54 protein-coding genes (2 of these 54 cut by a window edge) are annotated in these 56223 nt (G+C 71.2%); 21 read left to right on the forward strand and 33 right to left on the reverse strand.

What is annotated here, in order from left to right:
* The 6 genes from ABZ441_RS05515 to ABZ441_RS05540 all read right to left on the reverse strand — a co-directional run.
* Positions 1-686: the 5' portion of an ABC transporter permease gene (locus tag ABZ441_RS05515; protein ID WP_205018483.1), read on the reverse strand. It extends 430 nt beyond the left edge of the window; the window shows 686 of its 1116 coding nt (coding positions 1-686); it begins with the start codon at positions 684-686; its stop codon lies off the left edge, out of view.
* Positions 683-2299 carry an ABC transporter ATP-binding protein gene (locus ABZ441_RS05520; protein WP_358968821.1) on the reverse strand — a complete coding sequence of 539 codons (1617 nt, stop codon included), beginning with the start codon at positions 2297-2299 and terminating at the stop codon, positions 683-685. The genes ABZ441_RS05515 and ABZ441_RS05520 overlap by 4 nt, the downstream gene beginning before the upstream one ends.
* Before the next feature lie 253 nt (positions 2300-2552).
* Entirely contained in the window at positions 2553-3593 is a 1041-nt protein-coding gene (locus ABZ441_RS05525; protein WP_358968723.1) for a BMP family ABC transporter substrate-binding protein, read from the reverse strand.
* Positions 3594-3799: 206 nt separating this feature from the next.
* Positions 3800-5014 (reverse strand): amidohydrolase, encoded by a 1215-nt coding sequence (locus ABZ441_RS05530; protein WP_358968725.1) that lies wholly within the window; start codon positions 5012-5014, stop codon positions 3800-3802.
* Between the two features lie 275 nt (positions 5015-5289).
* Positions 5290-6228 (reverse strand): MerR family transcriptional regulator, encoded by a 939-nt coding sequence (locus tag ABZ441_RS05535; protein ID WP_358968727.1) that lies wholly within the window; start codon positions 6226-6228, stop codon positions 5290-5292.
* Between the two features lie 81 nt (positions 6229-6309).
* Positions 6310-7287, reverse strand: coding sequence for a MarR family transcriptional regulator (locus ABZ441_RS05540; RefSeq protein ID WP_358968729.1), 978 nt, complete (start codon positions 7285-7287; stop codon positions 6310-6312).
* Between the two features lie 426 nt (positions 7288-7713).
* Between ABZ441_RS05540 and ABZ441_RS05545 the strand changes: the two genes are divergently transcribed.
* The gene (locus tag ABZ441_RS05545) at positions 7714-8496 is read left to right on the forward strand and encodes a hypothetical protein (protein ID WP_358968731.1); all 783 of its coding nucleotides are present in this window, start codon (positions 7714-7716) and stop codon (positions 8494-8496) included.
* A gap of 61 nt (positions 8497-8557) precedes the next feature.
* On the forward strand, positions 8558-9031 hold the full coding sequence (locus ABZ441_RS05550; RefSeq protein ID WP_358968734.1) for a hypothetical protein: 474 nt from the start codon (positions 8558-8560) through the stop codon (positions 9029-9031).
* 86 nt (positions 9032-9117) lie between these two features.
* Here the strand turns inward: ABZ441_RS05550 and ABZ441_RS05555 are convergent, their stop codons facing one another.
* The 4 genes from ABZ441_RS05555 to ABZ441_RS05570 are packed head-to-tail and all read right to left on the reverse strand — an operon-like array spanning position 9118 to position 13774.
* Positions 9118-10164, reverse strand: a complete 1047-nt coding sequence (locus ABZ441_RS05555; RefSeq protein WP_358968736.1) for a hypothetical protein — start codon at positions 10162-10164, stop codon at positions 9118-9120.
* An 11-nt stretch (positions 10165-10175) separates the two neighbouring features.
* Positions 10176-11111, reverse strand: coding sequence for an N-acetylneuraminate synthase family protein (locus tag ABZ441_RS05560; RefSeq protein WP_205018476.1), 936 nt, complete (start codon positions 11109-11111; stop codon positions 10176-10178).
* Between the two features lie 12 nt (positions 11112-11123).
* Positions 11124-12368: an acylneuraminate cytidylyltransferase gene (locus tag ABZ441_RS05565; protein WP_358968738.1), complete on the reverse strand. Its 1245-nt coding sequence runs from the start codon at positions 12366-12368 to the stop codon at positions 11124-11126.
* Positions 12369-12388: 20 nt separating this feature from the next.
* Positions 12389-13774, reverse strand: coding sequence for a DUF6716 putative glycosyltransferase (locus tag ABZ441_RS05570; protein WP_358968741.1), 1386 nt, complete (start codon positions 13772-13774; stop codon positions 12389-12391).
* 202 nt (positions 13775-13976) lie between these two features.
* On the opposite strand from ABZ441_RS05570, the gene ABZ441_RS05575 reads away from it, so the two are divergent.
* Together ABZ441_RS05575 and ABZ441_RS05580 are read left to right on the forward strand one after the other, a co-directional pair.
* The gene (locus tag ABZ441_RS05575; protein WP_358968823.1) at positions 13977-14966 is read left to right on the forward strand and encodes a glycosyltransferase family 2 protein; all 990 of its coding nucleotides are present in this window, start codon (positions 13977-13979) and stop codon (positions 14964-14966) included.
* On the forward strand, positions 14963-16294 hold the full coding sequence (locus tag ABZ441_RS05580; RefSeq protein WP_358968743.1) for a polysialyltransferase family glycosyltransferase: 1332 nt from the start codon (positions 14963-14965) through the stop codon (positions 16292-16294). Before ABZ441_RS05575 ends, ABZ441_RS05580 begins: the two co-directional genes overlap by 4 nt.
* A gap of 10 nt (positions 16295-16304) precedes the next feature.
* Here ABZ441_RS05580 and ABZ441_RS05585 read toward each other — a convergent pair whose 3' ends face one another.
* The 5 genes from ABZ441_RS05585 to ABZ441_RS05605 are packed head-to-tail and all read right to left on the reverse strand — an operon-like array spanning position 16305 to position 23488.
* A complete protein-coding gene (locus ABZ441_RS05585; RefSeq protein WP_358968745.1) occupies positions 16305-17399 on the reverse strand; it encodes an acyltransferase in 1095 nt (364 codons plus the stop codon).
* Positions 17400-17455: 56 nt separating this feature from the next.
* Positions 17456-19822, reverse strand: coding sequence for a tetratricopeptide repeat-containing glycosyltransferase family protein (locus ABZ441_RS05590; RefSeq protein WP_358968748.1), 2367 nt, complete (start codon positions 19820-19822; stop codon positions 17456-17458).
* Positions 19819-21114, reverse strand: a complete 1296-nt coding sequence (locus tag ABZ441_RS05595; protein WP_358968751.1) for a hypothetical protein — start codon at positions 21112-21114, stop codon at positions 19819-19821. Before ABZ441_RS05595 ends, ABZ441_RS05590 begins: the two co-directional genes overlap by 4 nt.
* Positions 21115-21172: 58 nt before the next feature.
* On the reverse strand, positions 21173-22519 hold the full coding sequence (locus tag ABZ441_RS05600) for a polysialyltransferase family glycosyltransferase (RefSeq protein WP_358968754.1): 1347 nt from the start codon (positions 22517-22519) through the stop codon (positions 21173-21175).
* Positions 22520-22522: 3 nt separating this feature from the next.
* Positions 22523-23488 carry a glycosyltransferase family 2 protein gene (locus ABZ441_RS05605; RefSeq protein ID WP_358968757.1) on the reverse strand — a complete coding sequence of 322 codons (966 nt, stop codon included), beginning with the start codon at positions 23486-23488 and terminating at the stop codon, positions 22523-22525.
* A gap of 193 nt (positions 23489-23681) precedes the next feature.
* Between ABZ441_RS05605 and ABZ441_RS05610 the strand changes: the two genes are divergently transcribed.
* Positions 23682-24140 carry a MarR family winged helix-turn-helix transcriptional regulator gene (locus tag ABZ441_RS05610; protein ID WP_358968759.1) on the forward strand — a complete coding sequence of 153 codons (459 nt, stop codon included), beginning with the start codon at positions 23682-23684 and terminating at the stop codon, positions 24138-24140.
* Between the two features lie 12 nt (positions 24141-24152).
* On the opposite strand, the gene leuE is transcribed toward ABZ441_RS05610, so the two are convergent.
* The 3 genes from leuE to ABZ441_RS05625 all read right to left on the reverse strand — a co-directional run bounded on the left by leuE (position 24153) and on the right by ABZ441_RS05625 (position 27150).
* The gene (gene leuE / locus ABZ441_RS05615) at positions 24153-24812 is read right to left on the reverse strand and encodes a leucine efflux protein LeuE (protein WP_358968762.1); all 660 of its coding nucleotides are present in this window, start codon (positions 24810-24812) and stop codon (positions 24153-24155) included.
* A 58-nt stretch (positions 24813-24870) separates the two neighbouring features.
* A complete protein-coding gene (locus ABZ441_RS05620) occupies positions 24871-25479 on the reverse strand; it encodes a Uma2 family endonuclease (RefSeq protein WP_358968766.1) in 609 nt (202 codons plus the stop codon).
* A gap of 90 nt (positions 25480-25569) precedes the next feature.
* On the reverse strand, positions 25570-27150 hold the full coding sequence (locus tag ABZ441_RS05625; protein WP_358968768.1) for a methylmalonyl-CoA mutase family protein: 1581 nt from the start codon (positions 27148-27150) through the stop codon (positions 25570-25572).
* 255 nt (positions 27151-27405) lie between these two features.
* Here ABZ441_RS05625 and ABZ441_RS05630 point away from each other — a divergent pair, with 255 nt between their 5' ends.
* Positions 27406-28278 carry a L,D-transpeptidase family protein gene (locus ABZ441_RS05630; RefSeq protein ID WP_358968770.1) on the forward strand — a complete coding sequence of 291 codons (873 nt, stop codon included), beginning with the start codon at positions 27406-27408 and terminating at the stop codon, positions 28276-28278.
* A 177-nt stretch (positions 28279-28455) separates the two neighbouring features.
* Here the strand turns inward: ABZ441_RS05630 and ABZ441_RS05635 are convergent, their stop codons facing one another.
* The 6 genes from ABZ441_RS05635 to ABZ441_RS05660 form a co-directional block, all read right to left on the reverse strand.
* The gene (locus ABZ441_RS05635) at positions 28456-29529 is read right to left on the reverse strand and encodes a hypothetical protein (protein ID WP_358968772.1); all 1074 of its coding nucleotides are present in this window, start codon (positions 29527-29529) and stop codon (positions 28456-28458) included.
* Positions 29529-30212: an RNA polymerase sigma factor gene (locus ABZ441_RS05640; RefSeq protein ID WP_358968825.1), complete on the reverse strand. Its 684-nt coding sequence runs from the start codon at positions 30210-30212 to the stop codon at positions 29529-29531. Before ABZ441_RS05640 ends, ABZ441_RS05635 begins: the two co-directional genes overlap by 1 nt.
* Before the next feature lie 532 nt (positions 30213-30744).
* Positions 30745-31527, reverse strand: coding sequence for a TetR-like C-terminal domain-containing protein (locus ABZ441_RS05645; protein ID WP_358968774.1), 783 nt, complete (start codon positions 31525-31527; stop codon positions 30745-30747).
* Positions 31528-31968: 441 nt separating this feature from the next.
* A complete protein-coding gene (locus tag ABZ441_RS05650) occupies positions 31969-32559 on the reverse strand; it encodes a hypothetical protein (RefSeq protein ID WP_358968775.1) in 591 nt (196 codons plus the stop codon).
* A 128-nt stretch (positions 32560-32687) separates the two neighbouring features.
* On the reverse strand, positions 32688-33194 hold the full coding sequence (locus ABZ441_RS05655; protein ID WP_358968777.1) for a hypothetical protein: 507 nt from the start codon (positions 33192-33194) through the stop codon (positions 32688-32690).
* A gap of 163 nt (positions 33195-33357) precedes the next feature.
* Positions 33358-34944 (reverse strand): family 20 glycosylhydrolase, encoded by a 1587-nt coding sequence (locus ABZ441_RS05660; RefSeq protein WP_358968778.1) that lies wholly within the window; start codon positions 34942-34944, stop codon positions 33358-33360.
* Positions 34945-35345: 401 nt separating this feature from the next.
* Here ABZ441_RS05660 and ABZ441_RS05665 point away from each other — a divergent pair, with 401 nt between their 5' ends.
* The 10 genes from ABZ441_RS05665 (at position 35346) to ABZ441_RS05710 (ending at position 43001) form a co-directional block, all read left to right on the forward strand.
* A complete protein-coding gene (locus tag ABZ441_RS05665) occupies positions 35346-35876 on the forward strand; it encodes a 2-oxo-4-hydroxy-4-carboxy-5-ureidoimidazoline decarboxylase (RefSeq protein ID WP_358968780.1) in 531 nt (176 codons plus the stop codon).
* Positions 35877-36041: 165 nt separating this feature from the next.
* Positions 36042-36422 carry a succinate dehydrogenase, cytochrome b556 subunit gene (sdhC, locus tag ABZ441_RS05670; protein WP_014154475.1) on the forward strand — a complete coding sequence of 127 codons (381 nt, stop codon included), beginning with the start codon at positions 36042-36044 and terminating at the stop codon, positions 36420-36422.
* 5 nt (positions 36423-36427) lie between these two features.
* Positions 36428-36910, forward strand: coding sequence for a succinate dehydrogenase hydrophobic membrane anchor subunit (locus ABZ441_RS05675; RefSeq protein ID WP_205018456.1), 483 nt, complete (start codon positions 36428-36430; stop codon positions 36908-36910).
* A 30-nt stretch (positions 36911-36940) separates the two neighbouring features.
* On the forward strand, positions 36941-38695 hold the full coding sequence (gene sdhA, locus ABZ441_RS05680) for a succinate dehydrogenase flavoprotein subunit (protein ID WP_358968781.1): 1755 nt from the start codon (positions 36941-36943) through the stop codon (positions 38693-38695).
* Entirely contained in the window at positions 38695-39471 is a 777-nt protein-coding gene (locus ABZ441_RS05685; RefSeq protein ID WP_358968783.1) for a succinate dehydrogenase iron-sulfur subunit, read from the forward strand. Before sdhA ends, ABZ441_RS05685 begins: the two co-directional genes overlap by 1 nt.
* Positions 39472-39645: 174 nt before the next feature.
* Positions 39646-40236: a hypothetical protein gene (locus tag ABZ441_RS05690; RefSeq protein WP_358968785.1), complete on the forward strand. Its 591-nt coding sequence runs from the start codon at positions 39646-39648 to the stop codon at positions 40234-40236.
* Between the two features lie 19 nt (positions 40237-40255).
* Entirely contained in the window at positions 40256-41065 is an 810-nt protein-coding gene (locus tag ABZ441_RS05695) for a hypothetical protein (protein WP_358968787.1), read from the forward strand.
* 134 nt (positions 41066-41199) lie between these two features.
* The gene (locus ABZ441_RS05700; protein WP_358968789.1) at positions 41200-41634 is read left to right on the forward strand and encodes a hypothetical protein; all 435 of its coding nucleotides are present in this window, start codon (positions 41200-41202) and stop codon (positions 41632-41634) included.
* Positions 41635-41770: 136 nt separating this feature from the next.
* Positions 41771-42163, forward strand: a complete 393-nt coding sequence (locus ABZ441_RS05705) for a DCC1-like thiol-disulfide oxidoreductase family protein (RefSeq protein ID WP_358968827.1) — start codon at positions 41771-41773, stop codon at positions 42161-42163.
* A 46-nt stretch (positions 42164-42209) separates the two neighbouring features.
* Positions 42210-43001 carry a TetR family transcriptional regulator gene (locus tag ABZ441_RS05710; RefSeq protein WP_358968828.1) on the forward strand — a complete coding sequence of 264 codons (792 nt, stop codon included), beginning with the start codon at positions 42210-42212 and terminating at the stop codon, positions 42999-43001.
* Here the strand turns inward: ABZ441_RS05710 and ABZ441_RS05715 are convergent.
* From ABZ441_RS05715 to ABZ441_RS05725, 3 genes are all read right to left on the reverse strand, one after another.
* A complete protein-coding gene (locus tag ABZ441_RS05715) occupies positions 42988-44541 on the reverse strand; it encodes an ABC transporter substrate-binding protein (protein ID WP_358968791.1) in 1554 nt (517 codons plus the stop codon). The genes ABZ441_RS05710 and ABZ441_RS05715 overlap by 14 nt on opposite strands.
* Positions 44542-44675: 134 nt before the next feature.
* Complete coding sequence (locus ABZ441_RS05720; protein WP_358968792.1) at positions 44676-46034, reverse strand: metallophosphoesterase; 1359 nt, start codon at positions 46032-46034, stop codon at positions 44676-44678.
* Between the two features lie 59 nt (positions 46035-46093).
* Positions 46094-46339 carry a hypothetical protein gene (locus tag ABZ441_RS05725; RefSeq protein WP_358968793.1) on the reverse strand — a complete coding sequence of 82 codons (246 nt, stop codon included), beginning with the start codon at positions 46337-46339 and terminating at the stop codon, positions 46094-46096.
* A 121-nt stretch (positions 46340-46460) separates the two neighbouring features.
* On the opposite strand from ABZ441_RS05725, the gene ABZ441_RS05730 reads away from it, so the two are divergent.
* Complete coding sequence (locus tag ABZ441_RS05730) at positions 46461-47705, forward strand: D-alanyl-D-alanine carboxypeptidase (RefSeq protein ID WP_358968794.1); 1245 nt, start codon at positions 46461-46463, stop codon at positions 47703-47705.
* Here the strand turns inward: ABZ441_RS05730 and ABZ441_RS05735 are convergent.
* A complete protein-coding gene (locus ABZ441_RS05735; protein WP_358968796.1) occupies positions 47653-48594 on the reverse strand; it encodes a YihY/virulence factor BrkB family protein in 942 nt (313 codons plus the stop codon). The genes ABZ441_RS05730 and ABZ441_RS05735 overlap by 53 nt on opposite strands.
* A gap of 294 nt (positions 48595-48888) precedes the next feature.
* On the opposite strand from ABZ441_RS05735, the gene ABZ441_RS05740 reads away from it, so the two are divergent.
* On the forward strand, positions 48889-49647 hold the full coding sequence (locus ABZ441_RS05740) for a decaprenylphospho-beta-D-erythro-pentofuranosid-2-ulose 2-reductase (RefSeq protein WP_358968798.1): 759 nt from the start codon (positions 48889-48891) through the stop codon (positions 49645-49647).
* A gap of 160 nt (positions 49648-49807) precedes the next feature.
* Here the strand turns inward: ABZ441_RS05740 and ABZ441_RS05745 are convergent, their stop codons facing one another.
* Both ABZ441_RS05745 and trpS read right to left on the reverse strand, forming a co-directional pair.
* Positions 49808-50398 (reverse strand): 2'-5' RNA ligase family protein, encoded by a 591-nt coding sequence (locus ABZ441_RS05745; RefSeq protein WP_358968800.1) that lies wholly within the window; start codon positions 50396-50398, stop codon positions 49808-49810.
* Between the two features lie 90 nt (positions 50399-50488).
* A complete protein-coding gene (gene trpS / locus ABZ441_RS05750; RefSeq protein WP_239579367.1) occupies positions 50489-51502 on the reverse strand; it encodes a tryptophan--tRNA ligase in 1014 nt (337 codons plus the stop codon).
* 150 nt (positions 51503-51652) lie between these two features.
* Between trpS and ABZ441_RS05755 the strand changes: the two genes are divergently transcribed.
* The 3 genes from ABZ441_RS05755 to rocD all read left to right on the forward strand — a co-directional run bounded on the left by ABZ441_RS05755 (position 51653) and on the right by rocD (position 53997).
* Entirely contained in the window at positions 51653-52297 is a 645-nt protein-coding gene (locus ABZ441_RS05755; RefSeq protein ID WP_358968830.1) for a sigma-70 family RNA polymerase sigma factor, read from the forward strand.
* On the forward strand, positions 52272-52604 hold the full coding sequence (locus ABZ441_RS05760; protein WP_358968803.1) for a hypothetical protein: 333 nt from the start codon (positions 52272-52274) through the stop codon (positions 52602-52604). Before ABZ441_RS05755 ends, ABZ441_RS05760 begins: the two co-directional genes overlap by 26 nt.
* Before the next feature lie 187 nt (positions 52605-52791).
* Positions 52792-53997: an ornithine--oxo-acid transaminase gene (rocD, locus tag ABZ441_RS05765; protein ID WP_358968805.1), complete on the forward strand. Its 1206-nt coding sequence runs from the start codon at positions 52792-52794 to the stop codon at positions 53995-53997.
* 59 nt (positions 53998-54056) lie between these two features.
* Here rocD and ABZ441_RS05770 read toward each other — a convergent pair whose 3' ends face one another.
* From ABZ441_RS05770 to ABZ441_RS05780, 3 genes are all read right to left on the reverse strand, one after another.
* Entirely contained in the window at positions 54057-55244 is a 1188-nt protein-coding gene (locus ABZ441_RS05770) for a glutathionylspermidine synthase family protein (protein ID WP_358968806.1), read from the reverse strand.
* Positions 55245-55251: 7 nt separating this feature from the next.
* Complete coding sequence (locus ABZ441_RS05775) at positions 55252-55527, reverse strand: hypothetical protein (protein WP_358968808.1); 276 nt, start codon at positions 55525-55527, stop codon at positions 55252-55254.
* Between the two features lie 126 nt (positions 55528-55653).
* Positions 55654-56223 carry the end of a PLP-dependent aminotransferase family protein gene (locus ABZ441_RS05780; RefSeq protein ID WP_358968810.1) on the reverse strand. Its footprint extends 831 nt past the window's final position, so 570 of the gene's 1401 nt are visible here — the last part of the coding sequence; the start codon falls outside the window, past its right edge; its stop codon occupies positions 55654-55656.

The raw sequence follows: 56223 nt of genomic DNA on the forward strand, positions 1-56223 counted from the left end.
CCGGACTGTCCGACCGTACGGAGATCGAAGCCGAACCGGGTGCGGCCGAGCGTGAACCAGTAGGCGAATCCGGCGACGACCGCGACGACGATGAAGCCCCAGACGGGCGTCGGCGTGGTCGGGAACTCGAAGAAGTGCGAGGACTCGGGGATCGGGGTGGTGGATACCTTCGTACCCGCCTTGTCGAGGTGCCCCAGACGGCCCTGCTGGAGGAGGTAGCCGATGATCGCCGTGGCGATGGAGTTCAGCATGATCGTCGAGACGACCTCGCTGACTCCGCGGGTGACCTTCAGGAGACCGGCGATTCCGGCCCACATCGCACCGACGATCATCGCGGTGAGGATGATCAGCGGGATCTGCAGGGCGCCCGGCAGGGTCAGCGCACCGCCGAGTGCGGCGGCGAAGAAGGCGGCGAGGCGGTACTGGCCGTCGACGCCGATGTTGAAGAGGTTCATGCGGAAGCCGATGGCGACCGCGAGACCTGCGAGGTAGTAGGTCGTCCCCTTGTTGAGGATGTAGACCTGGCTGTCCGACTTCAGCCCGTAGTCGAACATGATGCCGAAGGCGCTGAACGGTTCCTTGCCGGTGGCGGCGAGCACCAGAGCGGTGACCAGGAACGCGACCACGATCGCGAGCAGGGGGGCGGCGATCCCCAGGAGCAGCCGCTCCTTGTCGAACTTCTTCATCGGTCCTCTCCCCCGTGCCGGGGGTCGGTTTCGGAGCGGTCGGCCCCGGAGTCCTCGCTGCCCGTGCCGCCCGGTGATTCCAGGTGGCCGGCAGCCGCTCCGGTCATCGCGGAGCCCAGCTCCTCGGGGGTCACGGCCGCCGGGTCGGCGTCGGCCACGAGCATGCCGCGGTACATGACGCGCAGCGTGTCGGAGAGCCCGATGAGCTCGTCGAGGTCGGCGGAGATCAGCAGGACGGCGAGGCCTTCGTGGCGCGCTTCGCGGATCTGGTCCCAGATCTGCGCCTGCGCGCCGACGTCGACGCCTCGCGTGGGATGTGCGGCGATCAGCAGCTTGGGGTGGTGGCTCATCTCGCGGCCGACGATCAGCTTCTGCTGGTTGCCGCCGGAGAGCGAGGCCGCGGTGACCTCGATGCCGGGGGTGCGGACGTCGTACTCGCGCACGATCCGCTCGGTGTCGGCGCGCGCCGCCTTGAGGTCGAGGAAGGCGCCCTTGCTGTTGGGCTTCTCGGTGACGTGGCCCAGCATGCGGTTCTCCCAGAGCGGTGCGTCCAGGAGAAGGCCGTGCCGGTGCCGGTCCTCGGGGATGACCCCCATGCCGTCCTCGCGGCGCTTGCGGGTGGCCGCCCGGGAGATGTCGGCGCCGTCGAGCGTGAGCGAACCGGTGTCGAGGGTGCGCATGCCCATGATGGCGTCGACGAGTTCGGACTGGCCGTTGCCCTCGACGCCCGCGATGCCGAGCACTTCGCCCTTGTGGATCGTGAAGGTGATGCCGTCGAGCACGGCGCGCACCACACCGTCGGGGTCGGTGGCCGTCAGCCGCAGGTCCTCCACCGTCAGCATCGGGGTGTCGGTGACGGTGGACTCCCGGGTCTCGGGCGACGGGAGTTCACTGCCCACCATCAGCTCCGCGAGCTGCTTGCTGGTGGTGTGCGCGGGGTCGGCCGTACCCACCGTCGTACCTCGCCGGATCACGGTGATCTCGTCGGCGACCGACAGCACCTCGCCCAGCTTGTGGGAGATGAAGATGACGGTGAGGCCCTCGGCCTTCAGCTCACGCAGGTTGTCGAAGAGGGCGTCGACCTCCTGCGGCACGAGGACCGCCGTGGGCTCGTCGAGGATCAGGGTGCGGGCGCCGCGGTAGAGGACCTTGAGGATCTCCACCCGCTGGCGGTCGGCGACTCCGAGGTCCTCGACGACCGCGTCGGGGCGGACACCGAGGCCGTACGCGTCGGAGATCTCCTTGATCTTCGCCCGCGCCCTGTCCCCGATGCCGTGCAGCTTCTCGGAGCCGAGAACGACGTTCTCGAGGACCGTGAGGTAGTCGGCGAGCATGAAGTGCTGGTGCACCATGCCGATGCCGCGGCCGATGGCGTCGCCCGGGCTGCCGAACGAGACCAGTTCACCATCCACCGAGATGGTGCCCTCGTCAGGCTTCTGCATCCCGTAAAGGATCTTCATCAGGGTGGACTTACCGGCGCCGTTCTCACCGACGAGGGCGTGGACGGTACCGCGGCTCACCGTGATGTCGATGTCGTGGTTGGCCACGACGCCGGGGAACCGTTTGGTGATGCCGCGAAGCTCTACGGCATGAGGACTGCTGGACGCTTTGATGGCGCACTCTCCTTGGCAGGAGCGGAGGGCGGGCGATGTACGGACACAGCGCGGGGACCGGTGGCGAAAACTACCGCGCCCGGCGGACACTACGCGCGTAGCGTCGCCGAATCGTTGGCCACCCTGCGAAGGGTGGCGGACCAGGGCAGGATACCGACACACGCCGAGGGTCCCCGGCCCGGAGGTATACGTGAACCGGGGTCCGCAGGCGCGGCGGAAACCGCGCCTGCGGACCCCGGTCCCGGTGGGCCGGTCAGACCGTGGTCTTGACCTTGATCGAGCCGTCGGCGATCTTCTTCTTCGCCTCGTCGATCTTGGCCTGTACGTCCTTGAGGTGGTCACCCGTGGTGGTCAGGCTGACACCGTCCTCGGCCAGCGAGAAGGACTGCGTGCCGGTGAGCGGCTTGCCGTCCTTGACGGACGTCACCAGGTCGTAGACGCCGCTGTCGACGTTCTTCACGACCGACGTCATGATCGTGTCGGCGTACTTCGAGAGGGCCGGGTCCTTGGCCTGGTCGGAGTCGACGCCGATGGACCAGGCGCCCTTCTTGCCCGCGACGGCCTCGATCGCACCGGCGCCGGAGCCGCCCGCCGCGGCGAAGACCACGTCCGCGCCCTTGTCGAGCATGCCCTTGGCGGCGGCCTCGCCCTTGTCGGGGCTGCCGAAACCGGACAGGTCGGAACCGGTGGACAGGTACTGGATCTGAACCTTGGCCTTCGGGTTCGTGTCCGTGACGCCCTGCTGGAAGCCGGCCGCGAACTTCTTGATCAGCGGGAGGTCGACGCCGCCGATGAAGCCGACCTGACCGTCCTTCGACTTCAGTGCCGCCGCGACACCGGCGAGGTAGGAGCCCTGCTCCTCGGTGAAGACGATGGAGGCCACGTTCTTGGCCTCGGAGACCGAGTCGATCAGGCCGAACGTGGTGTCGGGGTGCGACTTGGCGACCTTGTCGATCGCGGCCTGGTAGGCGAAGCCGACACCGATCACCGGGTTGTAGCCGCCCTCGGCGAGCGACGCCAGACGCTGCTCACGGTCGGCCGGGGTCTCGCCGCTCTTGGCGGTGAGCTCCTTGGTCTCGGCGTCGTACTCGGCCTTGGCCTTGTCCAGGCCGCGGGCGGCGGAGTCGTTGAACGAGTTGTCGCCTCGGCCGCCGACGTCGTAGGCCATGCCGATCTTCATCTGGTCCTTGTCGGAACCGGTGCTCTCGGTGGACGATTCACCGCAGGCGGTAGCGGTGAAGGCGAGAGCCGCGGAAACGGTACACGCAGCAGCGATCTTGGATACGCGGCGCAAGGGAAGGCTCCTTCAAACCTGACCGAAGCGCCTCTTCCGGCGCTGGTTTCGCGGCGATCGTAACGCGCGTAGATGTCAGATAAGGACCCGTACGGAAGCCGTTATCGGATCGTCGCGAACAGAAGATGTCCTGTCCGGTCACAAGTCGTTACGGACAGGGAACGCGACGTGGTCCGGGGGGCGTCCGCGTCCCGCTCCCTCCCTGGTCAGGCGTCCAGCAGCGCGGCAGCGGTGAACAGCTCCACGCCCACCGTGATCGCCTCCTCGTCCACGTCGAAGTCGCCCCGGTGCAGGTCCAGACCACGGGTGTCGCCGGGAGCCCGCACGCCGAGCCTCGCCATGGCGCCCGGGATCTTCTCCAGGTACCAGGAGAAGTCCTCTCCACCCAGGCTCTGTTCGGTGTCCTCGATCGCATACGATCCGCGGCGGATGGTCATGGCGGCGTCGAGGAGACCGATCGTCTCGGCCTCGTTCACCACGGGCGGCACACCACGGACGTAGTCGATCACCGTCTTGGCCCCGTGCATTGCGGCCACTTCGTCGATCGCCGCGTGCACCAGATCGGGTGCCTGCCGCCAGCTCTCCAGATCGAGGCAGCGCACCGTGCCGGACAGCTCGGCGTGCTGCGGGATGACGTTGGGCGCGTGCCCCGTCTGGAGCCGCCCCCAGGTGAGCGCCAGCCCGGCCCGTGCGTCCACGCGGCGGGCGAGCAGCGCGGGGACGTCGGTGGCGACCCGTGCGGCGGCGGTGACCAGGTCCGTGGTGAGGTGCGGCCGTGCGGTGTGCCCGCCGGGTCCGTCGAGGGTGACCTCCAGCCGGTCGCAGGCCGAGGTGATCGGCCCGATCCGGAGCCCGATCCGGCCCACGTCGACCTTGGGGTCGCAGTGCACCCCGATGATCCGCCCCACCCCTTCCAGCACCCCGGCGGCGACTGCGTCGGTGGCACCCCCGGGCAGAACCTCCTCGGCGGGCTGGAACAGCAGCCGCACCGGACGCGGCAGCACACCCTGCCGGTCCAGCTGGCTGAGGACGAGCCCCGCGCCCAGGACGCAGCTCGTGTGGACGTCGTGCCCGCAGGCGTGCGCGCGGTCGGGCACGGTGGACCGGTAGGAGACGCCCGCCTTGGTGTCAGGGATCGGCAGCGCGTCGATGTCGCCCCGCAACGCCAGCATGGGCGTCACGCCGTCCCACTCCCCCACGTCACAGACGAGCCCCGTGCCGCCTGGCAGCACCTGAGGTTCCAGCCCCGCCTTCTCCAACCGGGCCTTGATGGCCGCGGTGGTACGGAACTCCTGGTTGCCGAGCTCCGGGTGCATGTGCAGATCGCGGCGGAAGGCGATGAGCTCGGCACGCAGGTCGTCGGGCAGGGCGCCGGGCAGGACGGCCTCGGCGTGGGGCGCACGGGACTTCAACTGGTTCACCTAGTCAAGGGTAGGCCCCTGGCACCCACAACTGGCCACAGATCAACAAAAGTTCAGCCGCTTAGAGGAACATAGGACGACGCTGCGGCGTGTGACGACGCGCTGCGGTGGGTAAACTCGCCCGCTCACCGGGCTCACGCAAGCGCGCGGGACGCCTGTGAGCGGGTGGCCGACGCGCTCGAGCGGCTGATGACCCCGGTCGCTGCGGAGGCGCCCGTCGGGCGGCACCACCCGCTGACCGCCCCGCGTGACGACGGCCGCCATGACAGCTCGCCTCACTCCGCGGGGGTCGGTACGGCCGGCGAGGCCCGGTCAGCGGCACGCAGGGCCCGCGCCAGCCACTCCAGCTCCTCGGTCGCGTCGGGAGACGCGTACTGTCCGCGCACCCGGGCGACGAGCCCGCGGTAGCGCTCCGCCCCCGCCTCGATCCCGGCCTCCAGGCACAACAGCACGGCGGCCCGGTCGGCGTCGCCGAACAGCCCGGACAGCACTTCGGCCGCCGCCGGCCCGTCTGGGGCGACCCCGCGCCCTCTGACCTCCGCGACGATCTGCACGACCTGCCTGGCCCACCAGATGGACGCCCCGGGGGGACGCCTCCGCCCGGGGGCCGGGGTGCTCAGCTCCAGCATGGTGCGCATCCGGGCGCGGAACACCGGCTCCCGTACCAGCTCGGCCAGTTCGATCCAGGCGTCGACCTGCTCGGGTGTGGGGTCGTCGGGCAGTTCGATGCTCAAGGCTCCCATGCGCTCACGCAGGTGCGGTTCGACGTCGAGACCGCCGAAGACGTCCTCCTTGAACTCGTCGATGATCTGTTTGCGTTCGGCGGCGGAAAGCCGCGCCAACCGGTTCATCAGTGCTGTCTCCTCAGGGGTCGAACCACGTTTCGACACGGTGGACAGGACGGCCCGGCTCAGCCTGAGGGAGCGGATCTGCGCGTCGAGCGCGGCGACATGCGCGTCGGCGACCTCGGCGACCGTGGTGCGGCCGCTCAGGACGCGGCACACGTCGTCCAGCCCGAGGCCCAGCTCCCGCAGGGTGCGGACCAGCTCCACGCGGGCCACGGACTCGGCGTCGTACAGCCGGTAGCCGCTCGCGGAGCGGGCCACGGGCGGCACCACTCCCTCGTCCGACCAGAAGCGCAGGGTGCGCGCCGGAAGTCCGGTGCGGTGTGCGAGCCGGCCGATGGTGAGCAGGTCGGGGCGTTCGTCTTCCATGTGCGAGATCCTGGACCTTCCAGCCACTGGAAACTCAAGCGCCCGGGGGCGCGAGATCCGTGCGCTTCCGTGTCCCGGCGGTCAGGGCAGCCTGAGCAGCTCACGGAGGGTGCCCACGTGCGCCGCCACATCGCGCTCGGCGGGCGGCTCGGGGGCGTTCGTGGTCCCGGCCGAAGCAGCGCAGGTGCGGCAGGAGCGGCAGAGGCCGTCGGGGAGCGCCTCGGGACGGCCGGGGGCTCCGCACTGCGTGCACTCGACCATGGGGCGGCGCTGGGGCGCGCCCGGTGCGTCCGGGGCGGGAGAGGCGGGCAGCAGGGGCGGGAGCTTGTCGCGGAGCCTGCGCCGGACGAACCCGACCGGAGAGTCCACTGCCGCCGGGAGCCCAGCCGTGAGTGTCCGGACCAGGTACTCGGCGTTCACGCCGCGTGCGAGCCAGGCTGCGGCAGCCTCCTCCAGCGCGGCGCAGTCCGTGGCGGAGAGGGCGAGGCGGGCATCGGCCCGGCCCAGCCGGGCCAGGGCGAGGTAGGCGGGCGAGGGCCCGTCTTCCGGGGCCTCTCGCGGGGCCTTCTCCGGCACGGGGGCGGGCTCCGGCTCCTGGGCCCGCTGCTGCGGTACGGCGGGGGACGCAGCCGCGGGGGCGGACGGGGCCGCGGGGACGGCGCCGAGGAAAGTGGTCCACCACTCGTTGTCGCGGGCCGTACGGGACCAGTAGGTGCGGGTGATCCAGCGGATCTGGCCACCGCCCGCGTCGGCGGGGCACCGTACGTGGCGCAGGTGCCCGGCCACGCCCAGGGCCCTCAGCGCACTGCCGACGGCCATCTGCCCGTACAGGGGGAGGGACTTGGCCAGGGACTTGATGTCCATGGCAGCCCCGTCGGGCAGGTGGTCGACGTAACCGGCGACGTACCGCTCACGCTCCGGCAGCAGGGCGAAGTCGTCAGGTACCGGCGGGCGTTGGCCGGGCGCGGAGCGCTTTCCGTAGCCCGGATTGGCCTTCGCGTACGGGCGGGAGAGGGGTGCAAGGGCGCGCAGGGCGGAGCTAATGTGCTGCGTAGCCACGAGATCGGCTTCCATTCGATCTTGGGGTGAGACCCCGGCCCGGTGCTCTAACACCATGTCGGGGTCGTTCAGTTGTGGGCACCGTAAGCATGCGTGACGTTGCGCCGCAAGCTGGTCACGATTAGTCATACTTGCTGGCCGTTACGGGTCAGGGAGGGTGGGGAGGGTTTCTACCAACCTTCTTTTCCCCACCGGTTGACTACACGCCTCGGGTCCCGACGCCCGGCTCCCGACCCCCGGATCCCGAAGCTCGAGCTTCGGGCCCGCACCCGCCTCCATACCCCCGAACGAGTCAAACCGGGCGGTCCCGGCGCCCGAAGTCCGGGAGTCGAGCTTCGGGCCTCGGGGCGCGGTGCGGACGGATGGCACCCGACGAGCTCGGACAATCAGGCGGGGACAGGTGCCGCGTTCGATTACTCTGCGCACATGTCCAACGTGAGTGTGCACAGCGGTTACCGCACGGGGGGCCTGTGGACTGCGGCGGGAATCTCGTTCACCGTGCTGACGGCTGCCTCGGCGGTCGCCGTGTTCGGCATGCTCGAATTCGACGAACGGTGCATGCACGGGCTGGTCGAGGGGCCGGGCAGACTCCGGGACGTGCGGTACCAGGCGTTTCCACCGTCCACCGTCTGCGAGTTCCAGGGCGGGGACGTCATGTCCGTCGGAGGCCGGGACGTGCTCGGCTCCCTGCTCTGGGTCAGCTTGTCGGTCGTGGTGGTCTGCATGTTCGTGGCCCTGCTCGCCGAATGCCTCGATCCACGCCCCGGCGGCCGCCTCGTGACGCCGATGTCCAGGGCCGGGAAGCTCCGCCGTACGGCGACGGCGTTCTCCGTCACCGGCTCCGCGTTCCTCCTGCTGTACGCGCTGGCCGGCTGGAAACTGCTCGCGGGCCCGTCCTCGGCCTGCGCGGCGGGCGCGGACTGGGGGTTCCACGCGCCCAGGACGCTGGAGTACAGCTTCCTCCCGCCCCAGGCGACCTGCCAGTACACCAGCGGCATGACGGAGCGCATGAACCCCGACTGGCTGGCGTCGCTGACGGCACAGTCCGCCGCGCCCGCGCTGCTCGCCGGGATCGCCTTCGCCCTCGCGTTCAGGCGCTGGAGCGTGGAGCGGCGGGCGGTGCGAGGAGGCGGGGGCGCTGCGTCCGGTGACGGACCGGGCGGGGGCGCTGCGGCCGGCGACGGCCCTGCCCGGGAGAACGCGAACTGAGTACGGCCTCTCCCGCGCGCACGTTCGTGAAGGCATTCATCGACGCAGAGGCGGCATCCAGTTGACCAGCAGTGCGCAAGGCGAACCGACCACCCTCCTCCACCGGTTCGGCCGGACCTTCCGTGTCTGGCGCTACGGAGTGGCCCACTCCCACCTGTTGCTGCGGTCCCGCATGGACGGCGTGGAGGAATCCCGTCTCGACCTCCACTTCGAAGCGGTCGACGCCATGCAGCTCGTGAAGCGGTACGAGGACCTCGAAATCCACGCGGTCGACGACTCCGAGTTCTCCCGCGTCTACGAGAGCTCCGGCGTCCCGCCGGAATGGCGGGACACCCGTCTGGTGGTCGGTCTGCAATCCCGCAGCGGCACGGGATACGTGCAGTGCGGGCGCGTCGTCGTCGACCGGCACCAGGACGACGAGGACGGACCGCCCGATGCGTCCGCGATCCGTGATGTCGTCTGGAGCCTGCGCCCCGCGGGACTCCGCGCCCCGGTCGGCCCTGCCTGCGACCCGGAGGTCCACCGGCGGGGCTGAGGATTCGAAGGGCCGGCTTCGAAGCCACGCCCGGCTCCGGAAGGGGGCAGTCGGCCGGCGGCACCGGGGCGAGGGGTGGACCTTCCTCAGCCCTCCGCCGCCGCCACCGCCGTGGCGCGCCAGGGCGCCAGCCGCTGCACGTCCTTGGCCGTCTCGGTGACGCCGCTCAGGAAGCCCTGTGCGCGCGGGGACGCCGTGTCGCGGAGCCATTCCGGCGCTATGTCGCACACCGCGACCTTCACGCCCGTCCCCACCAGGGCAAGCGGGAGGGTGTGGACCACGGTGGAGGGGAAGCTGAGGACCGTGTGGCCGATGGGGCCTCTGCGGGCGATGAGTTCCAGGGGAAGGTCGGGGCGGACGATCTCCAGGCCGGTGGCGGCCTCCAGGGCGTGGAGCTTGTCCGCGGACTCGCGGCGGTGGGCGAAGTAGCGGGTCGCGCCGTGGGTCCGGGCCAGCGCGGTGACCGCCTCCTGGTACGGGACGGGGTCGACCACGCCCGTCTCCACCAGGGAGGTACCGACCAGGTCGGCGCCCTTGGTGATGAGGGGCGGGCCGAAGCGTTCCCGGGTCCAGGCGAAGGTGTTCGCCTGGACCTCGATGCCCTCGGGAGCGTCCACCGGCATCGCGGTGAACACCTCGACCGTGCGGGTCGCCGACGGAGTGAAGCTGCGGCGGGCCCTGGAGGTGACGGGGGCCAGGAGCAGTTCCCGCGGGCCTCCGCCGCCCCGGCGGTGCCAGCGCACCAGGCGTTCGCCGCGCGCCAGTTGGGCGACGAACTCCATGGTGGCGGTGCCGTCGTCGACGACCGTGATCCGGCGGGTGCGGACCAGGCTGAGGAGGAGTTGCACGTACCGGGAGAACGGGTCCCCGATGACGATGCGGTCGGCCTTGCGGATCAGGCCGGTCAGCGCCCGCAGGGCCTTGAGAGGCGCGCCGGTCTCCCCGCGCGCCTCCTGCCAGCGGACGGTGATGCCCTCGTCGCGGGCCAGCTCCGCCATCCTGCGCAGCTGTCCGCGCGACATCGGGTCGACCGGGGGGAGGACGACGATCGTGGTGTCGGTTCCTCCCCGGGTGTGGGTCCACTCCAGGACGTTCAGGAGCTGGACCGGGCTCTCGACGAAGGCGAGGTTCACCGGTCGGCCCGTCAGACCGCGACCGGCTCGGCGGCCGGCGCGTTCTCGTTCTCGGCGACGACGCCCGCGACCCGGCGGAGCTTCTTCATCGGGCCGAGCTCCGACTCGTACACCTTCTTGACACCGTCACCGAGCGACGCCTCGATGGTGCGGATGTCGCGGACGAGGCGCGTGAGGCCCTGCGGCTCGACGGATGCGGCCTGGTCGGAGCCCCACATGGCGCGGTCCAGGGTGATGTGGCGCTCGACGAAGGCGGCACCCAGGGCGACGGCGGCGAGGGTCGTCTGCAGGCCGGTCTCGTGGCCGCTGTAGCCGATCGGGACGTTCGGGAACTCCTGCTGCAGGGTGTTGATGACCCGCAGGTTGAGCTCCTCGGCCTTCGCCGGGTACGTCGAGGTGGCGTGGCAGAGCAGGATGTTGTCGCTGCCGAGGACCTCGACCGCGTGACGGATCTGCTTCGGCGTCGACATGCCCGTGGAGAGGATGACGGTGCGGCCGGTGGCACGCAGCGCGCGGAGCAGCTCGTCGTCCGTCAGGGAGGCCGAGGCGACCTTGTGCGCGGGCACGTCGAACTTCTCCAGGAAGGCGACGGCCTCGGTGTCCCACGGGGAGGCGAACCAGTCGATGCCGCGCTTGGCGCAGTGCTCGGCGATGGCGGTGTACTCGGCCTCGCCGAACTCGACGCGGTGACGGTAGTCGATGTACGTCATCCGGCCCCAGGGGGTGTCGCGCTCGATGTCCCACTGGTCGCGCGGGGTGCAGATCTCCGGGGTGCGCTTCTGGAACTTCACGGCGTCGCAGCCGGCTTCGGCAGCCGCGTCGATCAGCGCGAGGGCGTTGTCGAGGTCGCCGTTGTGGTTGATGCCGATCTCGCCGGTGACGTAGACGGGGTGGCCGGGGCCGGCGGTGCGGGTGCCGAACGTGCGCAGGCGGGAGGTGTTGCTCATGGTGGTGCTTCCTTACTTGGTGGGGGCTTCGGGGGTTTCGGTGGAGCGGGTGAGGGTGGGGCCCAGGAGCCAGGCCGCGATCTCGCGGATGGCGCCGGAGCCACCGGGACTGGTGGTCACGGCGCGCGCGGCGGCGCGCACCGAGTCGTGGGCGTTCGCCACGGCGACGGGCCAGCCCGCCAGGCCGAAGCAGGCCAGGTCGTTGACGTCGTTGCCGACGTAGAGCACGCGGTCGGGAGCGACGGAGTGCTCCTCGCACCACTGCTTGAGCGCCAGGTCCTTGCGGTCGATGCCGTGCAGGACCGGGACCTGGAGTTTGCGGGCGCGGGCGGCGACGACCGGGTTCTGTTCCGTGGAGAGGATCAGGATCGGCAGGCCGGCCCTGCGCATGGCGGCGACACCGAGTCCGTCGCCGCGGTGCACGGCGACGATCTCGCGGCCGTCGGAGTCGATGAGGACACGGTCGTCGGTCTGCGTGCCGTCGAAGTCGAGGACGACGGCGTCGACGTCCGCCCGGGTGGGGAACGGGGAGGGGTCCAGGAGCGGCGCGAGGGCGCGGGCGCGGGCCAGGTCGTGCGGGTCGTCGATCTCCAGGACCCTGGCGGGGTCGGTGTGCACGAGCGCCGTGTGACCGAAGAAGCGGTGGCGGTGGGTGCGGAAGCCCTCGACGTCCATGGCGTACGCGGCGCCGGTCTCCAGGTAGTCCTGGGGACGGTCCTGGCGTCGGGGGCGTACGGACTTGTCGTGGTTGACGCCGTGGGTGTCGTCCTCGGCCGGGCTGCCGTCGCGCCACACGAAGCCGTGGAAGGGGGCCACCGTGACGGCGGTGTCGGCGCCGTCACGGGCGACCGCGGCGGCGACACCGTCGATGTCCTCGCGGGTGATGAAGGGGCTCGTGCACTGGACCAGGAGCACCACGTCGGCCTTCCGGCCGTGCGACGTCGCCTCGTAGGTGTGCAGGGCGTGCAGGACCGCGTCCTCGCTGGTCGCCTTGTCACCGGCGATGGCGGCGGGGCGCTGTACGCAGTGCAGCCGGGCGTCCTCCCCCAGTGCCTCGCCCGCGGCCCTGGCCGCGGCGGCGATGGCCGGGTCGTCGGTGGTGACGACGACGTCCGTGACCTCGGGTGAGGCGAGGCAGGCGCGGACGGCCCGTGCGACGAGCGGGACGCCGCCGATCCGGGCGAGGTTCTTGGCGGGCACGCCCTTGGATCCGCCGCGGGCGGGGATCACGGCGAGCACGGTGGGGCGCGGGGTCATGGTTGCTCCTGAATCAGTGGTCACAGCTCGCCCATCCGCCGGATCACGGGGGCGATCCGCTGGACGCCGTGGCGGTAGGCGCCGCGCGCCGCGTTGCGCACGGTCTCGCGGACCGCGCCCCGGACCCGGCCCGTCCCGTCGGGCGTGACGGCGCCCGGCAGCGGCCGGCCGTCGAGGCCCAGGTGGTAGCGGGCGAGGATGCCGGGGAGGTATCCCGGCGCGGTGGCGGGCGTGTAGTAGGGGGCGATGCGGGGCAGCGGCCCGGCGGCCAGCAACGCCGCGACCCGGGCGCGGGCGGTGTCGTAGGCGGCGCCGTACGTGCCGTCGGCGGCGACGCCCTGACCGGCGAGCCACTCCGCGTCGGGCTCCGGGCGGAGGCCGCCGTCGAGGTGGTCCCAGGACGTGATCAGTCCCGATCCGATGAAGTGGTGGTTTCCGAGGGCCTCACGGACGCCGAGGTCGGAGAGGACCGCGGTCGGGATCCGCCGGTGCAGGGACTCCAGCGCGGCCGTCGAGGACACGGTGACCAGCAGGTCGGTGCGGTCCAGGACCTCGCCCATGTGCCCGTAGACGAGGCGGAAGTTGGGCGGCAGGCCGCCGGGGATGCGCTCCGCGAGGCGCTGGTAGGGCAGTTCCTCGATGTGCGTGGTGTGCTCACCCGGCTTGGAACGCAGCTTCAGGAGCACCTCGCGGCCGGGGTGCAGCCGGGCGTGCTCGACGAGCCGGCGCAGCAGGTACATACGGTCGGCGCGGGACGCCGGTACGGAGGGCTGGGCGGCGAACACGACGGTGTCGCGGCCCTCCTCCGCCCGGTGCGGCTCCCCGCCGAGGAACGGCAGGGCGGCCTCCGTGACGGACTGGGCGTCGGCTCCCACCCCTTCGTACACCGCACGGAAACGCGCGCTGTCGTGGCGGGAGTTGGCGAGGACGACGTCCGCTCCGTGGCGCAGCAGGAGCCCGTCGGCGAGCTTCTCGTAGACGACGCCGACATAACCCGTGACGACGACGGGCCTGCGGGGCAGCTCCAGTGCGGCCAGGCCGTGCAGCATCGCCTGGACGGCGCCGCCGACGAGTGCGAGGACCACGACGTCGTAGGCCTCGTCCCGCACCGTGTGCAGGAACTCGACCGCCGTCACCTCGCGCACCCGGCCGGTGTCGACCCCGACCTCGCCCACCTCGGCGAGCTGACGGGGCGTCGGGGTGGCCCGGCCGCGCAGCAGCAGCCCGCTGATCTCGACGGGGGGCTCGGCCGCACCGGCCTCCGGGGACCCGGCGAGGCGGCGCGCGGTGAGCGCGCCCCATTTCCACCGGGTGTCGGAGTCGGCGAGCACGGCTATGCGGAGCGCCGCACGGTCGGCTGCTGGGGTGACGGCCGGAGCGGCCGTTTCATCGGTACGAGGGGGCACGTCGTAAAAGCTAGGAAGCCATTTCGATGCGCGGCCCAACGTGGTGGCAACAGATGGTTAACAGCCGGTCGACGATTGGGGATTCGGACCGCCGGGCGCGGAAATCGGCAGTGAATCCGGGCTGGTTCACTTTCCTGCCGCACGTCGTTCACTTTCCGTACGGGCGGGGGTCAGGGTGAAGGCCGGGCCCGGCCCTAACGTGATGCGGGTGGTTAAGCTCTCCGTCATCGTGCCGTTCTACAACGTCCAGGCATACGCGTCCGACACCCTCCAAAGCCTGCGGTCCAATGCCCGTGAGGACTTCGAATTCATCCTCGTCGACGACTGCTCGACCGACGGGACGGCGGATCTCCTTCGCCGGGCCGTGGGCGGCGTCGAGGGGGCGGTCCTGCGCAGACACGAGCGCAACGCCGGCCTGGCCACGGCCCGCAACACCGGTCTGGACGCCGCCCGCGGCCAGTACATCGCCTTCCTGGACGGCGACGACTGGCTCGCACCGGGCCACTACGCGCGGCTGCTCGCCCGGACCGAGGCCCTGGGCTGCGCGTTCGTGCGCACGGACCACGTCCAGGTCACCGGCACGTCCCGCACGGTGCGCCGCGTCCCGCACGGCCTGCGGGACGTCGTGGGCGACCCCCGGAACGCGATCCTGCCCGCCGGCCGGACGACATCGGTGGACTACGCGTTCGCCTGGGCGGGGCTCTACCACCGGAGCCTGCTGGACCGGGGGCTGCTGCATTTCACCGACGGTCTGCGCACCGCGGAGGACCGGCCGTGGATCTGGCGCCTGCACCGGGAGGCGGAATCCTTCGCGGTCCTGGGAACGCTGGGCCATTTCTACCGGCGGGGTGTCGCTTCGTCCCTCACCCAGATCGGCGACGAACGCCAGCTGGATTTCATCAGGGCCTACGACCAGGTGCTGTCCGAAACCGCGGCGGACCGCGACGCGGACACCTTGATGCCGAAAGCGGTGCGGACGTACTGCGCCGTCATTTCCCACCACGTCACGTCCATCGGGAAATTCGAACCGCCGGTCGCCCGCACCCTGAGATCACTCGCCGCGGCGGCACTCGCACGCATGCCCCAGCGACTGCTCGACGACGTCCTGGACTCCATGGACACCGAACGGGCGACCGTGCTGCGCAGGCTGCGCCGCCGCTCCACCACCACCGAGGGAGCGACTGCCGCGTGACCACCCAGATCTTCGTCGCCTCCGGCCTCCACGGCACGGCGATGCTCGCCGCGGCCCTCGACTCCGGCTGCTTCGGGGCCTCCGGCCGCCGCGTCCTGCTGCTCTGCGAGACCGCGGAGGCCCCCGAGGCCGCGGCCCCCGTCGGCGCAGCGCCCGGATTCGACCGGCTGCGCGCCCGCTTCGACGAGGTGCGCTCGTGGAACGACGCCGTCTTCCCCCTGCACCCGGGCGCCTGGACGCCCCGCGCCGACGACGTGCCCCTGTGGGAACGCCACCTGCGACGCGCGTGGGACCTCGGGGACGAGGAGGTCGAACTGGTTCTGGAGTCACCGCACACCGCCCCCGCCCGGGCGGTCGCCCAGGTCTTCACCGGCGGGCCGGTGACCGTGTACGCGGACGGCCTGACCGCCTACGGCCCGACCGGGGCCAAGATCCCACCGCTGATCGGGACCCGTGTCCGGCAGGTGCTCCACCCCGACCTGCTCCCCGGCCTGAAGCCCCTGCTGCTGGGCGAGTTCGACGCCGTACCCCGGCCGCTGGCCGCCGAGGCCCTGCGACGGGTCTTCGGTGAACTGGCTGACCGCGCACCGGATGTCGGGGCTCCGCAGGGGGCCGCGGTCCTGCTCCTCCCCGAGCCGGGACTGCTTCCCGCCGCTGAGGAGGCGGAGCTCCACCTGCGGATGATCCGGGGCACGGCGGCACTCGGCCACACCCATCTCGTCGTCCGGCCCCACCCCGGCGGGCCCACGCCGTCCGTGGCGGCCCTGCGGGCCGAGGCCGGACGCCTCGGCGTCGAGCTGACGGTGCCGGACCCGGGCGTACCGGTCCCGGCCGAGGTGCTCTACGAGCTGCTGCGCCCCGCCCTCGTCGTCGGCTCCTGCTCGGCGGCGCTGCTCACCGCGGCCTCGTCCTACGGTCTGCCGGTGGCCAGGACCGGGACCGGCACCCTGCTGGAGCGCCTCACCCCGTACGAGAACCCGGCGAGGATCCCGGTCACGATCGTCGACGCCCTGCTGCCCGACCTGGCCGAACCCGATGCCGTGTCGGGCCGGCCGCCCCTGACCGAGGCGTCGGTGGCCGAGGCCCTCGGCGGGCTGCTGCCCGCGGTCGCCTTCGCCATGCAGCCACGCGTCCGCCCGGACCTGCGCCCGGCCGCCGAGCGCTACCTCTCCGCCCATCTGAACGCCCGGACCTGGCGCTACTTCAAGCGCCGCCGACTCGGCTCACTGGCACTCCCCGGCGTCGTCCCCGCACGCCTCGCCTTCGTCCGGCGGAACACGACACTGCGCCGGCTGGCCCTCCGCGCCCGCGCCCTCAAGCGGCGCTGACCACCGGGTCTCAGCCCAGGAGCCGGGTCAGACCGAGGCGGGTCCAGAGGAGCGCCGCGCCGAAGGAGACGGCCGTCGTGGCGGCGGTGACGGCGAGAGCCAGGGCCGCCGCCACCGGCAGGGTGAGGTCGGCGTCCACCCAGGCGTCGGTGAGGACGCCCAGCACCAGCACATGGATCATGTACGCGCCGAACGAGGCGCCGGCCAGCCGGGTCAGGGCCGGGCGCAGGCGCTCCGGGACGCGCAGGCGGTGCATCGAGAGCAGCACGCCGGTGCTGAACAGGGCCACCAGGACGCTCGCGTAGGGGATCGCGTAGTGCACCTCGTGCTGGTACGTGATGACCGCGGCCAGGCAGACGAGGGCCGGGAGCAGCCACCACAGGCTCCGCCGCCCGAACGTGCCGGCGGGCAGCGCGAGCACCAGGGCGCCGAGGACCGCGTAGATCAGCTGATACGGGCCGAAGCCCCACCCGAAGCGCGGCAGGTCCAGGTCCGTGACCCGGGCCAGGTCGCCGAACAGGGTCGGAGCGGCCCCCAGCGCGAGGAGGGCGACGCCGAGGCCCCAGGGCCGCTTGCCGGACTTCACCAGGGCGGCGAAGGCCAGGAGCAGGATCACGGGGATGTAGGCGTACAGGTACCAGAGGTGGTAGGCCGGGCGGACCGAGGCGAAGACCGCGTCGAGCGTCAGCTCGCCGGCCGGCGCGTCGTTGGTGCCGCGCAGCCTTCCCCATGCCACGTAGAGCACCGTCCACACGGCGAGCGGCACCACGATCCGTACGATCCGCTGCCACAGCCGCCGGCCGTCCCGGACCGGGGCGCCGACGAGGACGACCCATCCGGCGATGGCGAAGAACAGCGGGACGGCGAAACGGCCCGCGGAGTCCGCGACCAGGCCCGCCCAGTAGGTGCCGGGACCGTTCGCGGCCTCGCGGCCCGCGGTGTTCACGAAGGCCGACCCCGTGTGGCAGAGGATCACCCCGACCGAGCAGAGCAGCCGGATCAGATCGATGTCGTACCGGTGTTCGCGGTGCGGGCGGGGTTCGGGGGCGGGCTGCGGGGACTGCGCGGGGGCAGGTGAGCCGGCCTGGGAGACAGAGGAAGGCATGGTCATCGCAGGCTACGAACGCGGGGGCCGCGGGTGAACTCCGCTCGGGTGAACAGTCACTTCGTCCGGGTGTCCGGCAGGTGAAGGCCCCGTGCCGCCCCGGCGGTCCGGGGGCCGGGGACACGCGGTCCGCCGGGGAACGGGTCCGGCAGCCCGAAGAGGTCACGGAGTTCCGCGAGGTTGGCACGGGTGACCGACCACAGGTGCTCCTGCCGGCCGTGCACATCGGCGACGGCCGCCCGGTGGTCGTCCAGGACGGCCGCCGCGCGCTCGGCGAGACGGGCGCCCAGCGAGCGGTCGTGGACGGAGACACCCCAGTCGGGGCGGTCGATGTCGGAGAGGAAGTAGGCGAGCTTGGGGTGCGAGACCAGGCTGATGATCGGCGTACCGCAGCCGAAGGGGATCATTCCCGCGTGCCCGCGCATGCCGATCACCAGGCGCGTACGCCGGTAGAGCTCCCGGATGCGGTCGTTGGAGAAGAGGTAGAGCGGCTCCACCGGGAGGGCGATGCCGTGCTCCCGGCGAAGGTCGTGGACGAACTTCTCGTCGGCCGGCATGTGGGCCGCGTAACGGACCTCGGCGCGCTCACCGACGGCGCGTACGGCGGCGGCCGTCTCGGCCAGGAAGTGGCCGTAGTCGTGACCGAAGCGCAGACCCGCACGGTCGTAGGCACAGTTGACCAGCACGGTGTCGTCCCGGACCGCATCGTCGTCCGGGCCGGGGTCGAGGTGGCGGGCCACCGTCGTGGGGCAGGGCTGGTAGCGCACCCGGTCCCGCAGCTCCGCCGGCAGGAGTTCCCTGACCCGGTCCACGGAACCCTGGTTGCGCAGCCCGAAGAAGGCCGACTTCTCGACCAGGGCACGCAGGCTCGCGGCGAACCGCTCCCGGCGGTAGCGCTGGCCGTCGAAGACGTTGTAGCCGACCGCGAAGACGGCGAGCGGCGCGGTGATCCGGGCCAGGACGTCGTCGGGGATGTTCCACTGCCAGCCGCTGTTGCTGTTGGGCGCGGTGTCCGGCAGGAACAGCCCGCCACCGCCGACGACGATGCCGCGCCGGGCGTTCAGTTCCTCCAGGCCGGGCTCGTCGACCAGCCGGTGCACGGACCGCTCGTGCCAGCGGGCGGGTCCGGTGTCGGGTCCGAAGCACATCCGTACGGCTTCGGGGAGCACCTTGTCGCCCGCGTTCTCCTGACCGTCGGCGAACAGGGCGACATGGGCGAGCTGTTCGCCCGCGGGTGCCGGGCCGGCCGCCGGAGGGCCCGGGCGGGTACGGACGTACCACGCGTGGCAGTTGGCGTCGGCGGGGTCGGCGTCGAGGCCTTCCCGCGCGTAGGCGTGCGCGTCCTCGTCGCGGCCCAGCAGCCAGGCGAGCCGGGCGAGCTGGCCGTAGGCGCGGGCGGCGAAGTCCGGTGACACGGTGGCCAGGAGGAGGTGGGCCTCGGCCTCCTCGTGGCGGGACAGGGCCATCAGGCTGATGCCCAGCGTCTCGTGGCAGCGCGGCAGGTCGGGCCGGTCGGCGACGGCTGCGGTCAGCAGGGTGACGGCCTCGTCGTAGCGGCCCTGCTGCCGGTACACCTCGGCGACCTGACGGACCAGGTCCACCGGCGCACGCCCGCCCTCGGGGAACGGCAGGGCGCAGTGCAGGAGCAGTTCGGGGTGTTTGGGACCCGGCAGGGCGCAGTAGGCGGCGCGGAACGCCGCCTCGTCCAGCTCGTACCGTTCGCGCGCCTCGCGCGCCGGGGCGGAGGGGGTGGATCCCTCGCCGAAGTGCAGGACGACGGTGCTCTCGGGTACCGGCATGTCGTCGTACAGCCGCCCGGCCGGGAAGTCGTACGGGGAGGCGAGGGGTTCGAGGAGCCCGGCCTCCGTCAGCGCACGGTCCACCGCGGCCCCGCCGCCCCCGGCCGACAGGTCCGGCGCGGCGTCCGCCACGTCCCGGCGCTGGATTACCAGCAGCCCTTCGTCCCGCACGGTCCGTTCGCCGCCGGTCCCCGGCTGCGGCACGGCGGCCACTCCGGTGCGCAGCGTCAGCAGCGGCAGGAGGGGGCCGAGTACGACCATGCCGGGGCCGAGGGCGACGACGGTGTCGTAACCGGTCTCCCGGAAGACGTCGAGGCGGCTCTGCGCGGTGCGCGGCACGAGGCGCGGGTGCAGCCGGCGGGCGGCGTCGAACGCGGAGTCGGGCAGCCCGGGGTGCAGGACGAGGAAGTCCTCGCAGACGGCCGGGTTGGTCAGGGCGAGACTGCGCAGCAGCACCAGGAGGCCGGGCATGCGGTCCTCGTCGGCGTATGCGGCGAAGGCGATCCTGCGCTTGCCGGTGACGGCGCGCCGGTCGTCGGCGTCGGGCCGGGCGGGCTCGGGGGACGTCCCCGCCCCGGCGGGCGGGGTGCGTCTGCCGTCGGTGGGCTCGGCGGGGCTGTTCATCGGAGCGCGGTCCTCATCTCGGTTTCGTCCTCGTGTGTCGCGCGGGCCGTGACCCACTGCCGCTCGCGCGGCAGCAGCTGCCCCGGGAGCCCGAAGCCGATGAGGTCCAGGCGGTCGGCGGCGTCCAGGAAGTCCAGCAGCCGGAGCACGGTGAACGCGGTGCCGGTCCGCGGGCCCCAGCCGTCCTCGCCGAGCAGTGCCGGATCGTCCAGGGGGTGCCGCAGCGTGGCGTCTGCGACGTGGTCCTGCGCGCCGGCGACCAGGCGGGCGCGCAGCGAGCGGCGCCAGTGCGGCAGCGGGTCGCCGAAGACCATCCGGGTGCCGGCCCGGCGGTCCCAGGCAGGGCCGGTCCACGGGGTGTCCCCCCGCAGTGTGAGCGCGTGCAGGTCGGTTCGCCGGGCGGCGGAGGGGAGGGCGTCGCAGCGCACCACCAGGTCGTATCCGTCGATCAGCCGGCCGAGCGGGCTGTCCGGGTCCCGCTCCTCGTCGGCGATCCGGGGCGCCGCGGCGACCAGACAGACGGAGCGGCCCGCGACCAGACGGCGCAGGCCGGTGACCCCGACCGGCTCCGCGCCTCCGAGCAGCGGGTCGGCCATCCTGTCCCGGTCCAGCAGCCGGCGGTGGGCGGCGTACAGGGTGGTGAGGCGGCGTACGGCCGGGTCGGCCAGGCCGCCGCCCTCGGCGGTGCGCCGGCGCACGACCTCGGCGAAGGCGGTACGGGCCTGCCCGGCGGGGGCGTTGTGCAGGGCCCTCAGACGGGTGCCGTCCTCGTCGGGCAGCAGCCCGGCGGCCTCGTGCAGGCAGGCGTTGAGGTCCTTCAGGGTCGCGATCCGGCGCGCGACGTCCTCGGCCGCCGCCGGGTTCTGCTGGAGCGTCAGATGCCGTTCGTAGGCCAGCACCGCCTCGTCACGGCGGCCCAGCGCGTCCAGCGCGCTCCCGCGCAGCCGCCAGGCACCCTTGGACCTGGGGCGCAGCCCGGTGGCCTCGTCCGCGATGTCCAGCGCGAGGCGTGTCTCCGTCTCCCCGCCGGCCTCCAGCGCGCGCTGCCCGGTACGGAGCAGGGCGTCGAACAGCTCGTCCCCGTCGGTCCCGCAGGCGCTGGTGAGACCGCCGATGGCCGAGACCAGCCGGGTCTGCCGGGCGTCGCTCATGGGACCGCCCGCTGCCAGGCCCGCGAGGTAGCCGCCGCAGAGGCGCAGGGCGGCCGTGGGCTCCGGCCTCGCCGTGCCGCCACCGCCCTGCCCGGTTCTCGCGCGCACTGCCCTGAGCAGTCCGGTGAAGGTCTGGCCCATGGTCGTTCCGCCGTTCTGTCATCAGTGGACGGCCGGGGCGCATGCCCCGGCTTCGGGGTCAGAGGCCCAGGCTGCTGCGGGTGCGCCGTACGGTGCGGCGCAGCCGGATCGCCGCTCCGCGCGGGCCTCCGCCGGGCAGGGTGAGCTTCTGCAGGCGACGCCGCTTGAAGTAGTACTGCGTGCTGTTGTCGAGGTGGTCCCGCAGCCAGGACTCGGCCTCTGCGCGCAGCGTGGGGTGGAGCCCGGACTGCATGCAGTAGCCGACCGTCCGGACGAGCGGTGCGAGGGTCTCCGGCGCCTCGGACGGCAGTTCCGGCACGGGCTCGCCTGTCTGCTCGTCCAGGTCGGGCACGAGGTGGTCGACGATCGTGAGCGGGATGCGGTTGCTGTTCTCGTACGGGGTGATGCGGTCCAGGACGAGACGGGTGCCGACCCTGGCGACGGGGATGCCGTAGTAGGCGGCTGCGGTGAACATCGCGGTCGAGAAGCAGCCGACGACGAGCGTGGGCGCGCACCGCTCGTAGAGGGTCTCGGCGAGCAGCGGACCGTCCAGCGTGGTCAGTCGCACCCCGAGCGCGGCGGCCGCGTCGTCCAGCGCCCTGGAGTAGCGGGCCGGCGCGGTGGGGTGGGGCTTGAAGAGGACGGAGGTGTGACCGGCCCGCGCCGCGCCGCGCAGCATGCGCAGGTGCAGGTCCTCCTCCTCCTGCGCCGTGAGAATGTTCAGGGCGGCGAGGTACTGGCCCAGGAGCACCGCCGTGGGCGCCTCGGCCTCGGCCTCCGCGAGCCGCCGGTCGCCGGCCGCCGCCCCCGCTATCTCGCCGAGGACCTTACGGAAGGCGTCGTTCGGTACGAGCTCGGGCTCTACGCCGGACTCGGCGAGGAGAAGCGGGCGCAGTCCCGGTACGAGATCGAGGTGGAGCACCCGCTGGATGCGGCAGGCGATGGACCTGGGCACCTTGTTGCGGGTCGGGCCGTAGCTCATCAGACCGTCCGCGTAGACGTGCACGGCGCTCTCGGAGAAGATCGCGGCCAGCGCGCGGGCAGGGTTGACCTGGATGGATTCGACGGCGAGGTCGACGGGGCCGTCGGGGTCGAGGCCCCAGGCGAGACGGAAGGCGCGCTGCCAGAGCTCGGTCTCCTCGGCGCGCGGGCCCCAGCCGCTCGGGTGCTGCGGGCTGATGGCGTCGTTCCAGTCGACGACGGAGTCGAAGCGGGCGGCGATGTCCCCGTAGCCCCGCATCTCCTCCAGCCGGAGGGCGGTCTCGGGGATCGCCGCGTTGTTGGAGACGAGCAGGACGCGGTGGCTGTCCTGTCCGGGACCGAACTGTCCGGCGTCCAGCGCCGCAGCGAGTGTGGCCGCCCCGTACAGGGTCGACACCTGGAAGATCTGGGTGCGTGAGGGCATGGGTCAGGCGGCCTTCTGCTTGTCACGCAGGCGGTTGAGCAGTGTGCTGCGCCTGGTGTCCATCATCGTCAGGGTCCGGTCGAGCACCTGCTGCGGCATGCGGTGCAGCGCGGCTGCCGACTCGTGGCGCAGGCGCCGGAGGGTGGCGGGCTCGTAGGCGTCCGTCTTCTCGTTGTGGAAGGCGATCATCGCGCAGTAGGTGCGGACCGCCTTGGGGAGGAGGAGGTCCGCGTCCGGGTCCTCGCGGATCTCGTCGACGAGCGTGTCGTAGGCGGGGAAGAAGTCCAGCTGGCGGGAGTCCTTGATCTGCGTCAGGGACGTGGTGACACCGCGCCGGTAGAAGATGCCGTACAGGTTCAGCGCCGCGTAGGTGCGGGCCCGCAGGTGCAGCTGCCAGATCCACAGCCGGTCCTCGGCGGTGCGCAGCCGGGCGTCGAAACGGTGGCCGCCGTCCTCGAAGAGCCGCCGGTGGTAGACACCCGCCCACACGAAGGGGTAGTCGACCATCGTCTCCCACTCGGGAGCGGCGATGCCCTCGCGCGGGTCCAGGGCCGTGTCACGGAGCCGGGCGGGCGCACGCCGCACGACCCGGCTGGTGCCCGTGGCCTGGACGTGGTCGGTGCGGGCGAAGTCGCAGTCCAGTGCTGCGGCGGCGTGCAGAAGCCGGCTCAGGTACCCCGGGGCGTACCAGTCGTCCCCGTCGAGGAAGGTGACGAAGTCACCCCGGGCCGCGTCGATGCCGCTGTTGCGGGCCGCGGAGATGCCCACGTTCTTCTCGTGCCGGATGACCTCGGCGTGCGGAAGTCTGTCGGCCCAGCGGTCGATGACGGCCGGCGTCTCGTCCGTGGAGCAGTCGTCGACCAGCAGGAACTCGATGTCCGGGCCCGCGTTACGGGCAAGACTGCCCAGCGTCGTGTCGGCGAAGGGGCCGACATTGTGGAGCGGAACGACAACGGACAGTTTCGGCACGCGGGCCCTCGCCTTCGATCTTGGTCCGCACACGCTAGTGACGCGGGTGGAGGGGCGGGTGTCGTCCGGCCCGACGAACGGTGAACTCTGGGCGTCGTCGAGGTGACCCGCGCCGGGGCGTGCCGCAGGGCCGTGCCAGGGTCCTTGCACGGCCCTTGACCTCAACCTTGCTTGAGGTTCTACGGTCCAGGGCATGGACTACTCACATGACGACGCAGGACTGGCACGGCAGCCCATCGGCTACTGGAGCTGGGCCGCCCACGACGCGACCGTGACCCACATCCGGGCCGCACTGGCCGAAGACGGCCTGACCCAGCCCCCCTGGTGGGTCCTCAGCCAGCTCACCGACGCGGACGAGAAGGGCCGTCCGCGCGCCGAGGTGGTCGCGATGCTCCGCGGCTACCTGAACGTCGGCGACTCGCTGGAGCCCGAGATCGACACCCTCATCGACCGGGGCCTGGTCACCCAGGACCCCACCGCCCGACTCCGGCTGACCCCTGAAGGACACGCGCTGCGCGCCAAGGCGTTCGAAAGGGTCAGCAGGGCGAGTGCGGAGATCCACTCCGGCATCCCGGACGAGGAGTTCGTCGCCGCCCTCAAGGTGCTCCAGCGGATGATCCACAACGTGGGCGGCACGGCATGGCACCACTGACCCCCGCCGGGTTCAGACCCCGCTGAGCGACAGCTTCGCCGCGAACCCGAGGAACAGCACACCCGCAAGCGAGGTGGCCCCCGCCGACAGCCGCTTGCGGCGGCGGAAGGCGGTGGCCAGGCGGGTGCCGCCGAATATGAGTGCCGAGAGGTAGAGGAAGCTGCCGATCTGCAGCAGCGTGCCCAACAGCAGGAAGGAGAGGGCCGGATAGGCGTAACCGGGGTCGACGAACTGCACGAAGAAGGAGATCAGGAACAGGATGGCCTTCGGATTGATCAGACTCACCACGAGGGCCCGCCGGTAGGGGTGCTCGACGCCCGCCGCCGGGGCGGCGCTCCCCTCCGTCAGCTCGGCGGCCCGCTGGTGCCGTTCACGCCACATCGACACGGCGGTCCGCATCATCCCGATCGCGAGCCAGGTCAGATACGCCGCGCCCGCGTACTTGACGACGGCGAACAGCAGCGGCGTCGTCTGCAGCAGGGAGGCGGCGCCCAGCGCCGACAGCGTCATCAGGACCGTGTCCCCGGTCCACACCCCGGCGGCGGCCGCATAGCCCGTACGCACCCCGCGCCTGGCGGCGACGGATAGCACGTACAGCGAATTGGGTCCGGGCAGGAGAATGATCAGCACCAGGCCGGCGAGATAGGTCGGGAGGTCGGTGACACCTAGCATGAACGGAGTGTCGCACGCGGGTACGCCCACTCCGTCCAGCCGTCCGGAATGCGGCGGATCAGTCCTCGTCGCCGCCCAGCAGACGGTCCACGGAGAGCTCCATCTCCAGGCCGACCACCTCCGGCACGGTGAAGAACGTCCCCCTCTTGTGGGGCGTCCTGTTCCTGTACTCGCCACCGCGCGGATCGGTGCAGACCAGGACCTGGTCGTGCTTGCGGTCCGCGACGACGTAGACCGGGATGCCCGCCTGCGCGTAGTCCTCGACCTTGGGGCCGAGATCGTCCGCCCAGTTGGTCGAGGTCACCTCCAGGACGAGGCGGAAAACGTGCGGGGCGTAGCAGCTCTTCATGACATGGGCGTCGCGGATGTCGGCCTCGACGACCGACAGATCGGGGATCGCGTAATCGTCCGGACCGGTGGGCAGCCAGAGTCCGACCGCCTGGACCAGTCTCAGCCCGACCTTGCGCGCCCTGGCTCCGAATTCCTCGCCGAGCCAGGACAGCGCCAATGCGTGCGCGACGTCGGCCGGTGGTGTCACAGTGAGCCTCCCCTGGAGAATCTCCACGCGATGCCCAGGCAGCGAGCGTGCGGCCTGTTCGGCCGCCTCGCCGATCGTCAGCTCGGACTGCACTGTCGTCACCTGCTCCTCGTGCTGTGTCACAGCCACGGCATCCTCCTTTCGGAGACCACTGTTCACGAGCCTATCCACGGATGCGGCCGATCGGCGGGAGATCACCCGCGAGGGGAGCCCGGTCCGTCAGAACGCGTCCGTCGGGACGTACGCGCCCCAGACCTCCCGCAGCGCGTTGCAGACCTCACCCACCGTCGCCCGCGCCCTGAGCGCGTCCTTCATCGGGTAGAGCACGTTGGCCGTGCCCCCGGCCGCCTCCTTCAACTCCGTCAGCGCCGCGTCCACCACCGCCTGGTCGCGCTCGGCACGCAGCTTCGCCAGGCGGGCCGCCTGCTGGGCCTCGATCGCCGGGTCGACGCGGAGCGGCTCGTACGGCTCCTCGTCGTCGAGGCGGTAGCGGTTGACGCCGACGACGACGCGCTCGCCGCTGTCCGTCTCCTGGGCGATCCGGTACGCGCTGCGCTCGATCTCGCCCTTCTGGAAGCCGCGTTCGATGGCGTCGACCGCGCCCCCCATGTCCTCGACCTTGCCCATCAGCTCCAGGGCCGCGGCCTCGACGTCGTCGGTCATCCGCTCGACGACGTACGACCCCGCGAAGGGGTCCACCGTCGCCGTCACGTCCGTCTCGTACGCCAGGACCTGCTGCGTGCGCAGCGCCAGGCGGGCCGACTTGTCCGTCGGCAGGGCGATGGCCTCGTCGAAGGAGTTGGTGTGCAGCGACTGCGTGCCGCCGAGGACCGCGCCCAGGCCCTGCACGGCGACCCGGACGAGATTGACCTCGGGCTGTTGTGCGGTGAGCTGCACCCCGGCGGTCTGGGTGTGGAAGCGGAGCATCAGGGACTTGGGGTTCTCCGCCCCGAACTCCTCCCGCATCACCCGCGCCCAGATCCTGCGCGCGGCACGGAACTTGGCGACCTCCTCGAGGATCGTCGTGCGGGCGACGAAGAAGAAGGAGAGCCGCGGGGCGAAGTCGTCCACGTCCATGCCGGCCGCGACGGCGGTGCGGACGTACTCGATGCCGTCCGCGAGGGTGAACGCGATCTCCTGCGCGGGCGAGGCGCCCGCCTCGGCCATGTGGTAGCCGGAGATCGAGATCGTGTTCCACTTCGGGATCTCGGCCCGGCAGTACTTGAAGATGTCGGCGATCAGCCGCAGCGAGGGCTTGGGCGGGAAGATGTACGTGCCCCGGGCGATGTACTCCTTGAGCACGTCGTTCTGGATCGTGCCCGTCAGCCGGTCCGCGGGCACCCCCTGCTCCTCGGCGACCAGTTGGTAGAGCAGGAGGAGGAGCGACGCGGGGGCGTTGATGGTCATCGAGGTGGAGACCTCGTCCAGCGGGATCCCGTCGAAGAGCACGCGCATGTCGTCGATCGAGTCGATCGCCACGCCGACCTTGCCGACCTCGCCGGAGGCGATGGGGGCGTCCGAGTCGTGCCCCATCTGGGTGGGCAGGTCGAACGCGACGGACAGGCCCGCCGTGCCGTTGGCGATCAGCTGCTTGTAACGGGCGTTGGACTCGGTGGCGGTGCCGAAGCCCGCGTACTGCCGCATCGTCCACGGCCGGCCCGTGTACATCGTGGGATAGACACCACGCGTGAAAGGGAAGGCGCCCGGGTCGCCCAGCTTCTCCTCGGCGCGCCAGCCGTCGAGCGCCTCAGGCCCGTACACCGGCTCGATGGGCAGTCCCGACTCGGACTCTCGCGTCATCTGCTGTGCCTCCCACTCAAGCTACTTATCGGTAACAAATCTCGCGACGGACACTATCGGCGACGCCACGACCAGCGGGGTCCCCGCGCTGGGACCTTCCTCACAGCACGTGCCCGAAGGCCTGCCCGGACACGTGCCCCTCATCATGCGCAGGATTGGGCAACCGGGCAGGGTGGGAATCCGTCCCATGGGTTATCCGTGTCGCGCGAGGGGTCTCGTGCGGCAGGGCGGCGACGGGCGAGCCAGGGGGCCGGGATGAGACGGACACGCACGAAGAACGGCGCGCGCAGGGCGGGCCCGGCGGTCGTCGGCGTCCTCGCGCTGGCCCTGCTGTCGGCGGGCTGCAAGGTGGAGACGGTCGGCGCGGCGGAGCCGACCGCCCTCCCGACGACGGCGTCCCCGAGCCCCACGGACGACGCCAAGCCGGGCAGCGGCCCGCCGAGCCCCTCGGCCACCCCCTCGCGGACGCCGAGTGCGCGCCCCTCCCCGCGGCCCAGCACCCTGATGTCCGTCGGGGACCGGAGCGAGCGCGTCCGGGAGCTCCAGGCGCGACTGCGCCAGATCGGCCACTTCGACCGCAGCCCCACGGGGTACTACGGCACAGTGACCGTCGCCTCCGTGCAGTCCTTCCAGGGCAAGCGGGGCCTGTCCCGCACGGGGCGGACCGACACGGTGACCTGGGAACGGCTGCTCGCGATGACGCGGAAGCCGACGGCGAGGGAACTCGACCCGCCGGCCCCCGGACCGGCGGCCGCGAAGCCCGACGCCCGCTGTCTGGAGGGACGGGTGCTGTGCATCAGCAAGAACAGCCGCACCCTGTCCTGGATGATCGACGGCCGCGTCGTCTCGTCGATGGATGTGCGCTTCGGCTCGCAGTACACGCCCACCCGTGAGGGGACCTTCTCGGTGTACTGGAAGTCCCGCCACCACGTGTCGACGCTCTACGACTCCCCCATGCCGTACGCAATGTTCTTCAGCGGCGGCCAGGCCGTGCACTACTCGTCGGACTTCGCCGCGCGCGGTTACAACGGTGCCTCGCACGGCTGCGTGAACGTGCGGGACGAGGGGAAGATCGCTTCACTCTTCGCCCAGGTGGAGAACGGCGACAAGGTCGTCATCCACTGGTAGGGATCCAGCCGGAGCGGAGGCGCGGGCGGGACCGGGGGAACGTGTCCCGCCCGCGCCGGATGCGCTGAGCCGAAGGTACGGGGGGAACCCCGGCTCCATTGCGCTGCCGATGACCAGTCGGCACTCACTACTGCGTCGAGCCGTGGAAGAACGTTACAGCTGATGCGTCGACGCAGGTCAGCGCATTGTGGGGAAGCGGTCGGACGAGGAGTTCGTGGGTGCTGCCGTCGGCTGCGGGGCCGCGCCGGCCTGCGGCCCGCCGGACCGTGTGCCCACCGCGGACGGCGTACGGAAGACGACCGAGGGAGTGGAGCCCCCGCCGTCCGCCCCGCTCTCACCGCCGAGGCCCCGGTCGCCGCCCGGGCCGTCACCGCCGCTGTCGCCACTGCGGCCCTGGGGATCCAGAAGGCGGTCGCAGAAGCGGTCCAGGTTTTCCTCGCCGTCCGCCAGTTCGAGGAGCCGGCGCTCGTCCTTCTGGCTCAGGGCGTCCTTGCGGTAGGCGAGGCAGGCCTTGACCGATCTCTTGTACACCTCGGCCGCCGAGCGTTCGGGAACCTCGCGCCCCTCCGTGCCATCCTGGGCGCCGCCGGTGCCGGTCTCTTTGTCGCCGTCCTCGGATTCCGTGGCGCCGCCGCCGTCCTGCTCGGTAGGCCCGCCGCTCCCCTCGGGCCCGGTGTCCGGCACGTCCGAGGCCGTCGGCGGACTGGGCGGACCGGGCGTGGCGGAGGGCGCCGGCGAGGGTGCACCGGTGTCGGGCACCTCGGCGTCCAGCTCTTCGGGAGACGCGGCGGCCGAGACGGAGGACGCCGGGGCCGGCGAGCCGACGCCGCCGAACGGTGCGGGGAGGATTCCGGTGCCCCCTGCGACCGCCACCCCGCCGAGTGCGCACCCGGCGAGCGAGACGGCGAGGCCGTAGCGCACCGGACGGGTCCAGCGCGGACGCCGGCGCGGGGCCGTGTGTTCCGTTCCGATCCGTACGGCGTGCAGCGCGTCCTGCTGCTCGGCCTGGCCACCCCGGCTGACCGCGCCTGCCCGCCTCGCGCCCCGGGACGTCTCGCGGAAGGCTGCGAGCACGGCCGCCTCGCCGGGCAGTTCGTCACCGGACGGGCGCGGGGCCCGCAGCGCGAGCAGGGCGGCCTCCAGCCGGCGGGCCTCGGTCCTCGCGTGATCGTCGACGGTCTCGACGGACTCGCCACGGAGCAACAGCTCCGCCGCGTCCGCGTCAAGCCACTCGTGCTGCTCGTCGGCCATCACATGTCCTTCTGCGTCCAAGGACGCGAATGCGTCACACCGGCGGGCGTCACGGCGTCCTGACGGCCGGGGCGTTGCGGGGGTACTGCGCCGAGCTCCGCGGCGATCGCCGGAATGCCGCCCTCCGGGCTCTGGTCGGCGCCGACCAGCTCCGCCAGCCTCTTCAGCCCCCGGTGGGCGGCGGTGCGCACCGCGCCGGGGCGCTTGCCCAGGGTCCGGGCCGCGCTCTTCGCGTCGAGTCCGATCACCACGCGGAGCACGACCGCCTCGGCCTGGTCCTGGGGAAGTTGCGCGATGAGGGACATGGCCCGCCCGGTGGCCAGCGACTCCAGAGCCTCTCCCGCCGTGTCGGACTCGGCTGCCTCGTCGGCCAGTTCGGTCTCGTCGCCGCCGATCGCGGGGCGCCTGCCCCGCATCCGTATGTGGTCGAGCGAGCGGTTGCGCGCTATGCGGGCCGCCCAGCCGCGGAAGCGGTCGGCGTCCCCGCTGAACCGGTCGAGGTCACGCGCGATCTGCAGCCAGGACTCGGACGCCACGTCCTCGGAGTCCGGTTCACCGACCAGCGTCCGTATGTAGCCCAGCAGCCGTGGGTGCACGGCGCGGTACACAGTCCGGAAGGCGTCCTCGTCCCCGTCCTGTGCCGCGAGCACCGCGGCGGTCAGCTCCGCGTCGTCCCCCAGCACTCCCTCAACCCGTCCCGCTGATCCGTCGTAGCTGGTCACCACTGCTGCGCCACTCTGCGCGACTCAGCACGCTACGTGGTCGGACTGCGCCCCGTCCATGACTTGTACAACCTGCAACTGTTTCCTGACGCACCGCGGTGTGACAGAAAACGCACCCGCGGCGCTGACATGAGTACGGGGTCGCTCTGCGGCCCCGTGGAAGACGGCCGGGGCCTCTCCTGTGGGGGGTGGCGGCCCCGGCCGTCGCCCCCCTCTCCCCCTCCTGAACTGGCAAAAACGTGGGCATCGGGACGCCTGAACGACCGGCGCGTGCCCGGCGCGGCGCGCGCTCCGGGCCGACGGCGCGAAGGAGGGCCGGCCTCGACCTCTGCCACAACAACAGAACTCCTGGCCGGACAGAGGCCCCCTACGGCTCTGTCCGGCCAGGAGTGGCGGCCCCGGTCGCCCTTCAGGAATTCGCCTCTCCGCGCCGCGGCCACGCCGGGACCTCCTGCGTGACCGACGCGCAGGCAGACGGCGTGGGTGGCGGGGTTCAGGAACGAGGCAGTCCCACGTGCACGCCCATGGCTGTCGCCGCGTGGACGAAGAACGCTTCCGGATCGGCGGCGACACCGGCGATGTGCCCGTACGCCTCGAATCCGAGCATGCCGTGCAGTTGGGTCCAGGCAGTGAGCATCCGCGTGACCACGGGGTCCGGCAGTCCCGCGAGCAGACCTGCCGTCAGCGGCTCCACATTCCGGCGCATGCCCTGCGACAGTGCCGGATCCTCGGCGTGGGAGGCGAGAACCCCGGCCTCCTTCGCCTGATGCAGTGTCGCCAGCAGAGCCAGGACCGTCCGCGCACCCGCCGCCATCGTCTCGGGGGGAGCGCTGTAACCGGGCACCGGGGCTGCCCAGATCAGCGCGTACTCGTCAGGGTGGTCAAGGGCCCACCGCCGGACGTTCAGGCAGATCTCGACCCACCGGGCCAGGTAGCTCCCCGAGAGGGCGGAAGCGGAGCCGACGGCATCGGCGGGACCGCTCGACTGCCGCTCGGCGGCGTCACCCATCGCGTTGTACGCGCTCAGGACGAGATCGGTCAGCAGGTCCCACTCACCGGGATACGCCTTGCGGGCATCACCCGGGTCCACACCCGCTTCCCGGGCCAGACTCTCCAGGTCGAGATCAACTCCGCGACGCAACGGCAGTCTTCCCACCGCTGCCTCTCGCATCGCCGCGCTCACATCCGCGAACCCCGCGTCGCGCGGGGTTCCCGCGTCTGCCGAGACCGTGTCTTCGTACTCGGCAGTCGTGCCCGAAGGGTCGGTGACGTCCATCCGGCGGCTCCTCTCTCGTCATCTGTCCGTGCCGGCGCGTGGCCCTCGCGTTCGATCCGGCATGGCCGCCGCGCCTGGTTCGGCACGATCGACGCACTGCGGGGGCACACCGGCCGATGCCAGACAAGCACAGTGCGCTGACGTGGTGCTGACGCCTGACCGGTTCGTTCCGCCGGAGGGGTCGGCAGAGTGTCCGGGCGAGGGTGGAACGGCCGCCCGGCCGGGCTCGGAAGCGAGAGGCGGCCGGTTGGTCGTGGCTGGAAGCCCGGCCACATGACCGACGCGTGACCAAGAGCGCCCAGGAACGAACAGAAACACCTGGATACGGGCAGGAGTGGAGGACCCGCAGCAGGTTGCGAAGCTTCAGGTCGGAACGCCATGACGGCCCGGTGCGGCCAGGGGTGACGGCCCCGGTCGTCGTCCCCCTCTTCCCGTCATCCCCTACGGGTTCGCGTCGTCGGCCCTGCCACGGCCGCGAGCGCGGCGGGACATGACCGCGCGCAGCACCCGGCGGCCCTCGGTCGACAGATCCATGACCCGCCGCAGGCCGGCTCCGCCACCCGCGGGGCCGGCACCGCCGGCGAGGGTCTCCAGGATCTCGGCCTGCCGCAGCAGTTCTCCCGTGACGAGCGGACCCGCGCCCTCTGCCTCACCGTTCCGGCTGCGCAGGGACGCCGTCGTACCGACGGCGGCCGGGACGTCGAACTCCCGGTGGACGTCCAGCGCGAGGAGCGAGCAGGCCTCCGCCCACGCGCGCAGCGGACCGGCCGCGAAGTCCCTGGGCGCACCGCCGAGCAGCGTACGGACACGGGCCGCGGTGGCGTTCGTCCCGGCGGCACCCTCCAGCGCCGCGTGCACGGCGTCGAGCCGGGCGGCCCACTCGGCGCCGCTCTCGCAGCCCGGCCAGAGCGGGCGCAGCGGCTCCGGATCGCTCTTGTCGTCAGGCGGCGGAAGACAGCGGTCCAGACAGGCCACCGCGCTCGCCGCCAGACCTCTCCCGTCGGCACGAGCGATCAGCTCCAGCAGGCTCATCGACGCCACCCCATCGGCATATCGGCCCATCGGTCCCCGGAGCACACCGCTCCCGTCACCGCTTACCGCATACAGCGCCAGATGGCTGAAAAGCGTCACCCTCCCGGCACGAGAGATCACAGCACGACTCAGCCGGACAGGCTCTCGACGCCCAGTCGGTCCAGAAAAGCGAAGAATAATTCCTCGGCTGACTGCTCAGGCCACTCGATCCGCAGCAGTTCCAGCAGGGGTCCCTCCCGGACGTCCTGGCCGGTTTCGGCCGCCCAGCGGACGGCTCGGGCCGCCGCGTCCTCGGGCGGCAGGAAGAGGTCCTCGACCGTCGCGCCGTCCCGGTCGAGGAGTGCGGCCATCGGCGCCCTGCCCAGGCAGGCGTACCAGGACCCGCTGTGCGGAGCCGCCGCCTCCACGGCCACACAGGCACCGTCCATGACGAAGCCGAGGAGGACCGGAGCCCTTGCGGCGTCCGACAGAGCGGTCATGCTGCCGAGCGGGGGTTTTGTGGGATGGGACCAGACCTGCCAGCCGTCGGCGCGGTACTCCCGCAGCGTCAGCCGCTCACGCGAGTTCCTCAGCGCGGGGTGGCCGATGAGCGGCTCGCCGCTGCGGCCGACCAGATAACAGCCCCAGAAACCCAACGCCGTGCTCCCCCCGCGGTCCGGGCTGCCATTCTTCCCTCCCCGGCGCCGCGGGAAGCGCGAGAACGGGTCAACCCCGGCCCCCTCCCGACGGGGAACTGCCGCGCGCCCCTCCCCAAGGGACGCGCGGCAGTTCCGGGCCAGAGGCGGGCCCGGGAAGGGTTCAGCGGGTCTCGTCCGCCAGCTGCTGGAACTGTGCCCAGGTCAGTTTCGGCTCCCGCGGGTCCCACAGTTTCTGGGAGACCGCGTTGAGCGGCATCCGGATCCCTTCGGCGACCTGGGCCTGTGTCTGCGCGTTCGGCAGGTCGCCCCAGACCGCGAACCGGCCGCCCAGGATCTGCTTCGAGTAGCGCTCGGCCACCGGCTCGGTGCCGCGCAGGACGAACGGGGTCCACTGCTCGTAGATCCGCTCGCCGGTCGGATAGACGAAGTCGTTGGGCTCGCCGAGCACGTAATAGAGGAACTCGTCGTTGAGGTTGACCACCTTGCGGCCCTCGGCCAGATACTCCTGGGGCGGCCGGGCGCCGATCTCCTTGCCCGTCCAGTACTCGACCTCGATGCCCTTGTGTGCGGTGACCTGCCCGCCGCTGAAGAAGCCGTCGTTCCACGCCTTGGGGATCTTCTCCGCCTTGCGGATGACCGCGGCGCGATCGTTCAGCCAGCCCTCCGTGAGGTCCTGGACGGTGGCGCCGGCACCGTACTTCTCCCGCGCGGCCGCGGCGAGCTGCGGATAGGAGGCCTGTGGGCTGCTGACCGTGAGCGCCTGGTACTCGTCCGCCCCGACGTGGAACCAGTCGCCGGGGAAGAGCTCCGCGTACTCCTTCAGCAGGTCGTCGACGATCTTGGCCGACTCCGGCTGCGAGATGTCGATCGCGCCCTGCCTGGCCACGCCCTGCGTGTTGCGCAGCTGGAGGTCGGGGTGCGCGCGCAGGACGGCGCCGAGGTGTCCCGGGGAGTCGATCTCGCCGACCACCGTGATGTGGAGGCTCTGGGCGAGCTCGAGGATCCGGCGTACCTCGGCCTTGGTGAGGTGCTCCTCGGAGACCACCTCGGGGTGCGAGTCGGACTCGATCCGGAAGGCCTGGTCGTCGGAGAAGTGCAGACCCAGCTGGTTGAGCTTGAGGTCGCCCATCTCGCGCAGCCGGTCCTCGATCCAGTCCGCGGAGTAGTGCTTGCGGGCTATGTCGAGGTTGAGGCCCCGCTGGGGCCGGTCGGGGGTGTCGCGCACGACGCCCTCGGGCACGGTGTCGTCGGCGTTCAGCGACTGCTTGAGGGTCCGGGTCCCGTAGAAGACTCCCGCCTGGCCGGGGCCGCTGATCGTGACCCGGTTGTTCTCCGTCTTCAGGGTGTACGACTCCGGGTCGCCCTTGCCCTGGGCCGCGATCGCCAGTTCGACGTCACCGGACCGGGGGGACTTCTCGCCCCGGTAACCGATCTTCAGTTCCTTCGCGAGCAGCTTCGCCTCGTCGGCGAGCCCGGGGTCGGCGACGACGACGGTGCTGTCCTTGGCGGGCTTCCAGCCGGGCCCGCGTGCGGCGGTGTGCTCCCGGACGGCGGGTATCGTCCGCGGCGTCGTGGACAGGGGGTAGCTCCGGCTGGGCGAGGGTGAGGCGGAGGTGCGGGACGACGCCGACGCGCCGTTCCCCGCGCCGGGGCCGGAGTCCTCGGGCCAGACCACGACGGTGAGGGTGACGGCGGCTGCCACCGCGACGGCGGCGCCGGCCACCAGAGGTGCACGTGAGGGCGACATCGGTCAGAAACCTCCGGATCGGGGGAGAAACAATTCAAAGAAGATGAGAAAGCCGGGCATTTCCCCCGGTTTTTCGTCCATCAAGCGTTCCGAAACTCTCCCGTGCGGGTGAATTTCGCGCATCCTTCGCTTGCGCGCAGTTCCGTCTCGCTAGCGTGATGGAACACAGGAAACAGTCCTCACTCCCGCCCCGCGCAACCTCGCGGCTCTCAGATCCCTCTCCAGGGTCACAGATGTCATTCATTCGAGGAGTTCCGCTGTCCAGGCCCAGCGAGCCCCACGCCGACCTGCCGAAACCACCGCAGCAGGCCGTGCGGACGGCCGTACCCGTCCAGTACGGGGGCGCCGCCCCGACGCTTCGGGCGGCCCCGGTGGGCGTCCCCGTTCCGCAACCAGTGTCCGTGAGCACCCGCCCGAATGCCCACTCGAGCGGGCTGGCACGCTTCAACACGTGGCCCCGCGAGGCGGCCGAAGCCGCTCTGCTGGAGTGCTGCGGCAGCCGCCGCTGGGCGCACCGGATGGCCGCTCACCGCCCCTACCCCGACCTGGACACGCTGCTGGCCGCGTCCGACGAGGCAGGCTACGACCTCGCGCCCGCCGATCTCACCGAGGCGCTTGCCGCGGAGTACGCCCCAGGTCTGCACCACGACGCGCCCCGCGCCGCCCATCTGGCGCTGCGCGCCGCGCACGCCGCGTACGAGAGCCGGTTCGGCCACGCCTTCGTGATCTGCCTCGACGGCCTGCACGCATCGCAGCACGTCGACCAGGTCCTGGCCGCCATCCGCACCCGTCTGGCGCACGAACCGGACGAGGAGCGGTCCCTGACCGCGGAGGAGATGCGCCGACTCGCCCGGGGCCGCATCATCGACCTGGTGACGGAGGCGGGCCTGGCGCCAGGGGCGTTCCCCCCGGTGGCATATGACCCCCGGTAGCCCGTCCGTGCCAGTTTGACTGCCGCTTTGATCACACCGGAGCCCCCGCCGCCATGGAACCGACAAAGCGTCGCTACGATGGCCAGGGCCGGTGGACCGTACCCGGCCGGGTCAGACCGACAGTCAAGCCGGCGGCCCCAATCCCCGCTCCCGGAGGGTTCTTCCGTGCCGGCTGGAACGCTGTACCGCGGCCGGGAAGGCATGTGGTCCTGGGTGGCTCATCGAGTCACCGGTGTCCTCATTTTCTTCTTCCTGTTCGTACACGTCCTGGACACCGCTCTCGTGCGTGTCTCCCCCGAGGCGTACGACGACGTCGTGGCCACCTACAAGACCCCGCTCGTCGCGCTCCTCGAGTACGGCCTGGTGGCCGCAATCCTCTTCCACGCGCTGAACGGTCTCCGGATCGTCGCCGTGGACTTCTGGGCCAAGGGCCCGCGCTACCAGAAGCAGATGCTCTGGACCGTCCTGGGTATCTGGATCGTGCTGATGGTCGGGGCCCTGTACCCCGTCCTCGGTCACGCCGTACGCGAAGTCTTCGGGAGCTGACGCCGATGTCCACCGAGACACCTTCTTCTTCCGCGATCGGTGACGTCGAGGGCGTGAGCCTCTACGACGTCGACAACCCGGCCCCGGTGATCGAGCCCCCGCGCAAGCGCACGGGCAAGACCCCCAAGGGTTCGCGCACGAACTTCGAGATGTACGCCTGGCTCTTCATGCGCCTGTCGGGCATCGTGCTGGTCGTCCTCGTCATCGGTCACCTGCTGATCCAGCTGGTGCTCGACGGCGGCGTGTCCAAGATCGGCTTCGCCTTCGTCGCGGGCCGCTGGGCCTCGCCGTTCTGGCAGGTCTGGGACCTGGCGATGCTGTGGCTCGCCATGCTGCACGGCGCCAACGGCCTCCGTACGGTCATCAACGACTACGCCGAACGGGACAACACCCGCTTCTGGCTGAAGATGCTCCTGTACACCGCCACGGTGTTCACCGTCCTGCTGGGCACGCTGGTGATCTTCACCTTCGACCCGAACATCCGCTAGGCGCCGGGACAGAGGGACCAGAGGAAAACCATGCAGATCCACAAGTACGACACCGTCATCGTCGGCGCCGGCGGCGCCGGTATGCGCGCGGCCATCGAGTCGACCAAGCGCAGCCGCACCGCCGTGCTGACGAAGCTCTACCCCACCCGCTCCCACACGGGCGCCGCGCAGGGCGGCATGGCCGCCGCGCTCGCCAACGTGGAAGAGGACAACTGGGAGTGGCACACCTTCGACACGATCAAGGGCGGCGACTACCTGGTCGACCAGGACGCCGCCGAGATCCTGGCGAAGGAGGCCATCGACGCGGTCCTCGACCTCGAGAAGATGGGCCTGCCGTTCGGCCGTACACCCGAGGGCAAGATCGACCAGCGCCGCTTCGGCGGTCACTCCCGCAACCACGGTGAGGCCCCGGTCCGTCGCGCCTGCTACTCGGGCGACCGCACCGGCCACATGATCCTCCAGACGCTGTACCAGAACTGCGTCAAGGAAGGCGTGGAGTTCTTCAACGAGTTCTACGTCCTGGACCAGCTGGTCGTCGAGGAGAACGGCGTCAGGAAGTCCGCCGGCGTCGTCGCCTACGAGCTGGCCACCGGCGAGATCCACGTCTTCCAGGCGAAGTCGGTCATCTACGCCTCGGGCGGCACCGGCAAGTTCTTCAAGGTGACGTCGAACGCCCACACCCTGACCGGTGACGGACAGGCTGCCTGCTACCGCCGGGGTCTGCCGCTGGAGGACATGGAGTTCTTCCAGTTCCACCCGACGGGCATCTGGCGCATGGGCATCCTGTTGACGGAGGGCGCCCGTGGTGAGGGCGGCATCCTCCGCAACAAGGACGGCGAGCGCTTCATGGAGAAGTACGCGCCGGTCATGAAGGACCTCGCGTCCCGTGACGTCGTGTCCCGCTCCATCTACACGGAGATCCGCGAGGGCCGCGGTTGCGGTCCCGAGGGCGACCACGTCTACCTCGACCTCACGCACCTCCCGCCGGAGCAGCTGGACGCGAAGCTCCCGGACATCACCGAGTTCGCGCGTACGTACCTCGGCATCGAGCCCTACACGGACCCGATCCCGATCCAGCCGACCGCGCACTACGCCATGGGCGGCATCCCGACCAACGTCCAGGGTGAGGTGCTGGCCGACAACACCACCGTCGTCCCGGGCCTGTACGCCGCCGGCGAGGTCGCCTGTGTCTCCGTGCACGGCGCCAACCGCCTGGGCACGAACTCGCTGCTCGACATCAACGTCTTCGGACGCCGCTCGGGCATCGCCGCCGCCGAGTACTCCGCGAAGAACGACTTCGTCGAGCTTCCCGAGAACCCGGCCCAGCTGGTCGTCGACCAGGTCGAGCGGCTGCGCAACTCCACCGGCACGGAGCGCGTCGCCGCGCTCCGCCTGGAGCTGCAGGAGTGCATGGACGCCAACGTGATGGTGTTCCGCACCGAGCAGACGATCAAGACCGCGGTCGACAAGATCGCCGAGCTCCGGGCGCGCTACCTCAACGTGTCCATCCAGGACAAGGGCAAGCGGTTCAACACCGACCTGCTGGAGGCCGTCGAGCTGGGCAACCTGCTCGACCTGGCCGAGGTCATGGCGACCTCCGCGCTGGCCCGCAAGGAGTCCCGCGGCGGTCACTACCGCGAGGACTTCCCGAACCGCGACGACGTCAACTTCATGCGCCACACCATGGCGTACCGCGAGGTCGCGGACGACGGCACCGAGTCGATCCGGCTCGACTACAAGCCGGTCGTCACGACCCGCTACCAGCCGATGGAGCGTAAGTACTGATGGCAACCCCCACCCTGGAGAAGTCGGGCAAGGCCCCCGAGCCCGAGGCCGGCTTCGCCGACACCCCGTACATCACGGCGACGTTCCGGATCCGCCGCTTCAACCCCGAGGTCTCCGACGAGGTCGAGTGGCAGGACTTCCAGATCTCGATCGACCCGAAGGAGCGTGTGCTCGACGCCCTTCACAAGATCAAGTGGGAGATGGACGGAACCCTGACGTTCCGCCGCTCCTGCGCGCACGGCATCTGCGGCTCCGACGCGATGCGGATCAACGGCAAGAACAGGCTCGCCTGCAAGACGCTGATCAAGGACATCAACCCGGACAAGCCGATCACGGTCGAGGCCATCAAGGGCCTCACGGTCCTGAAGGACCTCGTGGTCGACATGGACCCGTTCTTCCAGGCCTACCGCGACGTCATGCCGTTCCTCGTCACCAAGGGCAACGAGCCGACGCGCGAGCGCCTGCAGTCCCCCGAGGACCGCGAGCGCTTCGACGACACCACCAAGTGCATCCTGTGCGCCGCGTGCACGTCCTCGTGCCCGGTGTTCTGGAACGACGGCCAGTACTTCGGCCCGGCGGCGATCGTCAACGCGCACCGCTTCATCTTCGACTCGCGCGACGAGGCCGGTGAGCAGCGTCTGGAGATCCTCAACGACCGTGACGGTGTGTGGCGTTGCCGCACGACGTTCAACTGCACGGACGCCTGCCCGCGTGGCATCGAGGTCACCAAGGCGATCCAGGAAGTGAAGCGCGCGCTCATCACCCGTCGCTTCTGACCCACGCGTTGATCCGAAAGGCCCCGCTTCGCACACGGACCGTGCGCGAAGCGGGGCCTCTTCGTGCATCGGGCGGTCCGGGACGGTACGGTCATGCGGAGCCGGTGACCGGCTCGCCTCTCCCGAAGCAGCACAGCACGGGAGCAGATGGCTTGATGGAGAACGGGGAACGTCGTGAGCGATCCGAATCCGTATGCGGACGACTCATACAAGTGGGGCCCGCCCCAGTCACAGGGCAATCCGCCCACCATGCCGGACGGTCAGGGCTACGGCTATCCGGCACCCGGCGCCCCGCCCGCGTACGGCTACCCGCAGCCACTGCCCGAGGGTGCGGCGCAGCCGGGCCCCGGATACGGGTATCCGGGGCCCGGCCAGCCCACGGAGACCGGCTTCAACCTGCCGGTGCAGCACGGTGGCGGCGGAGTGCCGATGCTCTCGCTCGGTGACATCACGGTGATGAACGACAGCATCGTGACCCCGTCCGGCACCCTGCCGCTGAAGGGCGCCGTGTGGACGGCGACCGACATGTCGCGCACGGAGGAGAAGATCCCGACCGTGGGCGTCGTGCTGGCGATCGTCTTCGCGCTGTTCTGCCTCATCGGTCTGCTGTTCCTCCTGATGAAGGAGAAGCGCACGACCGGCTTCGTGCAGATCACCGTCACCAGCGGCGGGCGGCACCACCAGACGATGATCCCCGCGACGGCCCCGGAGACTTTCCAGTGGGTCATGTCCCAGGTCAACACAGCCCGTTCGATGAGCGCCTGAGACCGGGCACGGCCTCCTCATGGCCCGCTTCGGCCACACGGTCACCGTCACACCCCTGGACCGCGCCTGGTTCGAGGAGTGCGCACGGTTCGCCCTGGACACCTCCGAGTCCACACGGACGCGCCGCGGCGGCGACATCGTGCTGGGCGAGGGCGGGCCGTCGGTCCCCGGCATACGCCTGCTGAAGGGCCGTCATCTGCGCGCGGGGGCCCGGTACGAGATCACCTCGGACGCCGACGAGACGGCCGACACCCCCGGCGTGAGCTCCGTGCACGACCTGGTCGTGATGACCGTACGGGACTGGCGGCGCTCCACCGCGATCGCCGTCGAGCTCCGCATGGACTCCGCCGACCTGGCCGTGCGGCTGGCCGGGCGGCTGCGCACCCCGGACCGGCCCGGGACGCTGGACCTGGGCTTCGACGTGCGCAATCCCGTCGGAGGCCCACTGCAACGCTCCTCCGGCCGGGCGAGGCTCGACCTGGCCGCCTGGTGGGCGGCCGCGGCGGCCCGTGCCGGATCCCTCCCGCCGGCCCGCGCTCCGCTCACGGTCCGCGCCAAGCACCGGTTGGGACGCGCGCGCCTCACCGTCACGCCGCGCCCGGCCGCCGACGGCTCCTGGGAGATCGGCGTCACGCTGACCGTGCGCGGGCGGTCGCTGCTGCGGCCGGTGGCGGCGCTCGCGCTGTTCTTCGGGCAGGTGCCACTGAGGCGCGCCTTCCGCTCCGGGGTCGACCAGGCTGCCGCGGGGTGGAACGAGGCGCTGGCCTCCGCCCCGCTGCCCGACCCGGACGAACTGCGGGCCGAGCTCGTCAAGGCCCTCACCGGCTGATTGCGCGTCACCCCCTCCCGCACCGGCGGCGATCCAGCGTTCCGGCATGCGCCGGGACGCCACTTGAACATGTTCAAAGACAGGCATACAGTCATGGCATCAGGATTTTGAACACGTTCAAGGGAGGGTGGGGCATGGACCTCACTGTGCTCGCCTACGTCATCTACCTGCTCATCAGCGTCGCGCTCACCATCTGGGTCGCCCGCACGCTCAGCCGCAACGGCAAGGTCTTCCTCGCCGACGTGCTCCACGGGAACGACAAGCTCGCGGACGCCGTGAACCACCTGCTGGTGGTCGGCTTCTACCTGGTCAACCTGGGCTTCGTGACCCTCTACCTGAAGAACGCCGACGGGGTCGCCGACGCCCGGCAGCTCTTCGAGGCGCTGTCGGTGAAGATCGGGGTCGTCCTGCTGGTCCTCGGCGTGATGCACCTGGGCAACGTCTACGTGCTCAACAAGATCCGCCGCCGCGGACTGATGGAGCGCGAGCAGACCCCGCCCGTGCCGCCGCAGGGCTGGGCCGGCCCCGGGAACCAGGGCCCCTGGGCGGCACCCGCCACCGGAAGGTGAGCGGGCCGTGGCGGACACCCAGAACGCCCTGGACACCCTGGACACCCAGAACACCCGGGACGCTCAGAACCGCGACGCGGACGGCCTCGCGCAGGGCCGCGCGCCCGCCCCGTACCCGCCGGTCACCCGGCTCACGGTGCTCTACGACGACGGGTGCCCGCTCTGCGTCCATCTGCGCCACTGGCTGCGGAAGCAGCGCCAGCTCGTACCGCTCGATCTCGTCCCGGCCGGTGGCCGGGAGGCGAGGGACCGCTTCCCCACGCTCGACCACGCGGCGACACTGGAGGAGATCACGGTGGTCGGGGACCGGGGGCAGGTCTACCGGGGGACGGCGGCCTGGATCGTCTGCCTCTGGGCCCTGGCCGAACACCGGCCCCGGGCCCACTGGCTGACCACTCCCCTGGGCCGTCCTTTCGCCCGTGCCACGGTGCTCGCCGCGGCGAAGTACCGGTCCGTCACGGCGGAGCCGTGCGGCTCCGCCGACGGCGCCTGCCGACTGCCGGATCCTGCGGGCGGAACTCCCGGATAGCCTGGGGACCGTGGTGAAGGAAGAGAAGAACGTGGCTGACGCGAACGTGGCGAAGCCGGCCGGAGCAGGCAGGACCGACAGGTCCGCCAAAGCCCCGAAGAGCGAGCAGACCCGCACGCTGATCCTGGAGACCGCGCTCCGGCTGTTCGAGGAGCGGGGGTACGACCGTACGACGATGCGGGCCGTCGCCCAGGAGGCCGGCGTCTCCGTCGGGAACGCCTACTACTACTTCTCCTCGAAGGAGCACCTGGTCCAGGGTTTCTACGACCGGATCGCCGCCGAGCACGAGGCAGCGGTCCGGCCGGTCCTGGCGGGCGACGCGGATCTCGGTGTACGCATCCGCGGTGTGCTGCTCTGCTGGCTGGACGTGGCCGAGCAGTACCACCGCTTCGCCGCCCAGTTCTTCAAGAACGCCGCCGACCCGGACAGCCCGCTCTCCCCCTTCTCGGAGGAGTCCGTGGCCGCCCGCGAGGCCGCGATCTCGGTGCACGAACGGTGTCTGGCCGGATCCAGCACCAAGCACGACCCGGAACTGGCCGAGCTCCTGCCGCAGTTGATGTGGCTCATGCAGATGGGGCTGGTGCTGTTCTGGGTCTACGACCGGACCGAGGGCGCCGAACGCAGCCGGCGGCTCGTCGAGCGCACCGCGCCGATCGCCGCACGGGCGATCGCTCTCTCCCGCTTCCGGGTGCTGCGACCGCTCGTACGGCAAGTCAGCGACGTCCTGGTGGAATTCATGCCCGGCGCAGCGAAACGACCGGAACGGGGTGCGCCCGGCGCCTCGGACGCGCCCGACTCCCCGGACACGCCCGGCGCCTCGGACATCAGATCCAGCTGAGTTCCCACAGCCGCCAGATTCCCGTGCCGTCGGAGAGGTACTGGGATCCGGACACGGACTGCTTGCTGACGACGTAGTCCTTCTTCTGCCACAGAGGGATCAGCGGAACGTCCTCGCCGACCAGCTGCTGCAGTTCCTTGAAGTCGGCGGAGGTCCGGCCGCGGTCGCTGTACTGCTGGGTGGCCGCGATCAGCGCGTCCATCCTCTCGCTGGTGTAGCCGTTGTGGAGGGAGTTCTCCCGGCCGACCAGCGGCTGGCTGAAGGTGTCGGGGTCCGGGAAGTCGGGAAGCCAGCCGATGGTGTACACGTCGTACTTTCCGGCCGCGTAGCCCTTCTGGAAGGCCTGCCACTCCACGGCCTTCTCCGTGACCTCGAACAGCCCGTCCTTCTCGAGCTGGCGGACCAGCTCGGCGGACTCCTCCTTGTTGGCGTCGTCGTCGCGGTGGGCGAAGGTGATGCGCATCGGAAGATCCACGCCCGCCTCCTCCATCAGCGCCCTGGCCCGCTTCGGGTCCGACTGCGGATACGAGTCGAAGAAGGGGGTGCTGTGTCCGATGTAACCCTGCGGGATCAGCGAGTAGAGCGGCTCGACGGTGTTCCGGTAGGCCTTGGTGACCAGCGGTCCCCGGTCGATGATCCAGGCGACGGCCTGGCGGACCTTCCTGTCCGCGAGCGGCGCGCCGTCGCGGACGTTGAAGACGAGGTTGCGGATCTCGGCGCTGTCCGCCTCGGTCACGCGCTGTTCACCGGCGCCCGGGTCGAGCTCGGCCAGCTGCTCGGCCGGGAGCTGGCGGTGCGTGACATCGACGTCTCCGGCCGCCCACGCGGCCTGGAGCGCCTCGGACCCGTCGAAGTACCGGATGCCGACCGCGACACCCGTCTTCTTCAGCGCGCCCCGGTACGCCGGGTTGGGCACCAGTTCGGCGGCGACCCCGGGCTCGTAGGACTTCAGGGTGTACGGGCCCGAGCCGTCGACCTGGTCGTCCGTGCGGAGCCTGTCCTTCGGGTACTGGTCCGGGTCGACGATGGATCCGGCGCCCGTGGCGAGCTTCTGGGGGAACGTCGCGTCCCGGGCCGAGAGGTTGAAGGTGATCGTGCGGCCTTCGGACACGATGGTGTCGAGGCCGGGGAACAGCACCGAGGGGCCGACGTCCGCCTTGATCCTGAGCATGCGCTCGAAGGAGTACTCGACGTCCGAGGCCGTGATCTTGCGGCCGTTCGAGAAGGTCAGGTCGTCGCGCAGCCTGCACTGGTACGTCTGGAGCTTCTGGCCGATGAAGCCGCAGCTCTCGGCCGCGTCCGGTTCCGGCACGACCGCCCCGGGCCTGAAGGTCATCAGCGACTGGTAGAGGTTGCTGTAGATCGCCCAGGAACCGGCGTCGTACGCGCCCGCCGGGTCGAGCGAGGTGACCTCGTCGGACGTGCCGAGCCTGATCGGGGACTCGTTCACCTCGTCCGAGGGGAGCAGTTGCCAGGCGCCTGCTCCCACGACGACCAGTACCGCCAGAATCGCGAGAATCCTCAGACGGATGAAGCGCATGTGCCGTGCTCCCTTGCCAGCCCCACCCCGGCTCGCGTGCACAGAGAGGCACATCACCGCCGCATGTTCACCCTCACCCAATCACACGATATTCACATTTGGAAGGCTGGTCATGAGGCTCACAGGTTTCGGGGTCAGGCCTGCAGGGAAGCGAGTTCCACCACGGTGATGTCGGAGGGGGCGCCGACGCGCACGGGCGGCCCCCAGGCCCCCGCACCACGCGAGACGTACAACTGCGTGTCGCCGTAGCGCTCGTAGCCGGCGACGGTCGGGTTGGCGAGCTCGGCCACCAGGTTCCCGGGCCAGAGCTGGCCCCCGTGGGTGTGGCCGGAGAGCTGCAGACCGACGCCGTACGCGACGGCGTCGTCGATGACGACGGGCTGGTGCGCGAGGAGGACCGAGGCCCGGCTGCGGTCGCGGTCGCCGAGCGCGCGGGCGAAGTCGGGGCCCTGGCCCTCGCTCTCGCCGGCGACGTCGTTGACTCCGGCGAGGTCGAAGCCGGCGATCTCGACGCGGGCGTTCTCCAACGGGTGCAGACCCAGCTCGCGTACGTGGTCGACCCACTCCGCGGCGCCGGAGAAGTACTCGTGGTTCCCGGTGACGAAGAAGCTGCCGTGGCGGGCCTGGAGCCCGGCCAGCGGCTCGGCCGCGCTACCGAGATCGGCGACGGACCCGTCGACGAGGTCTCCGACGACGGCGACCAGGTCCGGACCGGTGGCGTTGATCGCCTCCACGATCCGCCGGGTGTGGGCGCGGCCCAGGATGGGGCCGATGTGGATGTCGCTCACCATGGCGATCCGGAAGCCGTGGGCGGATCGCGGCAGTCCGGCGAGCGGGATGGTGATCCGCTTGGTGCTGGGGCCGCGCAGCACCCCGTAGGTGCCGTGACCGACGGTGCCGAGACCGGCGAGGGCGGCCGCTCCGCCGACGGCTCGGGCGACGAAGAGCCGGCGCGAAGGGTCGGCGACGGTCGGTGCGGGGGTCTCGGCGCGCGGCGCGAGGTCCGTGAGGGCGCTGCCGCCGCCCGCCGCGGAGGCGGGTTCGGCGGCTGTCGCGGTGACCACGCCGGACTGCCGGGCGGCCGGCACGCTCTCCTGCTCCGTGTGCTCGGCGGTGGCGGCAGGCCCGTCAGCGGTCACCGTGGCCGTGTCCGCGTGGCCGGTGCCGACGGCTCCGGCCCGGCGGGCGAGGATCCTGCGCAGGAGGGGACGGACGCCCTCCCCCACCAGCAGGGCCAGCGTCAGATAGAGCAGGGCGGCCAGCCACAGATAGCCCGGCCAGGCCAGCGCCTGCTGCAGCGGGAAGGGGAAGCCGGCACGGCTGGAGACGAAGGCGCCGACGGTCAGCAGCGGCAGCACGAAGGCCGCGACGGTGCCCGCGCGGCGCGCGAAGCCGCCCTTCCGTGTCGTGTCGCCGATCAGCCGGCGCCACACATAGCGGTGGACGCCCGCGAGCAGCGCGACAACCGCGACCGCCACGACTACGAAGACCACAAACACGTACGCTCCCCCGCTGAAACGATGCTGTCCGGACGGCGGCCCCCGCCGTCACGTCATCTGCTTTCGTGACGCAAAGCCCTGACACCACGGAACCCGATGACCCCTACAGCCGTCCCCAGAAGAAACGAGGTGATGGCGAGCAGGAGATGGACCCAGAAGTACGCAGTCGGGTCGCCCGCGTCGTCGAACGCGAGCCCGCTGCCGTCCTTCCAGAGATTCTTGACAAAGGTGACCCAGATGACCCAGCTCCACGCTCCGAAGACGAGCAGGAACCAGGAGACGGGGCGGCTGAGCTTCATGGAATCAGTATCGCCGCCGCGCTCCTCGTCGATCGCCCGGGGTGGGCTGTCCCGGCGGTATGCACGGCGGGTCAGGCCATCCGGGTCCCCATCCTCAGTGACGCCCTGTACGTTTCCGACCGTGCCTGCTCTGAAAAAGACCGTACTGACGGTCCTCTCTGCCGCGTTGCTGTCCGTATCTGCCGTCTGTCCTGCCGGGGCGGCCGACAAGGACAAGACCGAAGACAAACAGCCGAAGCCGACCGGTCCGATGTCGACCGTGGGCGGCGAGCGGCTGGGGGAGATCGGCACGCAGGTCGACCTGGGACCGGGCGCTCCGGTGCTGCCGAAGGACCTCAGCGCACGGTCGTGGATCGTCGCCGACGCGGAGAACGGAGAGGTGCTCGCGTCGCACAACGCGCACTGGCGGCTGCCGCCCGCGTCCACCCTGAAGATGCTCTTCGCCGACACGGTCCTGCCCGCCCTGCAGCCGAAGTCCATGACGCATCTGGTGACCGAGGACGAGCTCGCCGACATCGGCGAGGGCAGCAGCCTGGTGGGCGTCAAGGAGGACCACTCCTACACGGTCCACGACCTGTGGCTCGGCGTGTTCCTGCGTTCCGGCAACGACGCGGTGCACGTGCTGTCCGAGATGTACGGCGGTGTGCCCGCGACGGTCGCCGCCATGCAGCGCCACGCCGAGGAGCTCCAGGCCCTGGACACGACGGTGATCTCACCCGACGGCTACGACGCCCCGCACCAGGTCTCCAGCGCGTACGACCTGACGCTGTTCGCCCGGAGCGGGATGCAGAAGGCGGACTTCCGTGAGTACGCCGCGACGGCGACGGCGGAGTTCCCCGGCGAGCAGAAGAAGGGCAAGAAGCGGAAGAGCTTCGAGATCCAGAACACCAACCGGCTGATCACCGGTGACATCGGGGTGGACCCGTACAAGGGCATCGCGGGCGTCAAGAACGGCTACACGACCCAGGCCGGCAACACCTTCACGGGGATCGCCGAACGCGACGGGAAAGTGCTGCTGGTGACGGTCATGCACCCCTCGGCCGACGAGAGCCACGCCGTCTACAAGGAGGCGGCGCACCTCCTCGACTGGGGCTTCTCCGCCGGCGGCAAGGTGACCCCGGTCGGTGAGCTGGTAGCGCCGAGGTCCGCCGTGGCCGCCAAGGGCTCGGAACCGGCGGCGGGCGCCGGCAAGGCCGGGAAGAAGCACGCGGCCGCGGCGACCGCGACGTCCCCGGCCGGCTCCGGCGGGGCCTGGACGGCCCTGTCGGTCGTCGGCGGTGTGCTGGTGGTCCTGGCGGCCGGAGTGTTCCTGGTCAACCGGCGGTGGCCGCTGCCGGCCCTGGCGCGTCGCCTCCCCCGTCGCTGACGTCCACGCCCTCCCCGTCCACCGCGCCCTTCTCCTCGTCCTTGCTCGGCGTCGCCGTCCAGGCGGCGCAGACGAGGAGGAGCTTCGCGCTGAAGTTGATCCAGAGGAGGAGCGCGATGGGCACGCCGAAGGCGCCGTACATGCTCTTCGACGCGACGTCCCGGATGTAGCTGCCGAGCAGCAGCTTCAGCAGTTCGAAGCCCACTGCGCCGACCAGCCCCGCCACGATCAGCCGTCGGCGCGGCGGCTCGACCCCGGGCAGCAGGGTCAGCAGGTAGAGCAGGATCAGGAAGTCGGCGAGGACCGCCACGGCCACGGCGGCCACCTGGAGCAGCACCCCGCCCACGCCGTTCTCGGGGATGCCCAGACGGTCGACCGTCCAGCCGATGGCCGTGGAGGCGACGGTGGACACGGCGAGCGTCACGAGCACCGCTCCGCCGAGGCCGACCAGCAGACCGGCGTCCTTGAGTTTGCGGAGGACAGGATTGCCCTCGTCCACGTCGTCCCTCTCCCACACCGCGCGCAGGCAGTCCCGCATCGAGCCGATCCAGCCGATGCCGGTGAAGAGCAGCAGCACACCGGCCACGAGCCCCACCGTGCCCGCGTGTGCCACGAGGTTGTCGATGCCGAGCTGGTCCGAGATGCCTGGCACCTGGTCGGCGAGCTTCTCCTTGATCCTGTCGAGCTGATCGGGCGTGAGCAGCGCGGCACCGATGGCGGCCCCGACCGCGATCAGCGGGAAGAGGGCCAGGAAGCTGAGGAAGGTGATCGCCGCGGCGAGCCTGGTCCAGTGGACCCGGTCCAGCGTCTCGTAGGAGCGCCAGGCGTGCGTCTCCATCAGCCGTGCGACGAGCGGCCCGATGCCGGGGAGGTTCTTCAGCCAGTCCATGACGTACGCGTACCCTTCCCGGCGCAGAAAACCGATGCGAGCGTCCTCCCGCATCATCAATCACCCATTTCGGTGAGTCATGTAACGAATCCCTCAAAAGGGTTTTCGTGGGCGATAACGTCACGATCATGTCTGTCGGCATGGTGTCCGGCCCGGCTCGGGCCCCGAGCGGGGCCGGCGCGGCGGGAGGCCTCCCCGTCCGGCGCAGGGACCTCCCCGTCCGGGCTGTCCCGCCGCGTCGCGCTCCGGGACCGCGCCGCCGCACCTCTCAGTCATCCCGCTAGGAGTTATCCCGTGAAGGACGCCTTCGGTGCCCCGCAGTCCCTGCTCGTCCTCGGCGGCACCTCGGAGATCGGCCTGGCCACCGCGCGGCGGCTGATCGCCCGCCGCACCAGGACCGTCCGGCTGGCCGGGAGGCCCTCGCCCGCCCTGGAACGGGCCGCGGCCGAACTGCGTGAGCTGGGCGCCGACGTCCGTACCGTCTCCTTCGACGCGCTCGACTCCGTCTCCCACGAGGAGGTGCTCGGGAAGCTCTTCGCCGAGGAGGACATCGACATGGTGCTCATGGCCTTCGGCGTCCTGGGCGACCAGGCCCGCGACGAGGAGGAGCCGCTGTCCGCGGTCCGGGTCGCGCAGACCAACTACACGGGGGCGGTATCCGCCGGCCTGGTGTGCGCCGGCGCGCTTCAGGCGCAGGGCCATGGATCGCTGGTGGTGCTCTCCTCGGTGGCCGGCGAACGCGCCCGGCGCGCCGATTTCATCTACGGCTCGAGCAAGGCGGGGCTGGACGCCTTCGCGCAGGGGCTCGGCGACGCGCTGCACGGCACGGGGGTGCATGTGATGGTCGTGCGTCCCGGCTTCGTACGGTCGCGGATGACGGCAGGGCGCGAGGAGGCTCCGCTGGCCACGACCCCGGGGGCCGTCGCCGACGCCATCGTGACGGGGCTGGGGCGGCGCTCGGAGACGGTGTGGGTGCCGGGGGCGCTGCGGGTGGTGATGTCGGCCCTGCGGCACGTACCGCGTCCGCTGTTCCGACGGCTGCCGGTGCGGTAGGGCTTGGCGCGGGTCGGTGTCAGGCCCGGGGGTGTGCCGGGTCCGGGTCCGTGTCAGGCCCGGGTCTGTGTCAGGCCCGGGTCTGTGTCAGGCCCGGGTCTGTGTCAGGCCCGGGTCTGTGTCAGGCCCGGGTCTGTGTCAGGCCCGGGAGGTGCCGAACTCAGGGGCGCAGGGACGGCTGGTCCGTGGAGCTGCCGCCCTGTGCGGGTACGGCGGGCGCGCTCCCGCCCCCACCGAACGGGAACTCGTTGATCTTGCGCCAGACGCTGTCCTCGCCCTGTTCGTACAGTGCGAAGGAACCGCAGGTCCAGGCCGCCTCGTACGACGAGAGCTCCTCGTACGCGCGGTCCATGGCCTCCTCCGCGATGCCGTGCGCCACGGTCACGTGCGGGTGGTACGGGAACTGCAGCTCGCGCACCAGGGGCCCGGATGCCTCCCGGACCCGCCTCTGGAGCCAGGAGCAGGCCGAGGCGCCCTCGACGACCTGGACGTAGACGACCGGTGAGAGCGGGCGGAAGGTGCCCGTACCGGACAGCCGCATCGGGAAGGGGCGGCCGGCCGTGGCGATCTGGGAGAGGTGGGTCTCGATCGCCGGCAGGTCGGCCGCCTCGGCCTCGGTCGGCGGAAGAAGGGTGACATGCGTGGGGATGCCGTACGCGGCAGGGTCCCCGAAGCTCGCGCGCCGCTCCTGGAGCAGGCTGCCGTACGGCTCCGGGACCGCGATCGAAACGCCGAGCGTTACGGTCCCCACGTCGTTCTCCTCAATCCTCGAAGGTCGTTCTTCGGTCGTGCCGACGCCAGTGTGGCCCCTTCGGCCCTGGTCTCGCCAGGGTCCTTGGACTCAGTGCTTCGCGGGCAGAAGACCCATCCGGTCGTAGGTCTGCGCGAGCGTCTCGGCCGCGACGGTCCTGGCCTTCTCCGCTCCCTTGGCCAGAAGGGCGTCCAGGGTCTCCGGATCGTCCAGGTACTCCTGGGTGCGGGTCCGGAACGGGGTGACGAACTCCACCATGACCTCGGCGAGGTCGGTCTTGAGCGCGCCGTAGCCCTTGCCCTCGTACTTCTGTTCCAGATCCGTGACCGCGGTACCGGTGAGGGTGGAGTAGATGCTCAGCAGGTTGCTGACACCGGGCTTCTTCTCCGTGTCGTAGCGGATCACGGTGTCCGTGTCGGTGACCGCGCTCCTGACCTTCTTGGCGGTGGCCTTCGGGTCGTCGAGGAGGTTGATCAGCCCCTTCGGCGAGGACGCCGACTTGCTCATCTTGATCGCCGGGTCCTGCAGGTCGAAGATCTTCGCCGTCTCCTTGAGGATGTACGGCGCCGGGATCGTGAACGTCTGCCCGAAGCGGCCGTTGAACCGCTCGGCGAGGTCCCGGGTGAGCTCGATGTGCTGGCGCTGGTCCTCGCCGACCGGGACCTGGTCCGCCTGGTACAGCAGGATGTCGGCGACCTGGAGGACCGGGTAGGTGAAGAGGCCCACGGTCGCCCGGTCGGCACCCTGCTTGGCGGACTTGTCCTTGAACTGCGTCATACGGGACGCCTCGCCGAAGCCGGTGAGGCAGTTCATGATCCAGCCCAGCTGGGCGTGTTCGGGGACGTGGCTCTGCACGAAGAGCGTGCACCGCTCCGGGTCGAGCCCGGCCGCCAGCAACTGGGCCGCGGCGAGCCGGGTGTTGGCGCGGAGTTCCTTCGGGTCCTGCGGCACGGTGATCGCATGCAGGTCCACGACCATGTAGAAGGCGTCGTGGGACTCCTGCAGCGCCACCCACTGGCGGACCGCGCCGAGGTAGTTGCCTAGGTGGAACGAGCCTGCGGTGGGCTGGATTCCGGAGAGCACGCGGGGTCGGTCAGAGGCCATGACCTCATTGTCTCAGGTGTGGAACCGATCTCCGGCAACCGGTGTAGGAAAGATGTGAGGACGCGGGAAGGGGCATCGCGGCCGGGCCCGGAGAAGGGCCGCAGCATCGACGACGAGGGCGGGAGCGGCGCTGTCGGGCGAGCCGGAGGGCTGCCCGCAGGCCATGACGACAGCGAGGGGGTGGTGATCGCTCGTGTGCGCGCCGGGGACACGGAGGCATACGCGCAGCTCGTGCGCTCCCACACGGGGGTAGCGCTGCGGGCGGCGGTGGCCTTCGGAGCGGGGGCGGACGCCGAGGACGTGGTGCAGTCCGCCTTCTTCAAGGCGTATCAGGCGCTGGGGCGTTTCCGGGACGGCGCGCCCTTCAGGCCGTGGCTGCTGCGCATCGTGATGAATGAGACGAGAAACACGGTCCGCTCGGCAGGGCGTGCGCGGGCGGTGGCGGGCCGTGACGCCTGTTCCCGGGGGGTGGATCCGGTGATACCCGATTCTGCGGACCCGGCCGCGGCGGCCCTCGCCCGGGAGCGCGGGACGCTGCTGACCGCCGCGCTGGAGGAGCTGAGCGAGGAGCAGCGCCAGGTGGTGACCTGCCGCTATCTGCTGGAGATGGACGAGGCGGAGACGGCTCAGGCTCTCGGCTGGCCCCGGGGGACGGTGAAGTCCCGGCTCAATCGCGCGCTGAGGAAGCTGGAGCGGCGGCTCGGCGGCCAGCTGGGTCCGGAGCGGGACGGGCGGGACGGGCGGGACGAACGGAAGGAGGGCGGACGCGGTGCGCGGAACGACGGACGGCGATGACCCGGAGCGCCCCGGGCCGGGACGGGACGGGCCGGAGCGCCCCGGGCCGGAACGGGACGGGCCGCGGGAGCGGGACGGGACGCGGGAGCGGCTGCGGGCGGAGCTGATGGCGCTGTGCGACGGGCTGGACGTGCCGGACACCGACGGCGCGACGATGGCCGAGCGGGTCCTGGAGCAGATCATCGCGGGAGCGGTGCCCGTGCCGGTGTCCGTGCTCGTTCCGGAGCCCGCGGGCCGCCTGGAGCGGGTCCGCGCGTGGTGGCTGAGCCGGAAGGACGGGCCGCGCTCTCCGGGGCGCTCGGCCTGACGGGCAGACCGGGCGTGGCCGGGGAGCGCCACGCCCGCCCCCGAGCCGCGGGAACGGCGGCAGAGCGGGTGGCGGCCCCTGCGGCCGCGAGGCGCGCCGCGCGCCGAAGGTTTCCCCGTGCCGGATCCGACCGACGATACAAAGTGGGCACGACCCCCGCCCACGCCGCACGACGAACGGAGATCCCGTGTCGACCACGGAAACCGCCATCGCCTCCGCAGAGGCGCACAGCGCGCACAACTACCACCCGTTGCCGGTCGTCGTCGCCTCGGCGGACGGCGCCTGGATGACCGATGTCGAGGGCCGGCGTTACCTCGACATGCTGGCCGGCTACTCGGCGCTCAACTTCGGGCACGGCAACCGACGGCTGATCGACGCGGCCAAGGCTCAGCTCGAACGCGTGACGCTGACCTCGCGTGCCTTTCACCACGACCGGTTCGCCGACTTCTGCACCCAACTCACCGAGCTCTGCGGCATGGAGATGGTCCTCCCCATGAACACCGGGGCGGAGGCGGTGGAGACGGCGGTGAAGACGGCCCGCAAGTGGGGCTATCGCGTCAAGGGCGTACCGGACGGGATGGCGAAGATCATCGTCGCCGCGGACAACTTCCACGGCAGGACGACGACGATCGTCAGCTTCTCCACGGACCACGAGGCACGGGCGGACTTCGGTCCGTACACACCGGGGTTCGAGATCGTTCCGTACGGGGATCTCACCGCGCTCGCCGAGGCCATGACGGAGAACACCGTCGCGGTGCTGATGGAGCCGATCCAGGGCGAGGCCGGGGTGCTGGTTCCGCCGCCCGGCTATCTCGCCGGGGTACGGGAGATGACACGGGAGCGGAACGTCCTGTTCATCGCGGACGAGATCCAGTCGGGTCTGGGCCGTACGGGCCGGACCTTCGCGTGTGAGCACGAGGGTGTCGTGCCCGACATGTACGTGCTGGGCAAGGCGCTCGGAGGTGGCGTCGTGCCCGTCTCCGCCGTCGTGTCGTCCGCCGCGGTCCTCGGTGTCCACCGGCCGGGCGAGCACGGATCGACGTTCGGCGGGAATCCGCTGGCCTGTGCGGTCGCGCTGGAGGTGATCGCGATGCTGCGCACCGGCGAGTTCCAGCAGAGGGCCGCGGAGCTGGGCGACCATCTCCACCACGAGCTGGGGCTGCTGACCGGCGGCGGGGCGGTGCAGGCCGTGCGGGGACGAGGTCTGTGGGCGGGGGTCGACATCTCTCCGGCGCTCGGTACGGGCCGGGAGATCTCGGAGAAGCTGATGGACCGCGGGGTCCTCGTCAAAGACACCCACGGCTCCACGATCCGGATCGCCCCGCCCCTGGTGATCAGCAAGGAGGACCTGGACTGGGGCCTCGACCAGCTCCGCGGCGTACTGGCCGGCTGAATCCACGCCGACTGAATCCAGGCCGGCCGAGCCCCCGGCGGCGGGGCCCGGCCGGCGGCTCAGAGGATGACGTGGGGCAGGAAGCGGGCGTACTCGTCGGTGATCAGCCCCGCCGATTCCCGGATGCCGAGCCCGGCGGACTCGTTCTCGACCACCCAGGCCCCGAGCACCACACGGTTGCCGGCGAAGTCGGGAAGGGGCGCCAGTTCCTGGTAGCAGCAGGGTTCGTCGCGCAGCAGCGGAGCGCTGCCCGGTTCGTGGACGGTGACCCCGGCGCCCTCACGGCCGAGCAGCGGCTTGGCGACGTAACCCGGCCCGCCGGTCCCGGCCAGTTCGCGGGGGCCGTCGAGATAGGCGGGGAGGAGGTTGGGGTGCCCGGGGTACAGCTCCCAGAGGACGGCGAGCAGAGCCTTGTTGGAGAGGAGCATCTTCCAGGCCGGTTCGATCCAGCAGGTGCTGCCGGTGCCCCCGCCGTTGTCGAGGGTGGCCAGCACGTGCGGCCCGAAGCGGTCCGTCGTCAGCCATTCCCACGGATACAGCTTGAAGCAGCTGCGGATGAAGCGGAGCCGCTCGTCGACGAAGCGGTGGGACAGCTGGTCCCAGCCGATCCGCTCGACGGAGAGCGCCTCGGTGTCGATCCCGGCCTGCGCGGCGGTCTCCCGCAGATACGCCACCGTCATCAGGTCCTCGCCCAGCTCGTCGCCGTCGGAGTGGGCGAAGTGCAGGGGGCCCGGCGGCAGCAGCGGGGCCTGCCGCTTCCACGCGTCGACGAGACGCTCGTGCAGGGAGTTCCACTGGTCGGCCCCGGGGAAGCGGTCCTCCATCCAGAACCACTGGGGGCTGGCGGCCTCCACGAGCGAGGTGGGGGTGTCCGCGTTGTACTCGAGCATCTTGGCCGGACCGGTCCCGTCGTACCGCAGGTCGAACCTGCCGTACAGGGACGGGAGTTCGGCACGGCGCCGCCAGGACTCGGCGATCAGGCCCGCCAGCCGCGGGTCGGTGATGCCGAGATCGGCGAAGCGGTCGTGCTCGACGATGTGCGCGGCGGCCGCGAGACACATCGTGTGGAGTTCCTCCACGACCTCTTCCAGCGCCTCGACCTCCGGCAGTGAGAAGACGTAGTAGGCGCTCTCGTCCCAGTACGGGCGCAGGGATCCGTCCGGGTACCGGGTCAGGGGATAGATCAGCCCCTGCTCCTCGACGGTCTCCTGCCAGCCGGGACGCGGTTCCGTGGTGCGGCGTTCCATGGAGGTCTCAGCCGCCGCTGGAGCCGGAGGAGCCGAATCCGTCGCGCTCGACCGCCGACTTGGTGAAACTGCCGCCGGACATCCGGTTGTTGTGGCTGCTGCCGCCGTAGTAGTACGTACCGCTGCCGTTGCTGTCCTCGCATTCGTAGCTCGGCAGGATCTCCTGGGTCACCGGGTCGACGCACCGCTCGTCCGGTTCCGAACTGCACGCCGTGAGCGTCGCCGCGAGTACTCCCATGCCGCCGAGCACGACGGTGCTCGACCTCAGCCTGCGCCTGTTCATTTTCTCCCCCGTCGTGCCCATGAGCCGGTGCCCGCCCAGCGGCGAACTGTCAGTCAGATTAGATGCATGGCTCTCGTGGCCGAAACCCGGTGCCGCCCACTCCCCCCGCATGCTCCGGAAGCCCGTTCACGGGAGCACGCGGCAGAGCGCGTCCAGTGCCCCGGCCCAACCGCTCTCCGAAGGCGTGCCGTAGCCGATGACCAGCCCGTCGCGGCCCGGCTCCGCCTCCCGGTGCCGGAAGCGCGAGAGCCGCTCCAGCGCGAGCCCTTGCCAGGCGGCCGCCTGGACGACCGGCTGCTCGGCCCCCTCGGGGAGCTCGAGCACCGCGTGCAGGCCCGCCGCGATGCCGCTCACCCGGATGTCCGGCGCCCGTTCGCCGAGCGCCTCGACGAGCTGGTCGCGGCGGCGCCGGTAGCGCAACCGCATGGCCCGCACATGCCGGTCGTACGCCCCGGACGTGATGAACTCCGCGAGCGTCAGCTGGTCCGGCGCCCCGGACATCCAGTCGAAACCGCCCTTCGCGTCGCAGACCTCGTCCACCAGTCCTTCCGGCAGCACCATCCAGGCCAGCCGCAGCCCGGGCGCCAGCGACTTGCTGGCCGTCCCCATGTAGACGACCCGTTCCGGGTCCAGCCCCTGCAGCGCGCCCACCGGCTGGCGGTCGTAGCGGAACTCGCCGTCGTAGTCGTCCTCGAG

The organism is Streptomyces sp. NPDC005752 (assembly GCF_040630715.1).
Taxonomy (GTDB): domain Bacteria; phylum Actinomycetota; class Actinomycetes; order Streptomycetales; family Streptomycetaceae; genus Streptomyces.

Excerpts from the sequence above, each read along its gene's own strand:
- ABZ441_RS05545 (WP_358968731.1), top strand. The coding sequence starts at position 7,714 with ATGTCCAACGTGAGTGTGCACAGCGGTTACCGCACGGGGGGCCTGTGG.
- ABZ441_RS05595 (WP_358968751.1), bottom strand. The coding sequence starts at position 21,114 with ATGGGCCAGACCTTCACCGGACTGCTCAGGGCAGTGCGCGCGAGAACC.
- ABZ441_RS05660 (WP_358968778.1), bottom strand. The coding sequence starts at position 34,944 with ATGTCGCCCTCACGTGCACCTCTGGTGGCCGGCGCCGCCGTCGCGGTG.
- ABZ441_RS05585 (WP_358968745.1), bottom strand. The coding sequence starts at position 17,399 with ATGCCTTCCTCTGTCTCCCAGGCCGGCTCACCTGCCCCCGCGCAGTCC.
- ABZ441_RS05610 (WP_358968759.1), top strand. The coding sequence starts at position 23,682 with ATGGACTACTCACATGACGACGCAGGACTGGCACGGCAGCCCATCGGC.
- ABZ441_RS05695 (WP_358968787.1), top strand. The coding sequence starts at position 40,256 with ATGGCCCGCTTCGGCCACACGGTCACCGTCACACCCCTGGACCGCGCC.
- ABZ441_RS05775 (WP_358968808.1), bottom strand. The coding sequence starts at position 55,527 with ATGAACAGGCGCAGGCTGAGGTCGAGCACCGTCGTGCTCGGCGGCATG.
- ABZ441_RS05600 (WP_358968754.1), bottom strand. The coding sequence starts at position 22,519 with ATGCCCTCACGCACCCAGATCTTCCAGGTGTCGACCCTGTACGGGGCG.
- ABZ441_RS05565 (WP_358968738.1), bottom strand. The coding sequence starts at position 12,368 with ATGACCCCGCGCCCCACCGTGCTCGCCGTGATCCCCGCCCGCGGCGGA.
- ABZ441_RS05725 (WP_358968793.1), bottom strand. The coding sequence starts at position 46,339 with ATGAAGCTCAGCCGCCCCGTCTCCTGGTTCCTGCTCGTCTTCGGAGCG.
- ABZ441_RS05635 (WP_358968772.1), bottom strand. The coding sequence starts at position 29,529 with ATGGCCGACGAGCAGCACGAGTGGCTTGACGCGGACGCGGCGGAGCTG.
- ABZ441_RS05560 (WP_205018476.1), bottom strand. The coding sequence starts at position 11,111 with ATGAGCAACACCTCCCGCCTGCGCACGTTCGGCACCCGCACCGCCGGC.
- ABZ441_RS05645 (WP_358968774.1), bottom strand. The coding sequence starts at position 31,527 with ATGGACGTCACCGACCCTTCGGGCACGACTGCCGAGTACGAAGACACG.
- ABZ441_RS05735 (WP_358968796.1), bottom strand. The coding sequence starts at position 48,594 with ATGGACTGGCTGAAGAACCTCCCCGGCATCGGGCCGCTCGTCGCACGG.
- ABZ441_RS05630 (WP_358968770.1), top strand. The coding sequence starts at position 27,406 with ATGAGACGGACACGCACGAAGAACGGCGCGCGCAGGGCGGGCCCGGCG.
- ABZ441_RS05675 (WP_205018456.1), top strand. The coding sequence starts at position 36,428 with ATGTCCACCGAGACACCTTCTTCTTCCGCGATCGGTGACGTCGAGGGC.
- sdhA (WP_358968781.1), top strand. The coding sequence starts at position 36,941 with ATGCAGATCCACAAGTACGACACCGTCATCGTCGGCGCCGGCGGCGCC.
- ABZ441_RS05575 (WP_358968823.1), top strand. The coding sequence starts at position 13,977 with ATGCGGGTGGTTAAGCTCTCCGTCATCGTGCCGTTCTACAACGTCCAG.
- ABZ441_RS05715 (WP_358968791.1), bottom strand. The coding sequence starts at position 44,541 with ATGCGCTTCATCCGTCTGAGGATTCTCGCGATTCTGGCGGTACTGGTC.
- ABZ441_RS05770 (WP_358968806.1), bottom strand. The coding sequence starts at position 55,244 with ATGGAACGCCGCACCACGGAACCGCGTCCCGGCTGGCAGGAGACCGTC.
- ABZ441_RS05685 (WP_358968783.1), top strand. The coding sequence starts at position 38,695 with ATGGCAACCCCCACCCTGGAGAAGTCGGGCAAGGCCCCCGAGCCCGAG.
- trpS (WP_239579367.1), bottom strand. The coding sequence starts at position 51,502 with ATGGCCTCTGACCGACCCCGCGTGCTCTCCGGAATCCAGCCCACCGCA.
- leuE (WP_358968762.1), bottom strand. The coding sequence starts at position 24,812 with ATGCTAGGTGTCACCGACCTCCCGACCTATCTCGCCGGCCTGGTGCTG.
- ABZ441_RS05535 (WP_358968727.1), bottom strand. The coding sequence starts at position 6,228 with ATGGAAGACGAACGCCCCGACCTGCTCACCATCGGCCGGCTCGCACAC.
- ABZ441_RS05700 (WP_358968789.1), top strand. The coding sequence starts at position 41,200 with ATGGACCTCACTGTGCTCGCCTACGTCATCTACCTGCTCATCAGCGTC.
- ABZ441_RS05590 (WP_358968748.1), bottom strand. The coding sequence starts at position 19,822 with ATGAACAGCCCCGCCGAGCCCACCGACGGCAGACGCACCCCGCCCGCC.
- ABZ441_RS05650 (WP_358968775.1), bottom strand. The coding sequence starts at position 32,559 with ATGAGCCTGCTGGAGCTGATCGCTCGTGCCGACGGGAGAGGTCTGGCG.
- ABZ441_RS05625 (WP_358968768.1), bottom strand. The coding sequence starts at position 27,150 with ATGACGCGAGAGTCCGAGTCGGGACTGCCCATCGAGCCGGTGTACGGG.